The organism is Capnocytophaga sp. oral taxon 878, assembly GCF_002999135.1.
Classification (GTDB): domain Bacteria; phylum Bacteroidota; class Bacteroidia; order Flavobacteriales; family Flavobacteriaceae; genus Capnocytophaga.
This window is the reverse complement of the sequence record NZ_CP027229.1, coordinates 2000001-2057671: the sequence shown is the minus strand read 5'-3', so window position 1 is coordinate 2057671 and position 57671 is coordinate 2000001. Positions and strand designations below refer to the sequence as shown.

Sequence of the window (57671 nt, the reverse complement as noted above, 5' to 3'; positions counted from 1 at the left end):
CGTTTTACCATCCATATTGCGGATAAAGATGATTATCCTCTAAAAATGATTTCACGTCCTTATGATGCCGGCAAGTATCTTTTATTTATTGACGGGGAGAAAAATATGCATTTTGACCTTGATTTTTTAACAGGTTTTGCCCCTAAACCTATTCCTGTAGAAGTAGATGCTGTGTATGATGGGCAAGAAGGTGAGTATGTAATAAGGGTTTACCCTGGTAATGTAGGGGGTGAAGAGTTTATTGCTTTGCCTTATGAACAATATCGCAAACGAGAGCAAGAGCTTGTAAAACTTTTTAAGGAGTTTTATGAAAGGATAGGAAAACAACCCTTTGATCTACATTTAGAAATAGATGAAAAATTTGAAAATCCTAAACTATACCTAAAAAAAGATGATATAATGCAGGAAATCCCCAATGTAGAGTTTGAGCTATTTAATAGTACATTTAACATCCAATTATATCCAAAAGAGTAATCTATGAAAGGCACTTACTACACCCCCCCAATAGACTTCAAGGCGTTGATAGAGAAGCACGACCTTGCCAAGACCACCTTAGAAACCTCAAAAAATATTTAATCCACGAAGGATTTTCGTATGAATTTAAATTAGATTAGTTTATGAAAAAAATACTTTTTATATTTATAATTTTATTGTTTAATTGTCATAATACACAAAATACAGGGGAAATGAAAATACAACAAATACCCTTGGAAAAACAAATAACTTATATGATTGATATAACAACCAATATTCCAGTAATTGTTTATGTTAATGATATAAAAGCTTCGGAACTTAATATGCCTTTGGGTACAGCCATAGATTTAAATCCTTATGTATTAAAAAATGGGAAATGTAAAATAAAATTACAGATATTTCCACTTTTTAGAAGAGGAGATACTTTGGTAACAGTAGAGAATATTATGAGATGTAATTTGTTTTTTGGCAGCTACATCAGAAATAAAGAGACCAATGAGATACTAAATTACAAAGCAGATGTAGCCCTTCCTATTGTAGCCCCTAAGGAGGATGTACCTTATTTTGAGCAGGAGTGGGAGGTAGAGCTTACAGAATTACCTTACGAATTAGAAGGTTGGAGCAAAGGTCAAGACCTTCGTAAATGGGATAAAAAAGAATTGGAGAAAAAGGTAGTAGCATACTATCAGAAGCTATGGAGTATTTTAAATAATGGAGAAGGGGAGAGATATATGGATTTATGGAAACAGGCAGACCAAGAATTAATGTTTTATGATTATGAAACAGATTATGATAGTATTTATAAAGAAGAATCCGAAGAAATAAAGAAAAATTGCACAGACAATATGATACCCTTGGAGGATTATGAGTTAAAACTTTATGCAGAGGGGAAGTTAGTAACCTTAGAACGAAAAACACATACCCGAGAGTTTAACAATTATTCACCATTAGATATTAAAGGTTGGAGCCCTTTAATCCGAAAAGGGAGAAAATCAGGAGCAGAAGATTTTCCAGTTAAGTTATATTTACCCCAAGGTAGTAATGAGTTTGTGATAATAAGGAAATAAAAATTTAGAAGAACCTAAGCCCGAAGAGCAAAAATACCTTATCCACGAAGGATTTTCGTATGAATTTAAGTTAGATTAGTTTATGAAAAAAATACTTTTTATATTTATAATTTTATTGTTTAATTGTCATAATGCACAAAAAAAAATAGAGACACAACAAATACCCTTGGAAAAACAAATAACTTATGGCATTTCTTTGTCGATGCGTGTACCTTATGAACTTTATATCAACGATATAAAAGCAGATTGTGATTATGTAGGAGGAAATAGTGGTGTAAATATGAACCCATATATATTAAAAAATGGAAAATATAAGGTAAAATTGAGGATATTTCCAGCCTTTAAAGCTGGAAAAAAATTGATTGAATTTGATGATATTGAGAAATCAAATATATCATTTGGTAGCTACATCAGAAATAGAGAGACAGATGAGATATTAAACTATGAAGATAAACTTTTGCCTATTACAGCCCCCACAATTGATGTACCTTATTTTGAGCAGGAGTGGGATGTAGAGCTTACAGAATTGCCTTATGAGTTAGAAGGTTGGAGCAAAGGTCAAGACTTTCGTAAATGGGATAAAAAAGAATTGGAGAAAAAGGTAGTAGCATACTATCAGAAGCTATGGAAAATGCTTAACGATGGAGATGGCGAAAGGTTTATGAAACTTTGGGAAAAAGCCGATGATGAAAATGCTATATATGATTATGATACAGAGATTGATGAAGCAAATAAATCTGAAATTGCCGATATAAAAAAGCATTGTGTAAATAGAATGATACCGTTGGAGGACTATGAGATGAAACTTTATGCAGAAGGAAGATTGGTTTGTTTAGAACGAAAAACACATACCCGAGAATTTAATAATTATTTCCCCTTAGATTTGAAAGGTTGGAGCCCATTAGTGCGAAAAGGTCAAGTAAGAGGCGGAGCAGAATTTCCCGTTAAATTATATTTACCTGAAGGTAGTAATGAGTTTGTGATAATAAGGAAATAAAAATTTAGAAGAACCTAAGCCCGAAGAGCAAAAATACCTTATCCACGAAGGATTTTCGTATGAATTTAAATTATAACTTATGAAAAAAGTATATTTATTAGCTATAGCTATTTTAATGTTTAATTGTCATAATGCACAAAAAAAAATAGAAACACAACAAATACCCTTGGAAAAACAAATAACTTATATGATTGATATAACAACCAATATTCCAGTAATTGTTTATGTTAATGATATAAAAGCTTCGGAACTTAATATGCCTTTGGGCACAGCCATAGATTTAAATCCTTATGTATTAAAAAATGGGAAATGTAAAATAAAATTACAGATATTTCCACTTTTTAGAAGAGGAGATACTTTGGTAACAGTAGAGAATATTATGAGATGTAATTTGTTTTTTGGCAGCTACATCAGAAATAAAGAGACCGATGAGATACTAAATTACAAAGCAGATGTAGCCCTTCCTATTGTAGTCCCTAAGGAGGATGTGCCTTATTTTGAGCAAGAGTGGGATGTAGAGCTTACAGAATTGCCTTATGAGTTAGAAGGTTGGAGTAAGGGGCAAGACCTTCGTAAATGGGACAAAAAAGAATTGGAGAAAAAAGTAGTAGCATACTATCAGAAGCTATGGCGTATTTTAAATAATGGAGAAGGGGAAAAATATGTAGAAGTTTGGAAGAAAGCAGACCAGGAATTATTTTCATATTATTATACAACACAAGAAAGATATTTAAAACTTGTAGAAAATACAATTGAAGATGTAGAAGAATATTGTAAAGGCACAATGATACCGTTGGAGGACTATGAGATGAAACTTTATGCGGAAGGAAAATTGGTTTGTTTAGAACGAAAGACACATACAAAGGAGTTTAATAATAAATCTCCTTTGGATATCAAAGGTTGGAGTCCTTTAATCAGTAAAGGAGAAAAATCAGGAGCTGCGGATTATCCCGTTAAATTATATTTACCCGAAGGTAGTAATGAGTTTGTAATAATAAGAATGTAAGATTATGAGACAATTAGTATTTTTGTGTTTTATTTTATGGTTTAATTGTCATAATGCACAAAAAAAAATAATACCCTTGAAAAAACAAATAACTTATATGATTGATATAACAACCAATATTCCAGTAATTGTTTATGTTAATGATATAAAAGCTTCGGAACTTAATATGCCTTTGGGTACAGCCATAGATTTAAATCCTTATGTGTTAAAAAATGGGAAATGTAAAATAAAATTACAGATATTTCCACTTTTTAGAAAAGGAGATACTTTGGTAACAGTAGAGAATATTATGAGATGTAATTTGTTTTTTGGCAGCTACATCAGAAATAAAGAGACCGATGAGATGCTAAATTACAAAGCAGATGTAGCCCTTCCTATTGTAGCCCCTAAGGAGGATGTGCCTTATTTTGAGCAAGAGTGGGATGTAGAGCTTACAGAATTGCCTTATGAATTAGAAGGTTGGAGCAAGGGGCAAGACCTTCGTAAATGGGATAAGGATAAATTAGAGAAAAAGGTAGTAGCATACTATCAAAAACTATGGCGTATTTTAAATAATGGAGAAGGGGAGAGATATATGGATTTATGGAAACAGGCAGACCAAGAATTAATGTTTTATGATTATGAAACAGATTATGATAGTATTTATAAAGAAGAATCCGAAGAAATAAAGAAAAATTGCACAGACAATATGATATACTTGGAGGACTATGAGATGAAACTTTATGCGGAAGGAAAATTAGTTTGTTTAGAACGAAAAACACATACCCGAGAGTTTAACAATTATTCACCATTAGATATTAAAGGTTGGAGCCCTTTAATCCGAAAAGGGAGAAAATCAGGAGCAGAAGATTTTCCAGTTAAGTTATATTTACCCCAAGGTAGTAATGAGTTTGTGATAATAAGGAAATAAAAATTTACAAGAACCTAAGCCCGAAGAGCAAAAATACCTTATCCACGAAGGATTTTCGTATGAATTTAAATTATAACTTATGAAAAAAGTATATTTATTAGCTATAGCTATTTTAACATTTTTAAATTGTAAAGAAAGAATAAAAATGGAAAAAATAGCAAATTTATATAAAGAAGTTAAATATAATGAGCAAGCTATTAGTTATCAAGCAGAGTATTTTATAGGAGGTTGTAATTTTGAAATACTAATTAATGGCTTCCCTATTGAGAGATATTATGGATTGGGAAATGGTGCCTTAAGCGCAAGTGTCCCCATAAATACAGCAATTTTAAAGAGTGGTTTACAATCTTGGAAAATTAGAATTTTTCCTATACACATCAATGGAATTCCACAAAAAATGATAGAAGGAGGGGCAAGAGTCCAATTAAAAATACAAGCTATTCGTTTTAAAGATGATGGAGATATTGAAAAGATTTCTACACCTGTGATAGATTTCGAAGTTCCACTAAAAAAAGAAAAAAAAACAGGAAAAAATATATTTGTAGATATGGGAAAACCTTATGTAGAATATAGTGGAACATTTCAGGCTAATGTCCCATATCAATTAAAAGGATGGCAAGATGGAGAAAAATTTGATTTATCTGATAGCTTAAATCTAAAAAAAGAAGTTCTAAACAAGTTTAATGAACTTAGAAATATGATTATCAATAAAGAAGAAAATAAATTTGAAGAGAGTATTTTATATAAAGAAAAAGAAGTAGCTCAAGCTTTATTTATGACAGAAAAAGAAAGTAAGGATATTGCAAAATTTTATACAGCTGCATTTGATGGAACTCTACAGAATTTTAATATGACTTCAATTGATAATGAAGAGTTGGTTTATTATTGTGAAGATAGAGTAGTCACATTATTATTTACAGCAATGAAATGTCCTCGTTGTAAAGGAGAGCCTGTTCTAGTAGGAAGATATGAAGAGGAAAATAGAAAAAAAGTAAGAATTTTCCCTATATATTTATATCGCCCAAAAGGTAAAAAAGAATTAGAAGTTATAAGATAAATGAAAGGCACTTACTACAAAACCCCCCATAGACTTCAAGGCACTGATAGAGAAGCGCGACCTTGCCAAGACCACCTTAGAGACCTCAGAAATATCACTCGGCTACTTCATTAGAGCAGTCAAAAAATTAATAAATATGAAAAAGATGCAACATTTACTCGGACTTGTATTGTTGTTGTGTAGCTTTACAGCTTTGGCACAACCCAAATACTTTATTTTTGAAGAGAATAAAAAGCAAGGGCTGGTAGACCTACAAGGGGAAACAGTGTTAGCCCCTACTTTTAATTCTATAGAGGAAAAATATCCTTACTACCTCGCTTGTAGTGAAACAGAATGTTTTGTGTATAACGAAAATTTACAACTCATTTTTAAAGGGGCATATAACTTTATAAAACTTGGTTGTAAAGGGCAATTTATTGTTGAGAAGGATAAAAAGTATGGAGTAGTTTCTCAAAAAGGAACTGTAATATTTCCTTTAAAATACTCATTTATAGAACCTAATGAAAATGGCTATACAGTAAGCCTTGATAAAAAAGAAGGTCTTTTTACCTCCGAAGGCAAAGAAGTCATTCCTATCAGTTATAATTCGGTTTATACCACTGAAATAGATAAAAACATTCCTATTGTAGCCAATTTAGACGGTAAAGAGGGATATATCAACACTAAAAATAAATGGGTGATACCTCCTACCTACCAAAAAGCTTTCCCTTTTAAGCAAGGTTTAGCTAAAGTACAGAAAGAGGGTACAAAACATTATATGTATATCAACCTCAAAGGAGAACCTGTTATTCAAGATTTTTATACTGATATGTTTGATCCTTCCGATAATGTTAATATAGTAACTGTTCTACTAAGAGAGAATAATGAATGTAAGTATAAAGTCTATGATTTCAAAGGTAATTTGTTAGGCGCCTATGATGATTTTAGAAAGAATAGGACTGGTAATGCTGTTTTTGCAGTTAAAAAAGATGGTAAATGGGGATATATAGATGCAAATGGCAAGGTAGTAATCCCCTTAGAATATGAAGAAGTCGCTGATTTTAGCGAAGGTTTGGCTCCAGTAAGCAAAAATGGCAAATGGGGCTATATCAACCTAAAAAATGAAATCGTTATTCCGTTTAAGTTTGCCAATAGCAAGATGTATTCATTTAAAAATGGGGTTGCTCGATATTGTTATACTGGTGGTAACAGTTTATATACCGATGATGTAAATGGGCTTATCAATCTCAAAGGAGAAATAATAGTAGAACCTAAATATAATAGTATAGAATACATAAATGGGAATGTTGCTATGGTAGCTTTTGATGGTTATAACTATCTGTATGATTTTGTAAAAGAAAAGAAACTCAAACGCCTTAAAAAAGCACTATTACCTGGAGGTGGCATATATGCAGATTCAGAGTGCCAGTTTTACGAAATATTTGAATAGTTATTTGTATCTATTACTATTTTGTAAAAAGAAAGCAACACCAGCGCCTTAAAAAAAGAAAGCATATCAAGGCGTTATAGCTATAGAACCAGATTGCGATTAATTGATAAATGACAAGAAAACTTCATTTAATATGTGCCCTAATAGCAGGGGTATTCATTCTGCTGGCAGCTCTCACAGGGGCTATCTTAGCAGCCGAATCGGTGTATAATCAAACGTTACCTTACAAAAGTCCCGAGTTTGAAAGTACTACCCTTGCCCAAACGCTTAATGCTCTTAAAGAAAAACAAATAGATGCCTTAAAAATGAGTATCGACCGCAATCACTTTGTAAAGGTCGAAACTACCGAAGGCAAAACACTCTTTATTCATCCCCATTCTGCCGAGGTTATACAAGGCACCTATGAAACTCCTAAGTTCATACAATGGAACAAAACCCTCCACCGCTCTCTCTTTCTTGGCAAAACAGGGCGTGTAGTAATGGGGGTAGTTGCTTTGTGTTTTGTTGTGATACTCCTCTCTGGTCTTTGGTACATAGCGCGTAAGCAGTTAGGCTGGCAAAATTTTCTCAAAAAGCTACCTAAGGGCGAGAAGTTTAATAATCATTATCACACAGCAGTAGGGCGTTGGGCGCTCATACCATTGCTTATCATTGCTCTTACTGGGGTATATATGGGCTTAGAAACTGTTGGACTTATCCCTAAATATACCCCAGTTCATCAGTATGATGCCTCTACCTTACCCGATACTCCTGTAGTACCCATAGCCAATATCGAGGCTTTTAATGTACCATTATCCGAAGTTCGCAAAGTCGATTTTCCTGCCTTTGAAGATGTAGAGGAGGTCTATAAAATTGATTTTATCAATAAGAACATAGAAGTGAATCAGTTCACAGGTGAGGTTATTAGTGCGTCAGTTTCAGCTACAAAAGCCTTGTCGTATTTAGTGCGTACCTTGCACATAGGTAAGGGGCATCCTATATGGGCAACAGTACTATTGTTTTCAGCTTTAGCTGTGTTGTTCTTCATATATACAGGCTTTGCTATTACACTCAAAAAACAACGCAAAAAGAGGCCTATTAATCCTTTCTCTAAAGACGATTGTAATTATATCATTTTAGTAGGTACCGAAGGGGGGACTACTCGTAATTTTGCACGCTTAGTACATAATGAGTTACTCCGTCAGGGCAAAAAGTCGTTTCTTACCGAAATGAACCGTTTTACCAACTATCCTCAAATGGAGCAGTTACTCATCTTCACTAGTACCTATGGTGATGGTGATGCTCCTACTACTGCTACTTATTTTACCCAGCTCTTTGCTCAGTATCCTATAGTGCAACCTTTTGGGTATACAGTAGTAGGTTTTGGCTCACTCACCTACCCACTTTTTTGTGAGTATGCCCGCCAGGTTGATATGTTATTAGCCAAACTACCTCACGCTCAGGCTATGACTCCTTTGCATACTATTAATGAACAGTCGTTTGAGGCTTTCAGTTTGTGGGCAAGCCGTTGGTCTGTTTCTCAAGACCTTACTTTGCGCCTCTCACCAGCCGAACTCAAAAGAAAAAAACGCAAATATATTCCTTTTACTGTTGTTCAGCGTACCCCAGTAACCGATGATAATATTTTCTTATTGCGTTTGCAGCCTACCAAAAAAATAACTTTTACCTCTGGTGATTTGCTCAGCATTACCCCTTCCGATCAGCGCGAACGTCTCTACTCAGTGGCCAAAATGGAAAATGGAGAACTGTTGCTTAGTATAAAACTCATACCCAATGGGGTTGTTACCAACTACCTAAACACTCTAAAAACAGGCGATACTCTACAAGGGGCTATAGTACTTAATGAGCGTTTTCATTTCCCTGCAGAGGCTCCCGAAATAGCTTGTATTGCCAATGGTTCAGGTATGGCTCCTTTCTTAGGAATGATAGCTCATAATACAGCCCAAAAACCGCTTACCTTAGTGTGGGGCTGTCGCAAAGCCGAGGCTCTAAAAATATATCAACCCTATACCGATACCTTTACTGCCGAAGGGAAACTTACTAACTACTGGCAAGCTCTCTCTCGTGAAGCCGACCGTTTTTATGTACAGGACCTTATCAAGCAGCATTCCGACTTTTTTGCACAACTGCTCAGTAGGGGAGGGGTGATAATGATATGTGGCTCACTGGCTATGCTCAAAGCCGTAACCGAAACACTTGATGAGCTTTGCCGTTTCCACCTTCGCCAGCCTCTCAGCCATTTTGAAAATCAAGGACAACTCAAAACCGATTGTTATTAATATTAACCCTCTAACCTCTAATCCCTAAAATAATGACTACATATTCACTGTATATCAACCCTAAAACTTCGGTCGAAGAGGCTAAACTCCTTTTTGAAGCCCATACTCTTGATGCATTGCCAGTATGTGAAGGTGCTACCTTTATGGGGGTATTACATAAGGATTTTATTGAGAATGAGCCTAATGAAGCCCTCGTGTCCGATTATCATTATGCTTTTGAATCCTTCTTTGTCTTGAATACAGCTGCTTGGGATGAGGTTGTAGAGGCTTTTTCTACTTACCGCACCAATATGCTGCCAGTACTTACAGCTACCCATCAGTTTGTAGGTTACTACCTCCTTACCGATTTTGTGCAACAACTTACCGAAACACCTTTTGTACAAGAAGCAGGGCGTGTAATTATCTTAGAGAAAAAGCAAAACGATTATTCTTTCTCCCAAATTAGCAGAATAGTAGAGGAACATCATGGTAGGCTTTTAGGTATTTACATTTCTGGTTATACTGCTAAAACAGTCCATATCACATTAAAAGTAATAGCCAATCCTCTCTCCGAAATACTCCAAGCCTTCCGCCGTTATGGCTATGGAATCCTTTCCGAAAAAGAGGATGATAATTACCGACAAGAGCTGAAAGACATATCACATTATTTTGAAAAATACCTCAATATGTGATAACATTACTTCCAAATAAGAAAGAGTCCAAAAAGCTTTTAAAGCTCTTCGGACTCTCTCTCTTTTTGTAATTATATTAGCCTACCAACCTGGGTTTTGCGCCCAGTCAGCTTTACCTTGCTGATATTTAACATCATTTGGCGGTATAGGCCAAGTCATTTTGTAATTTCCAGCAGGAATATTCAACTGATTGTACTGATCGGCAGGATCAGATACAATAGCATCAAGATTCTGAGGGGTACCACGTACCACACCTAATCCCCAACGCTTGATATCAGCCATACGGAAGCCTTCAAAAGCAAGTTCTCTATTGCGCTCGTTTTGTATCTCAGCCCATAAGTCGGTATAAGTAACACTACCAATACCACGTGCAGTGCGCAATCTATCTAAGTAAACTTTAGCATTGGTCTGATCGCCATTTTTATAAGCAGCTTCAGCTGCTATAAGGTATAATTCAGCTATGCGGAATACTTTAGGTCTATGTAAGTAACTAGAATCATCTCTAGGACTATTCTTTAACTCATCATTATCAGGATACTTGTATACTAAATAGATATTATTGTATTTTGTCTCAGAATAATTAGCGAATAGTTTCCTAATATATACGCTCTTCCTAAAATCTGTATTATCAAATAAATCTACAAATGATTGAGTAGGAATTAGTTTAGGATAATAGTAAAGTACTCGCTGTGTGTAATAGCTTTTTTCTTCTCCTAAGTATACATCATTACCATTAGGTAATTCAGCAGTATTTCCTTTGTCATAGCGTGCATATAGTTGTGTTATTGACTCAGCAGTAGCATCTTTCTCCCATACATTTTGCAAAGTAGACGAAGTAGTAGTTAGAGGGTAGGTACCAGCCGAAATAAGTCCAGTTGCAGCTTGATAAGCTCCTGCCCAATCTTCTTTATAAAGTAACACACGCGCTTTAAGGGCAGTTGCAGCATCTTTCGAAAAAGTAGTTTTACCAGCACTTCCAGTTACATTACTTAGCAATTGTTGTGCTCGTGTTATATCAGCCAAAATAAACTCATAAGTCTCTTTTACAGTACTTCTTTTAGGAAAATCATTAATAGTAGGTTTATCAAGCAAAGGTAACCCATATACCGAACTTTCATCATAAGCAGGGCAGAAATGTGTTACCAAATAAGTATAATAGTAAGCCCTTGCCAAGTATAGTTCACCCATATTTTGATTAATCTGAGCCCTAGCCGAGGTAGCACCTTGTGCCGATATAGGTATAGTAGGAATACCCTCTATCCCTATATTTATATTTTGAATAGCATCAAAGTATTTTTGCCAAATAGTAGCTATTACCCCATTAGATGAGGTCAAAAGGGTCCAGTTATGTATTTCAGTAAGAATATCATTGTTAGATGAACGCCTTGCTAAGTTAGCAAAATCAGCTTGTGCATCACTAGCATACATTGCTCTTCCATACACATTACCACGCAAAGTAGCGTACATTCCATTTACCCAATATTGTGCATCTTGTAAGCTTTTAAAAGAGTTCTTTTGGCTAAGTTCTTTATAAGGCTCTTGATCAAGACTGAAACAAGCATTTAGCAAAAACGGAATGCTTATCAATATAAGTATTTTATATAAGTTTTTCATCGATTTACATTTTAAAAATTAATATCTATCCCTAAGGTAAACTCACGAGATGGGGGATATCCTCCTAAAGAAATAGCACTAGCCGATTCAGGGTCAGCCCCTTCGTATTTAGTAAGCGTAAAGATATTCCTAGCAGTAGTATATAAGCGTATCCCGTCAAAGAATCCTATTTGGTCAATAACCTTCTTAGGCAAACGGTAGCTAAGGCTAATACTCTTCATACGCATATATGAAGCATCTTGTATAAGTCGTGAATCTAAGCTATATATAAATGCATCCGAATTTACTTTAGGGTGACGTGTATTATCACCAGCTTGTTTCCAGTAGTCAAATACTTTTCTACTCATATTGTACACCCCAAATCTACCAGGATTTTCTACATATCTCATATCGTTATTTACCACATACCTACCCAATGAGAATGAAAATGCCATATCCAAGCTAAAGCTCTTGTAGTTGATATTCCACCCAAAACCTCCATTTACAGGAGCTTGCATTTTCTTACCAGTAGTTTGTATTAGTTTACTGTCATCATAAGAAGTAGTTACATTATTATCATCTGTTACCTGTTCCATACGGTCTGTACCAGGTACATAGTATTCAGTAAGTCCTGTTGTAGGATTTACTCCTTTCCTAATAACGGCTGCCCATTCTAGTGCTCTACCCAATTTATATCCTACTCCTGAACTTGTACTTATATCAGATATTTTATTACCAAAAAGAGAGGTTATTTCCTGTACGTTATAGTTTACGTTAAAATAAGGGCGAATCGTAAAATCATTAGCAGCATTTCTGTAAACTACCGATGAGAAAGTAAAGTCTACACCTCGGTTGCGCATTCCTCCGGCATTATCCATAAACTGATTTTGTCCCGAGGTAGTGTTAAGTTCCCTACTTGAAAGCATATCGTAGGTTTCACGGTCATAGTACTCAATGTTAAATGAGGTTGCTCTATCAATCACAACATTAACTCCTACTGTAGTTTTGCGCTGTTCTTCCCAATGTAAGTTAGGGTTTCCTAAGCGGTAAATGGTATATCCCATATTTTGCTGATAGTAATCAGATCCTTCAATGGTGGTAAGGTGATTATAGCTACCTCCTCCTGAATTACCCGATAAACCTGTACTAAAACGCAAGTTTAAATCTGTAAGCCAGTTTACATCTTTCAAGAAATTCTCTTGTTTTAGTTTCCACATCGCTCCCAATGCCCAGAAATTACCATAATGGTTATTCTTCCCAAAAGCCGATGAACCATCACGACGTATTGAAAGGTCTAAAAAGTACTTACTACCATAAGAGTATTCCAATCGCCCAAAATAAGAATTAAAAGTAGTAGTAGTTTTATCATCTTCTACTGTTTGGTTCTTATTACCATGCGAAAGCGTCGAAAGCCCATCCGAAGGCTGTCCATAGGTTATTACTGTTAATGTTTTTGAACTATTTTCTATAGACTCTTGTCCTAATAACGCATTAAAACTATGTTGTTTCTTAGCTCCTAAAAGGAAACGGTATTCCAAGGTGTTAGTAAGTGTCTTTCTAAGTGATCTACTACTGCTAAAAAGAGCATAAGCATTAGTAGTAGGGGCGGGAGTACGCTGTTTGTATATCATAAAAGAGGAAAGCTCTTTATTCTCTACATCTCCATACCCGTATTGTACCCCTCCTTGTGTTTTAAATATCAAGTTCTTAATAGGTTCAATAGTAATAAATCCTGAAGGCATAAAATCATCACTAATGGTAGATCTTGGGTGCTTTTCTGCATAGTATTCAGGGTGATAGAACCCTAATGACGGACTTATAATACTATTAATATAGTCCTTCCTCCTACCGTCTTCATAAGTAGGCGAGTAAAAAGGCAGTGTATTCATACGGATAGTCGAGTCCGATCCACTACCATCACGTTCATTATGCCCTGCAGCAAATGAAATACCTGTTTTCAGCCACTTTGTGATTTGTGTGCTAACACTACCGTTAAGGGTATAACGGGTGTAATCAGAAGATGGATTTGAAGTACCTTCTTGTTTAAAATATCCCAATGAAAGATAGTAGGAAGTACTTTCTGTCCCTCCCGAAAGTGAAACATCAGTACGTGTAAGGGGCACAAAGTCACGGAAGAAAAATCTATCCCACTGTGTGTTATATGGGTTGTCTTGTAGAATTTTATTAGCAGCAGCTTCTGCTACTTCACGAGTATTACCCAATCTACTCATTCCTGCCGCCGAGATTATAGAAGAAGGACTTCTTTCAAGCCAAAAGTCCATATACTCGCGCGGAGTCATCATATCGTCAAAGAATTTCCTACTTGCATTAGTTAGGGCTGAAAAGCCTAACTGATTGCTAATAGTAATATTAGTGCGCTCATTGCGGCGTCCTTTTTTGGTAGTGATAAGTACCACACCGTTAGCAGCACGTGCCCCGTAAATAGAAGTCGAAGCCGCGTCTTTCAGTACCGTAATGTTTTCAATATCATTAGGGTTGAAATCACTCATCACACTGCTACTCACAGCAATACCATCCATTATGAACAGAGGCTCTTGGGTGCCTGTTTTGGATAAAGCTCCTTGAAAGTTGTTATACCCGTGAATAAGGATTTCACTATTACTACCTGGGCGTCCCGAGCCAGAGGTAACTACCACCCCTGCTAGGCGGCCTTGTAACGCGTCCGATACACTGGCAATAGGAGCACTACTCACATCTTTACCCTGTACTTGCGCTACATGTGCTACGGTGCGGCTTGCTATTTTAGGAGCTCCATAACCGGTAACTATCATTTCTTCTAGTTGTTCGGCTTCTTCACTCATCACTACATCTATTTTTTTAGTATTACCACCTACCTTTTTATCAATAGGTTGCATACCTAAAAAACTAAAATTAAGCACATCACCGGCTTTTGCACGAACGGTATATCTCCCATTTTCATCTGTCGATGCCCCGTTCTGTGTGCCTTTTATCAGTACCAATACACCTGGCAAAGGTAACCCTTTGTCATCCTTTACAGTACCCGAAACTTCTAAATTCTGCGCCACCATTGTAGCCGATAGCAACAGAAAAGAAATGCAAACAAACAAGTTTTTCAAATTCATAATTCTTCTTTATTATTAGACTGCAAAAGTACAAATAAATTCCAAATTACCAAATTTTCTCTTGTAAATATCACATTTTTTAGTTTCCTCTTCTATCTCTTATCTTTAAGCCTAAGTAAGTAAGAACGCCTAATAAGGCTGATATGCTTACCGCTATTACCAAGCTCCCTATTACATACTGCAATAAGTTGTTTAATATGTATTCTTTAGTAACTTCACCTCCCTCTGGTAATACACTTCCTCCTACAAACCATGAGCCTACTTTTAGTGAGCTCAGTAATAGTACTGGTATCATTGGCGGGATACTCAAGTTTGAAAACACAAAAGCCAATGCCTTATTAAGCTTAAAAAATACCGCCAAGCTAATGGTCAAAACCGTTTGTAATCCCCAAAATGGCGATAACCCAAAAAAAGCCCCCAAAGCTACCGAGTATGCCTTTACCTTATGGCTGCTATCACTCTCCAAGATGTTCTCTTTAACAAATTGCTTCAGGCTCTTTTTCCTCGCTTCTCTAATAAAATCACGCGGTTTTATGTAGAAAAGAGCTATAAGCACCAGCACGCTGTTCAGTATGCTAATACGCGCAAAATCCCTTAAAGGTCTAAAGTGCGATACTCTTTCTTCTGCCTTGTATAGCACCCTTATAGGCACGTTCTTTACTGTCACACCACGCCAACTGCTGCGCACCAGCACTTCTATTTCAAACTCAAACTTTTCAGTATAGTACTTTTTAGGAATCGCCTCCAAGGGGTATAGCCGGTACCCCGATTGCGTGTCGGGTAATCGCACCCCCGTTTCCAGATGAAACCAAAAGTTCGAAAATTTATGCCCAAAACTACTCTTCTTAGGCACCCCTTCCTGTGCCATATTGCGGTTACCCACCAGCAGTACGGGCGCTGTTTCTTCCTTAGCAGCTTCTATAAATAGCGGTATATCATCAGGGTAGTGTTGCCCGTCCGAGTCTATCGTAATCGCATACTCATACCCCAGCTCTCTCGCCTTTTCAAATCCTATGCGCAGCGCATTCCCCTTACCCTTGTTTTGAGGCAGATGTATCACCGTAAGCTCTGGGTATTGTGCCAATATAACCCCAGTCTCATCCGTAGCCCCATCGTTCACCACTATTACATTAGGCGTATGCTGTAATACCCCTTCCACCACGCGGGCAAGGGTTTTAGCATTGTTATATGTCGGTATTAATACGCAGTAATTCATCTTATTTCAGCTCTAAAAACCCCGAAATATACGCCTGCAAGTCCGCCGGTTGCTTGCTGTAATGAGCCTTTAAAAAAGCCTTGTCAGCAGCAATATTATTCCTGTAAGGCACTATTTTGGGCAGATTTTGCTGCACACTTAGCCGTATAAGGTGCAATTCAGCATTTTCGGGCTCTTGTGCTAAGGCGCCCTCTATAAGCGCTTTCCCTTCTTTTAGCAAGGCTGTGCGTTTCCCTCCAAATTTAGCCAATATCATCAAGCTCGCCCCCTTGTAGGCACTTAGCACCACATCAGTAGCAGGCGCTTTAGCCATTAGGGCAACAAAAGCCGTAGCCTCCTCTTTGCTTGCCGAAGCCGTAGGGTATGCCCTCCGCACCTCACCAATACTCTGCCCTCGCAAGGGCAAAGCACAAATGCATAAAACCAACACCAAGTATTTCATAGTTCTTTCCATCGTATTAAAGTGCAAAAGTACAAAATAATTATCAATTAACAATTAGCAATTAATAGGCCAATCATCCCAACCCCTACCGCACCCCCCTTATCTCTTGCCCTCTATCCCCCTCCCTTCCAAGCACCTCCCAACCACCCCCTACCCCGAACGAACGAATAACGAACGAATAACGAAGGATAAACGAACTATAGTCAGCGAGCTGGCACAGCTGAGTATGTCGCGAAGGATAGTCCCTCCAATAACGCCAACCCCATATCTCCCCAAAGTCACACAAAATAACCCCCATTTTTTTACACCCTTTAAAACAATAATTCATTTATTTATCGTATATTTGCCCCCAATACCACTAGCACGCACCTGCCCAACAAAAGCACATAGCTACTTAAAACACCATTAAAATGAGAATACACATCGATAAATTACAACTCGCTTCCTTTACAAGCACCTTTTATACCAATCAATTTACCTATTCTCAAGTCGAAGGCAAAGCCGATTGTTTAGGTTGGAATATTATATTCTTTGCCGAAAAAACAACTAATAAAGTTTCAGCCATTAGTTTTGAAGATATTCTTACTTCTCAAACTATAACACAAATAGCTAATAAAATATTACAAAGCATAAACTTTCCAGTACAATTTAAAGATAGTTTCTCACTGATAAAACAAAAATTCGCCCAACCCAATTTTACAGATAATATATTAGAAAATATAACCAGACACTATTATATTTATAAAAAAGAACAACTCCTTTTATGCTTTAATACAGATAATAAAGCCCAACTATGTGGGTTAGAAATAATAACCAACCAAAATATTATCAACAACAGATTAGAAGTCTTACAACAATAGCCATAACCTATAGCTCACACCCCTTATCCCAAACACAAAAACATTTTAATTTATATATCAATATGCAACATTACAAAACAATAAAAGAACTTATCAAAGATTACAAGCAATTGCCTTACCCTGGTGGTATTTATATCGAAGGAGAAAAACAGAATAATTATCAACAGGCAGCATTTTGGGTTTTATCCAGTGATGAGGAATTTGATCAAGATTCTGTCGAAACTAAGTACGGAGAAGTCCCCGAATCATTAGCCCAATTTGAAGTAGCTTACTTTTCAGAAGTAGGCATTTTTCAAGACATTATTGACAATAAGTTTGATCATAATGAATCGCTAACTACCGAGGATACCGACGTCCTTTTAGCAGCTATCGACCATTACTTTGAGTATGATGATTTTCAGGATTAAAAGCTTCCAACGCTTTACCAATCCACAAAAAAATATTTTACAAGTATGAAAATAGAAGCAATTAACAAAGGGAGTGAAGCAAAAGCCCTTGCTTTTCAGGAGTTTTTAGGCTTTACCTTGCCCGATGATTATTTTAATTTTTTAGCCCAAAATGACGGTGCTACCATTGATGAAGCCTATTTCTATGTAAAGGATATAGAGGAATACATTATGTTTGATCTTTTCTATAATATAGAAAAATGTATAAAAATCTATGAAGAGTTCAGTGAGGATTTTCCGAGCAAAAGTCTTGTCATCGGGAGAGATCCAGGAGGAGGAATGCTCCTTTTAGTAACCGAAGATGTAGGTGATTTCTCCAAAGGGATTTATTTCTATGACCATTCTCACTTTTTTGAGGCTTCCAATAGTGATTGTAATACCTACTTTGTATGCGATACATTTACCGAGTTTATAACCATTTTAGAACATACCACTTTACCATAATTAGGTAATAAATCCTCAATATTTTCAACAAGTAGCATCAAATTAAAATGACAGAAGAAGCGCGAACAGAAGCATTAAGTCAGCTTATCTATAAGTGTGCTAAAGAAGCATTCTTGGAATTGTTTAAGAACAAGGAACATTATTACAATTGTGTATTACTTGCTCCTGCCGAGGGCTATGCACCTATTCTATCAGCTTGGTCTTATGAAGCTTTGGATAGAGAGAAGTCCAAACACCCTAAAGAAGAAATTTGGTTATACAAATGGAACTTTGCCGATTCGCCTTATTACGCTTTTGGTGAAGAATATTTCAAGCCTGTTCAAAGTTTGTTAGATACTTATCCTAGTATTTTTGATATGGAAGACGAAGATGAAATAGAGCGAGAGTTTGAACTAAGAGTCTCGGCAATGGTACAAGCGATGCAAAAATTGGATCAGGAAGGCATTTTCTCTATTAACCAACCGAGAGAGCAAGTCTATATCAATGTTGAGTGTATTCCTAACGACAATTCTGATGTAGATAGAGCCCTTTTACTCAATGAAGCAAAGAACATTCAAGAATGGTTAAAAGATAATCCCAAAGTAGAGGAGTAATACTATTTATTATAAAACAAAAAACCTTCTTATTGCTAGAGAAGCTAAATATATGTCTAATTTTGTTGTAAGTAATATTTTAAAGGAACTCATAGAGAAAGAAAACTTAAAAGTTGGTTTTTATAGAGACTAAAATCCATAAACAATAGCCAATGAGAGCACAGAAGTGCATTCTCTTTAGAAATTTAAAAAGTAAAACTATTTATGAATAATATAATAGATTAGTTTGAAGAAAAAGAAATTGTAGATAGTGTATTATAATGAAATATATGTTTTATCCTCCCAAAAAAATAATGAGTGACTTTTTATATATAATAGTACTCACTCTTTTAATACTAAAAATATTCTTTGCTTATTTAGAAAGTAGTAGCTTTTTCAGCACTAATTTTTTATCATACCTATTCTCTATCAAACCAGATATTGTAGAGTTCACAAGTAATTTTTCTATTAAATACTTGATCAAACTATGTTTTTTACTTATTTGGATTTCGTCTTTGCATTTTATTGTTTTTAAAGCAATGAAGTATATATTAAAAAAATGGAATATTAGCAACTTTAGTTACTATATTTTCCCAATAGTAATATTTGTATGGCACTATTATTTTCCTATGATAATGATTGTTATTTTCCTAACATTTAATGAATATGTTAGTGCTAAAGAGATTTTAGAAATCTGTATAAACCCTTTTTTATGGGTACAGTAATTCTAATAATTCACCCTCAGGTTTTATATACCAGCTACACCAAATCGCTGGCTTTGTGCACGTTTTATAGCCGATATTCTCTTTAAAAATTGTAGATAGTGTGTTATATGAAAGAAATAGAATTGTTTAGACATATAAAGGACCGCATCGGTGTGTTTGTACCCGATAGTACTTATAGTAACTACGTATCTCTTATTATTGGCTATGATCTAGCTAAAGATAATATATTGTTAAAGGGGTTTAGCGAGTGGTTAGCTTCTAAATACAAATTACCGACTAACTTTGTCTTTTCTCAACAAATAAAATATTACCTTTTTAAAAAAGATTTCACAAAGACTTTAACTAAAGAAGATGAAATGCTTTTAATCCATTGTTTGTATGAAAAACTAGTAGAGTTTTGGGAAGAAAACAACAAAATCTAAAAATACTCTGATTATTCATTTATACTAACCGTCACATTTCCCCATTATTTTGCTAATTATTTTATAGGTTATTTATTGTTAATTGGAAAAAGATTTGTAATTATGCCCCAATCAAATAAACCGCTTTGGCTATTATGTAACAAATTTTTATAGAAAATCTTTTCCCTCATCTATCCTCTAAAACTTCCTTTTTGTCTATAAAATCGTGCTTTTCATCGATTTTAGTTGTAACCTGAGCACTTCCTGCACTACCTTTGCCTCATCAAAGAACTTAAAGCCTTATAACTATGAAGAACCCTTTTCTTTTAATGGCAGGGGCAGTAGCTGTATCTATGCTAATGGCTTGCTCCAAAAATGATGATACCACTACTACTACCACTACAACAGGTAGTTCCTCAGGCAGTATCACAGTCTCTGCTGCTAGTACTACATCAAGTAACAAATTAGGTACCACTACAACCGGTAAAGATACCTCCGATTTGCTTGCCAATAACAGCTTCGGCAGCACCGTAAATATCGTTTTTAATGGCACTTCAGCCACTGTTAGTAATAACGTATTAGGCGTAACCATTACCCAAAGCAATGGGCTAGTAACAGTCAATTCTACTGCTTCAGGGGTCGAATATAAAGTGTCTGGCACAGCCAGTAGCGGTCAGTTAGCTATCACTAGTACCGATGCCTTTAAGCTCACCCTTAATGGGGCTAATATCACCAATGCTAGTGGGGCTGCAGTTCTCATCAATTCCAATGTGAAGGCTTTTGTTCAGCTCACAGCTGGCACTACCAATACTCTTAGCAGCTCTTTAGCAACTGCTTTCCTCAGTTCAGGAGCTTTGCTCTTTGAAGGCTCCGGAAGCCTTAGCTTAGCAAGTAATGCCAAACACGGTATTGCTGCCAATTATGTACGCGTAACCGAAGGTAATATAACTGTAACAGCAGCGGCTTCACACGCTATACAAGGAACTTCTGCTGTATATATCGATGGTGGTACACTTAATCTTACTTGTACTAAGGACGGTATCCAATGTGAAGAAGGTAAAATCTTTATCAATGACGGTACCATTACTATCAACGCTGGCGACGATGGTATTACAGCTGCCTATGAAAGCACTACCTCTGGCGTAGCCAATCTTACTATAAATGGCGGTACTATCAATGTAACCGCAGAAGGCGAAGGCTTGGAAGCTAAAAATATCCTTACTATCAATGGCGGAACCATAAGTCTCAAAACTACCGATGATGCTATCAATGCAGGAGAAGCGCTTTACTTCAATGGTGGTAAAACCTATGCTTATGCTACCAGTAACGATGCTATCGATACCAATGGTAAGTTAGGTATCACCGGTGGGGTAGTAGTAGCTATAGGCACCGCAGCATCTCCCGAAACCAGCCTCGATGCCACTGCCGAAGATAGCTCTTGGAGTACAGGTTTTACTATTACCGGAGGTTATTTGGTAGCCATAGGGGTAGGTAACACCCCCGATACCCCTCTTACTTCTTCTACCCAAAAAACAGTAGTATTAGGAGGCTTATCAGGTTTAGCTTCACAAATAGTGAATATCACCTCTACTTCAGGTACCGAGGTAGTTACATTCAAAGCTCCAGTAGCTTATAGTCACTTAATGGTTTCTAACTCCAAGCTAGCCAATAGCACTTACAATCTGTATATGGGTGGTACTGTAACCAGCGGCGAAGAATTTAATGGGCTATACACCTCAGGCACTTATAGCGGAGGTACATCAAGTAGCCAGTTTACAGTAAGTTCACAAGTTACTACTTCTGGAGTAAGTTCTGGTTTTGGAGGACGATTCGGGGGCAGAGGTTGGTAAATTAATAGGCAATAAAAAAGAAAACCCTTTTCATATAGCAAGAAAGGCTGTTTGGTGTTTTACCAAGCGGCCTTTTTTAGTTTAGCAATATTAATTCACTACTTTATTTTACTCATTCCTCAGCCTTCTGGGAATATGAAAAAGGGAATTTGTAAGCTAAAGAAAAATCAACCAAGCACAGTTTTCTGTTTTCAGTAATAGTATGAATTTTTAGCTATTAGTTTTTGCCTTTTTCCTTTTGATAACTAATAGTGGGAGAAGTATAAAAACACCTATCAGTGAGAAAAGCAAGCCTCCCATAGTACCAGCGGCAAGGGGGTACCAAAAGGCTTCTTTTGTATCGCCTATCACAAATGGTATAAACCCTAAAATCGTAGATAGCACCGTCAGCATTATAGGTATAATTTTGGCATTCCACGCTTTTAGGTAAGCCTTATCAGCTGGCAGCAAAGGCTGTGCTTTGCGCACTGCATTGTATTGGTTTAGTATGTATATATTAGCGTTTACTGTAATCCCTGCCAATAACACAAATGAGGCAAACCCTCCCTGATCAAAGTTCAAATCAAATCCCCAAAAGGTCAAAAACACTCCTATAAATGAAATAGGTATGATAAGAATAATGATAAAAGGTTGTTTTAATGAGTTAAATAATACCGAAGTGGTAAAGAAAATAATAGTAACCAGCAATGCCAATAGCCAATACTGTTTACCTTCTTTGCCAAAATTCCATCCTACCTCTTGTTCTTCTATTTTATAACCAGCAGGTAGTTGCTTATTTAGTGCTTTTATCTCTTGCTCTAATAGCTTACTCCCTTGCTGTCCCGACCCTATATAGTTAAACTGGGTTACAAGGCGGTACTGTTGTTGTTCTTTAGCTATCTCTTGTGGTGCTTGGTCACGCATAATAGTAGCATAAGGACTAAGCGAGTGCTGTAATGCCCATATATCGTATTGTTTAGATTGTTGGCTGTGCAGCACTATATCTTCACTACGTCCTTCGTGCAGTAGTTGTCCTGCCCATATATCTCTACCAAATAGCTGTGATAACCCTCTAAATAACTCCAAAGGATGCTCTTTAGCAAGGGCTAATTGTTTTTTATCCAAATTGAATTTGTATTCTTCATAATCATCTTTGTAATATGAATAGTCAGAGCTAATAGTCACTTCTTGTATACGTCTGTGTTTTAATAAGCGTGTTCTAAGGGTATCAGCCCACTGGTTCAGTTCATCGTAGTTATAGCCTAATAGTTTTACCGAAAAGCTACCTGCTGTTTCTTTTACATCATTGCTAAAACTTCTATCTTCCAAGCCATATACTCCCCAACTACCACCTCCTAATTCCAGGGCTTTACTAATTACATTATTCTTTAACTGATAAGGAAACCCCGAGCGTTCTGCTTCTTTATTGAAAAACACATCAATAGAAGCCCTATTAGGACTGTTAATATTCGTCTGGAATTGTTTAATTTGTTTAAAACGACTGAGGTAGCTTTCCATACGCTGCATCAGGTTGTTCATTTGTTCAAGGGTAGTCCCATTAGGCATTGATGAGGTAATAGTAAGCACTACCTCTTGCTTCCTACTAAATGAGCCTTGTTCATATACATTCTCAGCAAAAAGTCGCAATGTACCTCCTAAAACCTTCTCAACTATAGGTTTAACAGCTTCTTTGTAAAATTCAGTAGCAAAAATACTGTTGTAAGTCTTTGCCCAGCTGCTTTCGCCTTCTATTTTATCAGGTAGTAAGAATATCGGGAATCCAAAAAGAAGTATAAAAAAAACAAATACCGCCCAGCGCACTCTTGCCAGGCCTAATAATCCTTTATGATATACACAGGTTATTTTTACTAATAATCTTTTTGATGGCTGCCAGCGGGCTTTCCTTTTCCGTTTCTTGAAGGTTAACTTCTCCATCATAGCAGGTACAAACCACAAAGCTATGAGCAGTGAAATAGCTAAGTTAATTACAATAACCATTGCAAAATCTAAAAGATTAAGGCGCAAGCGCTCATCTAAGAAAAATATCATGCACAATGCTCCAATGGTAGTAAGGGTAGCCGCTAGTATAGGCAAGAAAGCCGCACGGTTGCGCTTGTGCAGCCAGTGGTCGGTCATTATAATGGTATTGTCTATAATAAGGTTTAAAGAAATAGTAATACCAGCCAAAGAATACAACTGAATTTCCAGCTGGAAGAAGTAATATAGCACAGCTGCTATAGCTAAGTTCACACTAAGGCTTGAAATAATAAGCAGCAGGTATTTTAAGTTACGTGAAATAAGTAGTACAAATGACAGAAGAATAAGCACTGTCAGGCCACTGCGCACATATATCTTATGAAGTTCATCTTTTATGTATTCGGTAGCATCATAGTTTTGGTGTAACTCATAGCCATTGGGTAATTGTTTTTTTAGCTGTTGCATTTTAGCTTTAATAGCATCGCTTAATTGCAACTGGTTAGCATTTTCTTCGGCAAAAATAGAAAGGTAGATAGAGTTTAGTCCGTTAATGCGGTAGTAACTCCTAGGTTGTTGTTCAGTACGTTGTGCAGTAACCAGCTCACTTAGGTATACCACTTTCCCATCTACATTGCTCACAGGTATAGCCGAAATATCAAAGTTTTCTCTTTGTGTAGCATCCCCCATCACTACCCTTATGAAGTGTGTATTACCCTCATTCTCTATTTCTCCTATACCTAAAAAAGCTACATCGTAATATTCACCAATAGCGCGCTGTATATCGCCAATAGTAATATTAAGTCGCTTCAGTACATCATTGTTATAGGTCAGTTCCCACTGCATATTAGGGGCAGTAGTAATATCTATTTTATAGATACCTTTCAGCTCACTTAGTTGTGGTTTAATCACATTTTCACAATACTCCTGAATGCTGATAGGAAGAGCAGGAGCATTCACTGTATAGTTTAAAAAAGGGCGGTTTGCTTTCTCATCAGGGCGTTTTACTCGCAGTTGAGGGTATGATACATTGCGTGGCAGTTGCCCCCATAATTGCCTAATGATAGTAGCTACCTCAAACCGAGTAGCTTCTAATGAAGTATGTTTATCTATTTCAACAGAAATATATCCCCACCCATTACCCGAACGTGAAGTAATATTCTTTACCCCTTTTATACGTGAAAGCATCCCCTCAATTTTTGAGGTAGCTTCCATTTCTACCACACGTGAGGCACTACCTTGCATAGTGAAGTGCACGGTAAGCCCTGGTAAGGTTTGTGAAGGGGCTAATTTTATAGGTAATAGTGGCACAAGGGCTATACCTATAAGTGATACACACAAAAATACCAGTATAATGCTGAATGATGATATTTTCTTATTCATTAAGCGGTGTGATAGTTATAGGGGTGTTATTTTCAAAGTCGTATAAGGTGTATTTGCGTATTTTGTAGTAGCTAAGCCAATAGTTGCGCAGTGCCGATATGTAGTTGCGTTGTGCTTGCTGGTGTCTATCATTGGCAAGGGTAAGTGTATTGATGTCAGCTTTGCCTATAATAAAGCGTTCTTGGGTTTGTTGGTAAGCTTTAGCAGCAAGGCTAAGGGCTTCTTCTGCACTACTTATAATCTGTTGCTGTATTTTAAAGTCTCCCAAGGTCATTAGTAGTTCTTCTTCCAATTTTACCTCCTCTTGTTGTGCCGATAGTTTAGCTACCGATAAGTTACTTTTAGCCACATTGTACTTCCCCTTGTTCACCCCCCAGTCCAATATAGGCACACTTAAGGTAAGCGCAAATACATCTTGTTGTAATGGCGACTGGTAAGCTGCCGATAGGGTAGGGGCTACTTGGTTAAAACCTACACTTGCCGAAAGTCCTAAGTTAAAACGCGCTTCCCGCTTCGTTTTATCCACTGTTTCCTCCAATTGTAGTACTTGTAACTGCTGTTTTAGGTAGTTAGGATTGTTCTCTTTCGCCTGCGCAAGGGCTTCAGCAGCCTCAATCTCAAAAGTTTTAAGGGTAGTAGGTATTTCTAAACTGATAGAAGATTGCTTGTCTAAATTTAAGTATGAAATTAGGGCAAACATAGCTCTCTTTTCATTCAGTTTAGCAGTTTGCAGCGCATTCTCAGCATTAATCTTATCTAGCCGTAAGGTCATTAAGTCCGATTGGCTTATACTCGCTATCTCAAATCGTTCCTTCCCTATGGCATAAAGGGTATCAGCGCTTTTAATCTTATCCGCTGCCAGTTGGTGTTCTGCTTGTGCCATCGCCAAGCTAAAGAAAAGGTTAGTAGCCTCTTCCGAGGTTTGTTCTATATTGTAAATAAGTTCTTTCTGCGCAATGGTATATTTTACGGGTTCTATTTTCTTTTCCCAGCCAAAAGCGTTATAACCCAATAGCTGTTGCCTATAGCCTATACGTATGGGCACACTGGAGTATTGTACAAATTTATGATCACTAAAATTCTGATAATACCCTAATTCCGAATCTACAAAAAAAGTACCCCCTAACCAGTCAAAGTTTTGTATAAGTGATAGGTTACCGTGTGAGAAGAGTGTTTGTTGCGGTCTATACACATCAATATTCTGTGCCGAATCATACCGTCTTACAAAATCCCGATTGTAACGCAAGGGGGTCATGTTTAGTGAGAGTGATGGTAACCTATTCGCCCTAAAAGCCTTAAACTGCCAGTATGCCGATAAGTAAATATTCTGAGCCTTAAATGCTGCTACCGATTTCTCATTAGCCTTGCTCACTACTTCTTCTAAGCTAAGTACTTTTTTCGCCTCTTGTGCCGAAATATCTAATGCGAAAATCATTAATATTAAAAGTATTAATCTCCTCTTCATTTTAGTTTTTATTTTTTACCTTTATACACCCACCAATACACTAATGGTATTACAAACAAACTCACAGCAGTACCTATCAGCATAGTGCCTATCATTGCCACAGCAAGAGGCTTCTGTAATTCCGATCCCATGTCAAATGAGAATAACAATGGTACCATTGCCAGTACAGTAGTAAGGGTAGTCATCATTATAGAGCGCAAACGCTTTTCTCCAGCTTGGTGTATAGCCTCTAACAGAGGCGTTCCTGCCTTGCGTAACTCATTAATCATATCTATTTTCAGGATACTGTCATTAATAATAATCCCGCACGATACCACTATCCCTATAGCACTCATCAGGTTCAGGGTGTGCCCTGTAAGGTAGAATAATAGTAACGCAGCAGCTATATCTATAGGCAGCTCTGCCAGTACTATGAGTGGTTGTACAAAGCTCTCAAATTGTGCAGCCAATATAAAGTACATTAGTAATACCGAAATAAGCAATACTACCACTAGCTCACTAAGCATCTTCTCGCTTGAGAAAAAAGCTCCGGCAAACTGTACCTCCCAGTCAGTATTATTCTTAAAGTTCGTTTCAATTGTATTTACAAGCTCAGCAGGAGCATCAGTATCGGGGTATATTAAGGGTATATACTGCCCATTTTTACCCGAAACTATTGTCTTTAAGTCAGTACTCTTAGCCGTGCTCACAAAAGCGCTCAAAGGCACTTTAAGATACTGTTTCTGTTCATCTTGTAAGGCAGTAGTTACCATAGTTGTCTGCAACACCTCATTAATTGTAAGACTATTGCCCGCAAGACTAATAGGCAAATACTGCTGGTATGATCTCAAGGTCGCTATTTCATTGTTTTTGAAGGCTGTTTTAAGTGTGCGTTGCACTTCACTATAATCTACTTTATAGCGTATTAACTGTTCTTTGTTAATAGTAATCACCAATTGCTCATCAAAAGGGATTGTATTAGCTTTTAAGTGGGTAAGTTGGTTTACCTGCCTTTGCACAGCCTGCACATCTTGCTCTGTAAGTGGTTTATACTTGTTTTTAGCCTGTAGTTGTACAATTATTTCAGGCTCATCAGTATCAAATATCTTCTCAAAAATATTCTTAGGAGGTGCAAAACTAAGCGTAGCCTTAGGGTATTTCTCTTGCGCCCACTGCCTTAGTTGTGCGGTAATTTTTTCTATTTCTTTAGCGCTTTTTGCCTTAATATACACTTCTCCTTCTGTTGTAGTAAGGTTATTCTCTTTTTCTAGCAGATATTGCTTTGTACCCACATAAGTAGCGCTTTCAATAGTATAATCTTTCAAGCTCTTCAGCAGTTCATCAGTACGATGTTTGTTCTCTTGGGTATGTATATTCTCATTCCATTCCACCTTTACCTCTACTTCATTGTACTCCAGATAAGGCATATTAGCCTTTGGCACAAAGTAAAATAATACTACACATAGCGGGATAGTAAGCCCAGCGGCTATCATAACCCCTTTTTTATGCCTAAAAACAAATGAAATTCCCTTATCATACCCCGCAAACAGACGCTTGTCTATAGCCCCTTGCACTTTTTCCAATAAAGAAACCTTACTAAAAAACTTCCTACGGTAGAAAATATGATAAAGCACAGGTAGCAGAATAATCCCTGTAAAGTATGACACCAGTAGCCCCACACTCACCGCAAAGGCTTGGTCTAAAAAAATAGCCCCCGATATACCACTCAAAAATATCAAAGGTAAAAACACCGCAATAGTAGTAAAAGTCGAACTCAGTATAGGCGTAATAACCTCATTAGTCCCCTTCACACAAGCCTCCAATAAGCTCTCCCCATTCTCACGATGCTGTGCAATAATATCGGTAACAATAATAGCACTGTCTATCATCATACCAATAGCCAGTATCATCCCCGATAATGAAATAATATTTAGTGATTTACCAAAAAAATAGAAGAATAAAAATGAAATAATCAAGGATGAGAACATACTAATCCCTATAATAATAGGCGATTTCGCATCCCCCAAGAAAAATATCGCTACCCCAAATACCAATAAAAAACCTAAAAAAAGATTTTGTTTTAAGTTGTCAATAGTAAAATCCAATAACTCAGTTTGGTTGCGGTTAATGCTAAATTCCACCTCAGGATAACTCTCCTCCAAGTTCCCAAGCACCCCCTCCAAGCTCTTCTTCAGCTGCTCCATTGTCTCATCAGCCTGCTTTATAATAGCCAATGTAACACAACGTTTCCCATTCACCATTGATAAACCCATCTCAGGCTTCTTACTCAAGGTTACCGTCGCAAAATCCTTCAGCTGCAATAACCTATCTCCCTTCCTAAAATAGATATTTCTCACATCCTCAATAGAGCGCAATACCGATGAAAATTTAATATTATATTCATAGTACCCATCACGCACCACCATACTGCCAGGCTCAATGTTATTAGCTGCAAGCAGATTCTCAATATCCGATAGCTGCAAATTACTCGCCTCCAAAAAGTTCATATCAGGCACAATCCTAATATACTGCTGCACAAATCCCGTAACATCAGCCATAGCCACCTCAGGAAGCTGTTCAATACGCCGCTTCACAATATGCTGTGCTAGTTCCGATAACTCAATAAATTTACCCTCATCACTATCCCTATAAGCCTCATCATTTTTTAACGAAAGATTTAGGTAAAACACCGGTATATCCGTAGCACTAGCCTTTATCACCTGTGGGCGCGACAAGCCTCGCGGCAGCCTACTCATACTCGCGTCTATCTTCTCATTTACCTCAATAAAAGCCAAGTCAGTGTCAGTCCCATAGTCAAATTTAAGCCGGATAATAGCCCTCCCATCCCTCGTTTCCGAAGTAATATCCCTTAGCTTGCCCACCTGTAGTAACTGCTGCCTAATAGGCGTAACCACCGTATTTTCCAGCTCTCTGGCAGCAGTATGCTCACCCGTAATCTGAATAGTAATCTCAGGAATCGGTATATTAGGCAAAAGCGATACAGGCAGTCTACTGAAAGTAACTGCACCAATAATTACCAAAGCCAAGAAAGTCATTAGTACCGCTATGGGGCGTGCCAAAAGGAAGCGTATCATATAAAAAGTCGGTTAGCAATCTTGCTATTATTACAAGGCACAAAAGTAAAAACTTTACATCAAAAAAACAAATATTTTTGAAGAAAAAAAATAACACCCACTCACCCCCTTTCCCCACCCCAATTACCAAATCCTCAAAAAAAACCTCTCCCCCCACTATCCACTAACTCCCAACTCCTATCCCCTGATAATCACCCCATTTCACTTACACCCCACCCCTATAATGAACGAAGGATAAACGAACCTATAACGAACTATAAACGAACTATAAACGAAGGATAGTCATTACCTCACTGATAATCAGTCTTTTCACCTTCCAACCTTCATTTTGCCAAATCCGCAACCCAATTCCTCAATTCCCACATTTTTCTCATCTTTTTTCTCATTTTCCCCTCATTTTTCTCAATCACCAATTCCCCTCTCCACCTATTCCTTAACCCCTTCTTACCTCCTATCTCTTATCTCTTACCTCAAACAAAAAAGTCCTTATGAAGGTTTTCTTTCATAAGGACTTTTTTGTTTATTTTATTTTTTCACCACAGAACTGAAAAATATTTCTCTCTATCAATCATTAGCAACTTATTCAGGTTTCACTACCCCCCCCCAAACATTACCCAATTTAATATTATGTTTGATATATTGCTTTTAGCCAATAACTCATCACATATTAGTTCCCATTATCCTTTATATTCCAAAAAACTATTTTCTTCCTTTCCAAAAAATCATTAAATAAGTTATGTTCTAAAATTTTCTCTTCTTCAGTAAGATTCCTTACTTCATACTTATTAGCAATGATATACCAAGCCCAACTATAAGGTTCATAATGCTCTATAAACCCTATTGCATAATAAGGTTTTGGGTCATCTTCTAAAGTATTAAGTCGTTCAATAAAATCATTACAAAACCATTATCAGGGACAGCTTTCTTATAAAGATCAGTAATTAACAAACAAATATATTCAAAGTAGATTTGTCTATAAAATTTCTTATGATCTCCTTGATATGTGATATATTTTACAGGTTCTTCTTTTACTTTATTCATATTTTAATCTATACATTTTATTAATTTAGCTACCTTTTCATTAGTTATAGCTATTTGTTAGTCTCAAAATCATAACACACCCCTTGCTACAAGCAAGAGCTTAATGGTTCTTTAAGTTTACTTTCATCTTTTCATACTTGCTTTCTAAGTATCTTAATAACTTCTCCAATACATCTTTGTGATAAAAGTTCGGATTAGTTGCATTCTCTGCAAGTTTCTGCTTTATATAATCATAAGAACTTATATTACCATCGTATGATGTAATTATTGCTGCAAGCTCAGGAAGGGTTTCATCTAAGCATCTATCTGCTTTTATGATAGCGTTCACCATAACAATTATACATAGCTCAGGAGAAAACTTATATAATACATCAAGAGCATAATCAAATATTTCTTCTGTATCAGAGTAATCCAAATTCTCACACCGAGTTATAAGCGCTTTATAATCTATTTCTATATTCATAAGTAGATATGAGTTTGCTCGTCTTCCCCCACTGACGTGTTTTTTGTAATTTGTGCCCTATTAAAGTATTTTCCAATGGGTGCATTACCACTTTAAACAAGTATTATACACTTCTGGGAACTCACTTACCGAATATATCTCAGGAGCATAGCATAGCTTTTCTATTTCCTCTTTTAATGACTTTTTTATAACTAAGGCATTTTGATAGCAAAAATAATTATCGGGTAATACATTTCCTAAAACAAAAATATTCCTATCAGAAGACTCTTTTAAGTGCAAATCAGGATAAAGAAAAGTGTCCTCCCAACCTCTCGCAGCTATTTTTAAGTTGTCATTAAAGGCAAATAATTCGTTATCAGCCCTACAGAAACGCAATAAATAATAGGGCTGCTTAGCAATATTCTCCCCTTTAGTATTTACAACATTCAAGGTTGCTTTTTCATATTGAGGGTTTAAGCCATTCTCTATCACAAGATTTAATAATCTATCAGAGAAAACTCTTATCCCTTCATAATATCCTAAGAAATCAAACAACACTTCTTTCTGGCGTTTTACCACTAAAATCAATTCTTCAGGCAATTTGTATTTCTCTTCAGGAGGAAAAAAGAAATACATAGGAGAGTATTTAATCCATTCTCCACGTTTAATTTTAGTTGGATTTTTAGGGTAAAATTCCTCTGTAATAGTTGTCATTACAGTAGCAGGAACTCCTTTAGGTAACGCATTGGGGTTTGAATAAAACCATATAAACAATTCTTCCATAATACTTACTTTATGACAATCTTTAACAACCACTTCCTGTTGTCCTTTGTCTTATGTTATATCTTAATTCGTTTTGATATTCAATTATTTTTTTGCTCAGCCACTATTTTACTTCAGCTTTTCAACTCTGTCCCTCTTATTATTAGCATAGCATATTGTATTTTCACCACCACCTATCAGTACCCGCATAGGGCGCGCCAATAGGAAATATATTATATAAAAATACAGTTAGTAATCTTGTTATCATTACAAAGTATAAAAATCAAAACTATAAGCTAAACTACAAATGTTTCTAATTAAAACTAAATTTGTAAATAGTAAGGTAATCTCTATCCATATCTTGTGGTGTAGTAGCGTAGTACACACCTCCTATTGCACCTATTAACTGTAACCCTTTAGGCACCTCAATGTCTGCTATAAGTTGCTGTTTTTGGTATAATTGTAAGCCATCGCTAGTAGTTCCTTCACCTTTGCTGTACCCCCTTACTACACTTCCCAATTGCGGCAAATATTTTATAAAAGTATAATAACCATAAATACGCTCATCTTCTCGTCTATTCTCTTCTGCCTCATCAAAAGTATTTGTTTGTCTGTAATTTGTATTCATGTCTAGCCCTGCTAGTCCAAACTTGCCTACTATCTTATCTTCTTTTTTGCTGTAAATATAAATAGCAGGGTCTGCCCAAAAGTTGAGATATACCTCATCTATATCTTCTGTCGTATCATAGTTAAAATGATCAAAGTTAGGAATGTTTTTGTATTTTAAGTAAATAGGTGATCGTCTGCCTATTAGTTGCTCTATCTTACCTGTTTGCAAGTTTATAATGGCTAGAATACGAGAGTAATTATAATAAATATCACTGTTAAAATAACCATTGAATTTAGGGTGCGAAGCTGTAATAGCTATAGCAACATGTTCCTTATCCCATTTTTTTAAAATGTTAGGAATACCGTAATCAAACTCATACGTATCACCTATTGAGGGCTGTGGGTTGTTCAGCACTTCCTCATAAGAACGTCTAATTTGCCAATCCATACGCAATGAACGCAATTTCTCAAACCGCTTGCTAAACACATCTACACTACTATTCTTATCATTGTAAGTAATAAAATCCTTAGCCCCCATAGTAATCCCACTGATGCCTAAAACTTCATTAGGACCACCTCCTTTACCAATATGCTTGCTTATAGGAGTCCCATTCTTGTCAAAACTAAAAATATAATCAAAACGCTCATCAATAAAATAAAGAGTATCATTGTACACATCAAAATGACCAGTATAAGAGGTCTCATCTACCCTTATTTTTAAGGAATCAAGACTAAAATTAGTATGTTGTATAGCCTTTTTTATAACTGTGTTAGTAGTAGTGTAATAGGCAGTTGCATCAGCTTCTTCTTGCTTGTTTTGGCATCCTACTACCCAGCTCATAATGCTAAAAAAAATAAGTTTTTTCATTTTGTAATCATTTTAATTATTATTGTTTTTCTTTATTCTTTACTTTATTAATTACAATAAACTGTGCAAGGATTATTTAAAACCATTTTTTCTTCTAATTACTTCATATTAATTGATCAATTCCAAGCAAAAGAATTATAGCTAATATAAAAAAGCAAAACTCCTCCCCTTATGTAATAGTGGAAAAGAGAAATTTATTATAGATTAATGCAATTATACTATTTTTGTAATAAATAAAAGCCTTATTTAACTTGTGAGGTGTAAAAAACTTATTGTAAAAATATTTTTTTAATATAAAGAAAGACAAATGTTAGGAATAACTGCTGTTTTTTTAATTTGTCAAGTATTTTAATAGGGTTAATTTTAGCTAAAATTCATTATTATATTCTCATTGCAAAGTGGTAAATAGAGTCTTTGACTAATAAAAAACTACCTAAAAACAGATTAATTCGGCAATAAGTCTATCAAGTTTAAGTTATTTTCAACAATAAAAAAAGCAACATGTAATGATTGGCAAATGAATTTGTATACTAATAACTATTTCTGACCTTTTTCAAAAGAGATTTACTTTAAGAAGTTGCTTTACAAATTTCAAAAACAACTCAATTTACCACTTATGTTTGTATAAAAAAACTATTTCTGTAGCTTTTAAGTAAAATTTATTAATATAAAATATATTTCGAATCAAGTATATAATAGACTATTTGTCTTATTTCAGAGGGATAATTACTCTTATTTATTGACTTTACGGACATAATTGTTTAATCAATAAGTACATTATTACTCTCTGTAAGTTGTTTATTTGATACATAGTACTTCATATTTATGTCTGTTCTTCTTATGAATAACAAAGAAAGCTCTTATTAGGTTAATTTTGAATTTTCTATTGAGGTTAAATAGCCTCTATAAAATATGTAATAATATGAATATTAATATATTATTCAATTCACAATATTTATATAGTGAACAGTTGTATTGGTAATTCTATAGAATGTAGAGATTTCTATAATTATATGAATCAATTTAAGTGTAAATTTTATTCCTGACTTATTTTCTCTAAAAAGCCATTTATAAAAAAAATAGGCATATAAATTAATTATTTGTTTATCAACAAACACAGAAAATTTACTGTGTAAACAAAAATTATTGATAATTCTCTTTTTTTTGAGCAATATTAATTATATATAAAGAAAAATCTTAGGACCAATTAAGATTTTTAACTTCATTTGGTCTTGAAAGATTTATTTCATTAACCATATACTTACGAAAACCTAAGTAATATGTTCTTTTTAAGGTGGAGTTATAATATGTGCAATCTCTCCCTCATAGCCCATAAGTGTATAAAAATTAGAATAAATAAGTGATTCCAAAAAGAAAAACTCTATTTTTGTATTTTACATTGTATTTATCTACTAATCTATTGAAATATTTTTAAGTTAAGTACATCATAAATTGTGAGAAAACATAACAAATATACTCAGCACATTTTTATTGTAAATTAAATTGAGAATGCAAATATATTCAATTCAAGTAGAGTAGGTATAATTTTTAGGATATAATGTGTTGACAACGAGTTATTTAAAAAAAATAGTATGTTTTAGATATACTAGTTATGATTAGAAATACTATATAATATTTTTCATTCAATAAGAATAAATATAATTTCTAAATTATAGTATTTGTGTTGTCCATTAGTAGTTAGTACAGTGTATACATTATGTTTGCCTAACCCTTTGTCTTTAGTAGTAACTTTCATAGTTATAGATACAGTATCAGCAGGAGCAATCACTATTTTAGAAATATCAATAGCAGTACAATTACAAGAAGTTTGTTGGCTTACTAATTTAACATCCTCAGATCCTATATTCTTCATAATAAAGGTGTAAATTACATCTCTTCCTCTTTTTACTTTTCCAATATTTATCTTCCTCTTTTGAAGTTCTAGATTCCCCAATGTTTTTACGATTGTGTCAACTGTAATATTTTTATTATTAATTATTTCTGTAGTTGTACTATTAAGGTCTACTTTTTTTGTTGTTTTTTTATTACAAGTTAACTGTAAGAGTATGAAGAAAGCTACAATTAGTAATTTAAAGTATTTCATATTTTATCAAAATAGAGTGTAAGATTATGAAAAAGTCCAAAAAGAAAGTATATTAATAAAATATTACTATCTTTTTGGACAAAAAATTATCGTCCACAAGTAGAGTGACCATTATTGCTACATTGTGAATCGGAATCACCACTACCACATTCTTTTCTTAAGGAAATCCAAGCGCCATCTGAACAATATCCCTGTTTACAAACACATCTGTTGGATTTAATAGAAAAATTGTCTATGTTAATTGTTACTCCAACACCAACATATCCCTCAGACTCTGCTAATGTTTCAATGTTAGTTAAAACTACATTGTTTAATTTAGTATCCTTGTGGATACCATTAGTAATTCCAAAACTACTTACTATCACAATACCTGTAACCAATAAGCATTTAAAAAAAATCTTCATAAAAAAATATTTATAATTATTTGCAAAGGTAAATAGTATTTCTCATATAGACAAATTTTTCCGCTATTTTTTTAATTTCTTTTACCTTTATTATTTTCAAAATTCTTTTTTGTCCAGCTATGTCTAATATCTATTGAGTTAAATGATTGAGAAGTAGCACCTTTGCTAAAAGCCTCTTCAAAACTATCAGTCCCTTTCAGTATGAATAATTCCTTATAAAAAGGGTTAGAAACTTGTATTTCTTTTCCTAACCAATCAGATTCTCTATATCTAATAGGGGTGTTATAACAATTAGCATAACTATCTATGTTTTGTACTTTATACTTTAATCTGTCTTTAGGGATATATAGTTCAAGAACCGACTTAAAAGCTACTTGAGCCTTTTTATAAAACATAGAAATATATAGTTTATTAAAAACATTATGCCCTTCTACTAATGTATAAAAATTTTGACCTTCAAAATGAGATATATTTTCAAAATCAAGACTGTATATCTCTTTACTGATACAGTAAGTTGTAGGATCTATCCACATCTTACCTATCACATTAGTAAAATACCGCCCTTTATTCTTTATTTTTTCAACCGACTGAAATGCTAATACCCAATACTCTTTTCCATTAATATATTGTGAATCTTCCATCCTAAAATGATAAGACTTAACCTTTAAGAAGGGGTGATTAGCTATGTAAAAAAGATAATTATCTATAATGTTTATATGTTTATCTATTTCAAAATCTTTTTTTTGATTAGTTTCTATAACCCTTGCTTTACAATAGCTCCACAAAGGGCTATCAAAAATGTAAGGGGTAAGCAATTTTTGTACTATTACTTCCCCCTCTGTTTCTTCATATTTCAGTGGTTGTTCCAGCTCATTAGTGCAAACTGATTTTAAATTAAAAGAGACCCCAAAATTACCCTCAGCGGTTTTCTTGTAAACTAATTCTAGTTTATTAATAAAGTCTTTCATATCAGTAGTTTTAGGTTTGTTGTACACCACTACCTCTGCTAATAGCTTCACATCAGTTTGCAGGGTAATTTTGGTAGGTAGCTTTGTCCCTTCTAAACAAAAAGTTTTGTAACTGATATGTGAAATACAAATCTTTTTTACTTCTGTAGGATTAGCAGCAAAACGGAATAGCCCTTTATCGTCAGTTGAAGTAATCACACTATCATTTATAGTAATTACAGCCCCATACACAGGAATGTTATCTTCTTCTGCTACTACTTGTGAGTAGAAGAACACTTCTTGCGAAAAACTACATAGCGATAAAAAAGTTGTAAATATTACAAAAAAATGTTTCACTTGAATATATATTATTGAGTAGTTAAAAATAAATCAGCATATATAGCAACTGATGAATGTGAAGACCATAGACCTAATAACTCAAAAACTAATTTCTAACCTATTCTTTCACAAAATAACTTACAGTTGTAACTCCCATTCTACTTCTTTCCTCCACTACAAGTCTTTTTCTAGAAAATCGTCCTCTTTTCTCCATTGTAATTCTAGCAGCATTACCCTCTATAAAGACCATATTTTCCGAAAAGGCGTATATTCCTACACTTCTTTCCAGCTCACAGCTATTATCTCTATAGGTAAAGCTTTCCAAATCCTTTTCGTGAAAAACAAAGAAAGGAACCCTACTGCAATGGCATATCGCCGATTCGTCGCTTCCATAGCACACATCGCGCCCATTAACTGTAGTCCGTTCCCATACCCAAATCCCTTTTAGTTGTTCTTTAGTAATTTCTTCATCTTTAGAACAAGCACTAACAGCTATAAAAGCTATTAATAACACGCCGATGGCTAATAGTTTTTTTATTTTCATTTTCATATATAATTGTTTTACATTAAAAGCCACAAAGCTAATGCCAATGTGTTGTCAATTTCTATAATTTGTGTAAAAAAGTAAAAAAAGGCTGCCCCGAGATTTCTCGGGGCAGCCTTTTTTAGTCAAATAGGTATATGTTTTATTTCTTTTTTCTTCTTTTCAAAGTTCACCGCGCACGAGTCAATTTCCGATACGCGTAAGGTATTTACCATACCTTTACCTTGCATAGGCATTGATACGAGGCTTATCATAATATCACCCATATCCACATAACCTTTCTCATTAGCAATATGGTTAATATCCTCTATCAGCTCATCAGTCGATACAAATCTATCGTAGTAGAAGGTAGTTACCCCCCACAACAAGTTCAACTGGGTAAGAATACGCTTGTTTGATGTAAAGATAAGAATATGTGAATTAGGTCTGTACGACGAAATCCTAAAAGCAGCATACCCACTATTAGTAAGTGAGGTAATCACCTTAGCATTAGTATCATTCGCCATCTTAGCAGCGTGGAAACAGATAGTATTAGTCACATAACGCAATGAGCGTATAAAAGGAGTAATAAGCGGAACTTGTATAAGGTTAGAGTCTTCTACACTCTTAATAATTCGGCTCATTTGCTGTATTACCTGTACAGGGTATTTACCCACCGAGGTCTCTCCCGAAAGCATCACCGCATCAGCACCATCCATAACCGAGTTACCTACGTCATTCACCTCAGCACGGGTAGGGGTAAGGCTGGTAATCATACTCTCCATCATTTGGGTAGCAATAATTACCGGTATGTGGTGTGATTTAGCTTTACGTACCAATTCTTTTTGTATAAGCGGTACCTCTTCGGCAGGTATTTCTACACCTAGGTCACCACGGGCTACCATAATACCATCGCAGGCAGCCATAATCTTATCAATATTTACCAAAGCCTCAGGCTTCTCTATCTTAGCAATGATAGGAATGCGGTGTCCAGCATTCTCCTCTATAAGTTCTTTTAAGTCGCGTATATCTTCAGGGTTACGCACAAATGAAAGAGCAAACCAATCTACCTCTTGGCTAATAGCAAATAAGGCATCGCGTACATCCTTTTCAGTAAGAGCAGGTAATGATACTTTCGTATTAGGTAAGTTCACCCCTTTCTTTGATTTTAGCGGACCTCCTTGTACTACTACAGCCACTACCTCATCCTCACGATTAGTTGATTCTACCTGAAAAATAAGCTTTCCGTCATCTAGCAAAATACGCTCACCAGGGTTCACATCCATCGGGAACTCTTTGTAGTTCATATACACACGTTCTTTGGTACCCACAAAAGGCTCACCAGTTACAAAAGTAACACGATCTCCAGGGGCTACGTGGCTCTCGTCTTCCATTACACCTACTCTTAGTTTAGGACCTTGCAAGTCAGCAAGTATAGCTGTATGAAATCCGTATTCTTGGTTTATCTGGCGTATCATTTCCACTCTTTGGCGCACATCATCATAATCAGCATGCGAAAAGTTAATGCGGAATACATTCACGCCTGCCTCCATCATAGCTTTTATGATTTCAGGCGATTCCGTAGCAGGACCTAAGGTTGCTACTATTTTTGTTTTTTTAGTGTTTAGCATTCTTGAAAAAGCAATTTATGTTTTAAATTCAGTGTATCAGGTGTTATAATATAAGCTGTGGTAGAAGGTATTTGGTTCAGCTTACTTACAAGTTCAGCTGTATTCAGCCGTCCTTCAGTATCTATCTTCAGGAAATAGTCTACTTTCTTTAAGTTAGCTATTAAGTATTGCACACTATGTGTAGTACTAAAAATTTCTGTACCACTCATTTCTCTCTCTGCATTTAGCTTGTTGCCAATACAGTGCCACTTAACGCTTGTTTCGGGGTTATACCAAGTGTAGTACGAAAAGTATTTTTGGTAGATAGGGCACAGCAAAGCCTCTTTTTCATGCTCCTTATGCAGCTGTAACCTCAATTCTTTATTTAAAAAATATACTAAGCGATAATCTGCTAAAAGGCTGTGCAGTCCTATTAGTTTAAAATCACATTCATAATCTACTAATAGCTTTCGTGTTGCCATTGTTTTCTGTTTCAGGCGGCAAAGATACAAATAATTTGCAAATTAGCAAATAACTGTATTACACCCACTTGCAAACTTTATCAATCAGTTTCCTTCGTTATTTATGAAAAATTGCTTTGTACAAATCATTGCCATTAGCGTATAATAATAGCGAAATAAGAATCACAAACCCTACCATTTGGGCGTATTCCAATACCTTTTCGCTTGGTTTTCTACCCGTAATCATCTCATAGAGCAGGAATACCACGTGTCCACCATCCAAAGCCGGTATAGGCAATATGTTCATAAATGCCAATACTATTGATAAGAATGCTGTAATATGCCAAAACTCCAACCAGCTCCATTGCTCTGGGAACAAACTACCTATAGCCCCAAAGCCTCCTAATTCACTAGCTCCTTTCTTTGTGAATACAAATTTAAACTGCGAAATATAATCGTGAAGTACCCAATAGCCATAAGCCACACCGTGGCTAAAAGCCTCTCCTAAGCTATAACTACGATGATTCAGTTTTATAGGATTTTCACTCTGTGGGGCTACTACGTTTAGCTTCTTATCCTCTCCTAAAGTCATTTTCACTTCCATAGGTTCCCCATTGCGTTCTATCATCACACTCACAGGCGTGTTTTCAGGTGCCATAGTAAGGGCAGGAGGTATGTCCGAAAAATAGTAAATAGGTTCACCCCCTATGCTCACTATTCTATCGCCTTTTTGTAAGCCTGCGTTAGCAGCAGCACCTTTAGCAATTACAGTGTCTATAATAGCCGGTATCTTTACACTCAGCGGACTTCTCTCTCCTCTTACAAATAGGGTCTTCCCAATGCTATCAGGTAATGATAAGCTTCTTTCAGTACCATCAGCACCACGTACAGTAAGTTGTTGGGCATCACGTAGCAAAATATGTTTATTAGCATCTAATGCGCTTTCCAAAGGCTTTCCATTAATGGCAATTACCACATCACCATTCTCAAAACCATAAGTACGCATAGTACGGCTCACCGCAAAACCTCCTTCTATACCTTCTGGTTTAGCATATCTTTGTCCCCATACAAAAAGTATCATAGTATAGATAAGGAATCCCAATAGTAAGTTCACCGTTACCCCGCCTATCATTATAATAAGGCGTTGCCAAGCCGGCTTAGAGCGGAACTCCCACGGTTGTGGTGGTTGTGCCATTTGCTCTTTATCCATACTCTCATCAATCATTCCGGCAATCTTCACATAGCCACCAAGGGGTAACCATCCTATGCCATATACTGTTTCTCCTATTTTCTTCTTGAAAAGAGCAAACTTTACATCAAAAAATAAGAAAAACTTCTCTACCCGCGTCTTAAAAAGTTTTGCCGGTATAAAATGTCCTAACTCGTGTAGAACAACCAAAATTGATAAACTCAGTATCAACTGAGCTGCTTTTATTAAAAATACTTCCATTCAAATAATAATATGTCAATTAAGAATTAACCCCTTTATTTGCCAGCTGTCCGCAGGCTGCGTCTATATCCTTCCCTCGTGAGTGTCTTATGGTTACTGTAATACCTGCTGCTTCCAGCATTGTTTGGTATAGTTCCAAAGCCTTAGGGTCGGCTTGTTTAAATTCCCCATCATCTATAGGGTTATATTCTATCAAATTTACTTTACTGGGGGCAAATCTACAGAATTTAATAAGTGCCTCCACATCTTTCTTCTGGTCATTAATATCCTTCCACACCACATATTCGTAGGTAATACGGTTTTTAGTCTTTTGGTACCAGTACGCCAATGCTTCTCGCAACTCTTCTAGTGGGAACTGCTCATTAAAAGGCATAATCCCTGTCCGTACACTACTTATGGCCGAGTGCAAAGATACTGCCAGCTTAAACTTCACCTCATCATCAGCCATCTTTCTTATCAGTTTCGGAATCCCCGAAGTCGATACCGTAATCCTCTTTGCCGACATCCCCAAACCTTCCTCCGAAGTGATTTTATCTATAGCCTTCATCACATTATTGTAGTTCATCAATGGTTCTCCCATACCCATAAATACAATGTTGCTTAAAGGTCTGCCAAAGAAAGTCCTACTCTGTTCATCTATCACCTTCACTTGGTCAAAAATCTCATCAGGTAATAAGTTACGCATCCGCTTTAACCGTGCCGTAGCGCAGAATGAGCAATTCAAGCTACACCCCACTTGGCTTGATACGCAAGCTGTAGTACGTGTATCAGTCGGTATCAGTACCGATTCTACCAGCAAGCCATCGTGCAGTCGTACAGCATTTTTAATAGTACCATCACTACTGCGCTGCATCACATCTACCTTTATATGGTTTATGCTGAAATGTGCTGCCAGCATCTCCCTTGTAGCCTTCGGCAGTGAAGTCATAGCTTCAAAAGTATGAGCTCCTTTTTGCCATAACCATTCATACACTTGGTTACCTCTAAAAGCCTTATCTCCTACACCTTCAAAAAAAGTTCGCAGTTCTTCCTTGCTCAAAGCACGTATGTCGCGCCGTGTGTTATTCATATTTTGTTACTTCCTTTTCATTACCATTTTGGTAAGTAATCTCTTTTATTACCTTACCAGCATCCGAGTAGAATTTCCATACCCCTTCTCGCTCATTTCTCTGATAATTACCTTCAGCGTAGATATTGCCCGAAATGTAGTACTCCTTAGAAGCCCCCTCGCGTCTACCTTCTTTGTAATTAACTTCCTTTTCCAAAATACCTTTTGCCGAGTAGTATTTCCAAAGCCCATCCTCATAGTCCTTCAAATAAGCTCCTTCCCGCATAGTACGTCCTTTTTCATCGTATAGTACGTATTTTCCTTCTCGGTTATTATTTTTAAAGTAGCTTTCTTCTTTCAGCTTACCATTATCATAGTATTTTTTGCTATGGGCAGGGTAATCATTCTCATAAGTACTATCTTCCATTAGCAATCCTAAGTCCGAATAGCGTTTGTAAGCCCCGTGCATTTTATCGCCTTTAAAGGTTGTAACATCTCTCAGCTTCCCATTATCGTGATAGCGTTCCCTTACCGAAGTCCCATCAGCCTTATATTCTTGTTTAGAGCGCATAGTTCCATCGCTAAGTTTGCTTTCCCATTTGCCAGTAGGCTTATTATCTTTATAGTATTCAGTAGTTTCTTCCCTAATCCCGCTACGCCTATCCCACGATCTGGAAAACCACTGCTTACCATCTTTTTTACCCATTTTATAATGTTCTAAGGCGATGAGTTTACCTTTGTCATCAAACTCTTTCCATTCGCCATCAGGTATATCACTCTTATAAAAACGTTGTTTATAAACCTTCCCTTCCGAGTATTCCACATATTTCCCATCCAGCTGCCCGTTTTTATAGTTACACTCTTCCCAAGGCTCGCCATTACGTCCGTATTTGCGGTAATATCCGTTATAGTCACCATTTTCCAGTACAGCTTCTACTTTCACTTGTCCGTTAGGGTAGTATTCTTTACCCACCCCACTTAGCACACCATTTTTATAGGGTTTTTCTACAAATAGTTTGCCATCGCGGTCATAATGTTTGCTTATCCCATTAAGTTTACCATTTACAAATGATGCTTCGTAATATTCCCCCTTAGTGCCTTTAGCAATTTTGTAATCACCATTCAGCGGCTTGTTATCAGTGTAAAGAGTAAATACACTTTCACTGCCAAATTTCTTTTCTTGTACATCGCTTTCCGAGAGTAGTTCCTGTGCCCAAACTCCTTGCGAAAGCGCCAACATACTAATGATGAGGTATTTCATATATAGCTATTATTAGTTTGAAAGTGCAAAGATACAAAATAATTATCAAATAACAATTAGTATTCATTAATTAGTCCCACTTATTAACCACCAACCAACCATCCCCACCCATTCCCCCTTTTTTCTCCCTCTATCTTCTCTCTTCCCTAAATTGCGAATTCTTCAAAAAACACCCATCCCCTCTCTCTTACCTCTTACCTCTTATCTTTTACCTGATAATCAGTTCATTCCGCTCTCGCCCTCCCCCCACCCACACCCCAGTTATCCCCTAAGATGAACGAAGGATAAACGAACTATAAACGAACTGTAAACGAAGTATAAACCTTACTTTACTGTTTCTCAAGCGCTTAACTTTTCTCCTCTCTCTTTGTCAAATTCGCCGCAAAATACCCCAATCTTTGCATTATTCTCAAAAATTCTCCAATTTCATTTCATTTTCATCAAATTCCCTAACCCCAAAACTCCTAACAAATACTAAAGTAACACATATACTCACTTTGTCCTTTGCTCTTTCTTGTCATTATTTTTAAGCATTTCTCGGCTGATGTTAGGCTTTAATATATTGATTGTTAAAAAGTTGTAATTTTTAGCAGAAAGGAACCGGTGGTAAGAAGATATCAGTAGGGTAGGTCAGCGGGAAGCCTTTCCTTCCTGCCAATCACAAAATACTAATTTGTGTATTGCCAATTATTTTGTACTTTTGCCCAAAAATTACGGAAGCACTAAAAAGCTGATTTGCGAATCTACTTTATGGAAAATATTCAAACAATAAAACAACGCTTCGGCATCATCGGTAACGACCCTAAGCTAAACCGCGCTATCGAGAAAGCTACCCAAGTAGCCCCTACCGATATCTCCGTACTCATCACCGGAGAAAGTGGCGTCGGTAAAGAAGCAATACCCAAAATAATACACTCCCTATCCCTCCGCAAGCACGGCAAATATATAGCCGTCAACTGCGGTGCCATCCCCGAAGGTACTATCGATTCCGAACTTTTCGGCCACGAAAAAGGGGCTTTTACAGGCGCTACCGCTACCCGTAGCGGCTATTTTGAAGAAGCCGATGGCGGCACTATTTTCCTCGACGAAGTAGGTGAACTACCCCTCACCACACAAGTCCGATTGCTCCGTGTGCTCGAAAATGGCGAGTTTATCAAAGTAGGCTCATCAATAGTGCAGAAAACCAATGTGCGCATAGTTGCCGCCACCAATGTCAATATGCAAGAGGCAATTAAAAAAGGACGATTCCGTGAAGACCTCTATTACCGCCTTAGTACTGTCGAAATACACCTACCTCCTCTGCGCGAACGCAAAGAAGATATACACTTGCTATTCCGAAAATTCGCCTCCGATTTTGCCCAAAAATACAAAATGCCACCAGTAAGGCTTACCGACGATGCCGTGCAAATGCTCACAACCTACCGGTGGAATGGTAACATACGCCAATTACGCAACGTAGCCGAACAAATATCCGTACTGGAACAAAAACGCGATATCAATGCATCTATACTCCACAGCTACTTACCTCACGAAGGGGCGAACCTCCCCTCAGTAGTGCCACAAGCCTCACGTAACGATACCGATTTTGCCAACGAGCGCGAAATCCTCTATAAGGTGCTTTTTGATATGAAAAACGACCTGAACGATCTTAAAAAACTCACTCTTGAGCTGCTTGAAAATGGTAACTCTCCACAAGTGCAGCAAGACAATCAGGTACTCATACACCGCATCTATGGCAATGATAATAACAGCCGGCTATACCCCGAACCTACCATTGTCAAAGAGCCATCACCTATTAATATCGATTATGATTATGTAGATGAAGCTACCGAAGAAGAACGCTTTTCACTCCAAGAACAAGAGAAAGAAATGATAGTCAAATCCCTCAGCCGTAATGAGGGCAAACGCAAGGAAGCAGCCAAATCTCTTGGTATTTCCGAGCGCACTTTGTACCGAAAAATAAAACAATACAATTTAGAAGGATAAATGAAATCATATAAAATAGGCATCATAGGGCTGGGGTATGTAGGCTTCCCCTTGGCTTGCCTCTTTGCCAAAAAATACCCAACAGTAGGGTTCGACCCTTATACCGAACGCGTTGCCCAGCTTAATGCCGGTATTGATACTACTGCCGAAATAGATACCCACACCCTCCAAAACCGTTTAGCTACTCACCTCCACTGCACCACCAATGCCCAAGAGCTCAGTAGCTGCAATGTCTATATTATAGCAGTCCCTACCCCTATTGATTTGTATCAGCAACCCGATCTCACTGCCTTGCGCACTGCCAGCCATACAGTAGCCACATTGCTTAAAAAAGGAGATATTGTCATTTATGAATCTACCGTTTATCCAGGCGTTACACAAGAGGTGTGTGTACCTATTTTAGAAGAAATATCAAGCCTTACCTATAATACAGATTTCTTTGTAGGCTATTCGCCCGAGCGTATTAACCCTGGCGACAAAAACCACAAGGTCGAGAATATATGCAAAATAACATCAGGCTCCACCCCCGCCATTGCTGCCGAAATAGATGCGCTTTATAACTCGGTACTTACCGGTGGTACTTATCCTGCCCCCAGCATCAAAGTAGCCGAAATGGCAAAAGTTATTGAAAATGCCCAGCGCGATGTGAATATCGGCTTTATGAACGAGATAGCCAAAATCTGCAATCTCCTTAATATCGATACCAATGCCGTTATCGATGCCGCTAGCAGCAAATGGAACTTCTTGCCCTTCCGCCCAGGTTTGGTAGGAGGTCATTGCATAGGTGTCGATCCCTATTACCTCATACAAAAAGCCAAGCTACACGGTCTATCACCCCGCCTAATGATGGAAGCCCGCAAAACCAATGATTCTATGGGCGGCTATGTAGCGCACCAAATCATCAGTTTGTTATGCCAACAAGGGGTAGTAGTAAAAAACAGTCGCATACTTCTTTTAGGCTTTACTTTTAAAGAAAACTGCCCCGATTTGCGCAACACCAAAGTCGTTGATATTTACCGTACGTTGGAAAACTTCACTAATAACATCACAGTGTATGATCCATTAGTAAATACCGCTCACGCCCAGCAAGAGTACGGCATCACTATCCTTACCGATAAGGACTCCCTTCCTATTAATAATGATGTTGTAGTATTATGTGTGGCACATACCCAGCTCCTTCAGCTCACCCTTACCAACTACTTAGCCCCTCAAGGTATCATTTATGATGTTAAAGGCAAACTTCCAATTACACCTACCACCTATCGGTTGTAATATAAAAACAAAGAGCGTGTAGCTTTTAAGGCTACACGCTCTTTTTAGAACAATATAAATATAATAGCGATTTTCTTTAAAATACTTCTTGGAAAAGAACTTCCTTATCTGTTTTATTTACAGTAATAATCTCAGAAGATTGTGCTGTATACCCTAAATCTTTACCTTCATCCAGAGTGTACTTCACCAATATACCATTAGTAAGGGTAGTTTCCAAAGCCTTAATACGAATAGTTACTTCTTTGTTGCTTGCAGGAGCTACAATAGCCAGTACAGTTTGTTTGCCAAAGTCAATAGCGGTAGGTCTGCTGCTCATAGTAGTAGCCATACCAAATACTCGGTCAAAATCCGCTTTATTGTCAATCTTTAAAGTCTCAACTTTGGTATTTTGAAAGGTATTATTTACAAAGTAGTTCTCAGCTTTGTTGTAAGCTACAGCATTCTTGCTATTACCACAACTGCTAAGCATAGCTACTGCTACCACTGCCAAAAGTATTCTCTTCATATTATTTCCTTTTAGGACATATATACAGTCTCAAAAACTGTGCCAACTAAGGTTTTACTACTACCGGCGACTCGTGTGCCAAATTAATATTCCCCGAAGTAATAATTGTATCTCCTTCTTTTAGGGTTTCACTCGTAATGGTATATTCTGTACCATTCTCCAAGCCTGTTTCTACATAATGCCAATATGCCTTACCATTGTTTAGGGCAAATACTACCTTCCGGTTAGTGCGCAGTACCACTGCTTGTTTAGGCACTACCCATTGTTTTTCTACTTCTCGGAAGATGCTTACTCTCACGCTCATCCCCTCTACCATTTGCGGGTGATAACTCACCGATGCTTTTAGCTGCACCATCCCATTACTATCCACCCAAGGATTAATTTCTGTAATCTTACCTTGCATTTTCGCATCAGGTATTGAAAAAGGCATAACCTTCACAGCATCACCTATATGTACTAAGCCTAATTCGCTTTCCATTATCGGGAATACCACTTCAGTGCTTTGCAAGTTTACCACATTGCAAAAAGGGGCATTAGTATTAGGGTAAGCATTTGCCTTGCTGTTTAGGTTAGCTATAGTACCGGCTATAGGCGTTTTAAGGGTAGCATTTTGATAGTCAAACAGTGCCAATTCATAATTGCTTTTAGCACGATTATAGCCACTTTTTACCTTTAGTAATTCAAAAGTAGCCGCAGGTATATTAGCCGAATCCTTTATCTTAAACCCTTGTGATATAAGTGCATCTTGAAGGTCTAATCTACTGCGTTTTAGCTCGTCAGTAGCTTGTTGCAGTTTATTTTGAAAAGAGAACAGTTCCAAAGTTGCTATAGTTTGTCCTGCTGTCACTTTATCACCGTTTTTTACATATATACGTGCTATCTTCTCATTAGCTTTAAACTGTAATGCTACCGATTGTCCTGCCTGTAGTTTCCCATTGCTCACCAGTTCGTGTGTGAATATCTTAGGTTGCAAAGGCATCACTGTTACTTCAGCAGTAGTTTCAGGCAATAGCTGTTGTACTTCTTCAGTTTCCGCTTCTTTATTTTCTTTACTTCCTGTTCCGCATGACAGCAATATCGTACCCATTGCTATCCAACCCCAATAATAAATCTTCATATAGTTAATTCTTAATTGTTAATCGTCTCAAAATCGTAGTTATTACAAATCCCATTAGTGAAGGCAACACCCATTCCAGCTGATACTCGCTCAGAGGCAACCATCGTCTAAACTCGTACAAGGCACCTAGGGGCAGTCCCAATTGTTCTGCTATCCCTATCCCCGATACCACAGCCGTAACTGCAATACTTACCATATAGGCAGTCCTATAACGCACAAAGTTACTAAATATCAGCTCATATAATATAATGGTGAATACAATAGGGTACAAAAATAGCAGTATCAGTTCTGCATAGTCAATAATGGCATCTACGCTATTGTTAGAAAGCACCACCGATACTACTGTACACAGCACCACGCCTACTTTATAGCTTATCCTCCCTCTACTGTATTCTTCTAGGAAGTCACCCACTGCCGAGGTCAAAGCAATTGCCGTCGTAAGGCACGCAAATCCTATAGCCACCGCTATAGCCATAGTACCCCAATGTCCCAATACCGAGTGTGATATATGCAAAAGCAATTCCGTCCGTTGCACCTTCTCTTCTAGCGCATACCCCGATGTAGCTCCCAAGTAAATAAGCCCCCCATAAATAAAAAGCAAGCACAAAGTAGATACCACTCCAGCCCACAGCGTAATATGAGAGCGTTCTTCAGCACTCTTATAACCACTGTTAATAACAGCACCAATCACAATACCCGCAAAAATCACCGACGCCAGTACATCCATAGTCTGGTACCCTTCAGTGAATCCCATCACAAAACTACCCTTAGCCATCAAAGCCGTCGTATGCACCTCTTCCACCGGCATAACTACCCCCAAAATGATAAGAAGTAACAGCACAAACAGCAAAAAAGGTGTCAAAAACCGCCCTATAATAGCCACTATCTTCGCTTTTGAAATAGAAAGAACCAAAACCACCCCAAAAAACAACAAAGAAAATACTACTTTACTGAAATTAGGTAGCAAAGGCACTATCCCCACCTCAAAAGTAGTAGCCCCCGTACGCGGAATAGCAATTAGCGGACCAATACAAAGAATAATTACCAGAGTAAGCAGTTTTATCAGTACACTACTTATATTTTTACTTAGGTCAGTGAAGTGCGTTCCCACTTTAGCCACCATAAGCACACCCAAAAAAGGAGCAATGATAGCCGTAATAAAGAACCCCAACAGTGCCGAACCCCAGTGTTCACCCGCTTGCAAGCCTATAAAAGGCGGCAATATAAGGTTCCCCGCTCCAAAAAACATAGCAAACAGAGCAAAGCCTACAGTAGTGATTGTCAGCCACTTATTCTTATTATTATCCATATCTATATCCTAAAAATGCTAAACGATGAGGCAAAGTTACAAATAAAAAACCAACAAAACAATTTTTTTAACAATCTCCTTCCTCCCAACCATCTCCCCGCCACCCCCCAACCTGAACGAACGAATAACGAAGGATAAACGAACTATAAACGAAGGATAGTCACCGAGCTGCCACAGCTCAGTATGTCCCGAAAGATAGTTGCTCATCTCCCCCAACCAAATATATTGCAAAAAACACTCAAATAACCTCACACCCCTAAAATCTAAAAAACGACTCCTTATTTATTGTTATTCCAAATAATTTCACTATCTTTGCCCCCGAATTTAGTGATAAAAATGAAAAAACTCTTATATATCAGTCTTTTAGCTCCTATAGCTGCTATAGCACAACAGCCCAAAGACTCCATTACTCAATTAGAAGAAGTCGTAGTCAAAGCCGAAGCTCCTATCAAAAGAATACAAAAAGCAGCTTATAACGTAGTCGCTATCGAGGCTCAGTCTCTACAAGCTGTCAATAGTAATGCTGCCGATATACTTTCTCGTGTTTCAGGTGTCAAAATGCGCGAAACCGGTGGGGTAGGGGCAGAGGCTCATATCAATCTCAATGGCTTTACAGGCCGGCACGTACGCACCTTTATTGATGGCGTCCCTATGAACGGCGCCAATGCCTCTTTCCGCATTAATAACATCCCAGCCGAAATGATTGAGCGCATCGAAATTTACAAGGGTGTGGTTCCTATCACCTTTGGTGCCGATGCTCTCGGGGGGGCTGTCAATATTGTTACCCGCCGTAGTAAGCGCAATTATGCCAATCTATCCTACACTTTTGGCTCTTTCAATACCCACAAAAGTACCTTGCGTATAGGGCAACGACTCACTGATAATATTTCACTCGAGCTGAATGCCTACCAAAACTACTCCGATAATAATTACAATGTATTTACCAAATACCTCGATGTACATACAGGTGTCTTCTCAAAAGAACCTCGCTGGTTTACCCGCTTTCACGACCGCTATCATAACGAAGCCCTAATAGGTCGTGTAAATATATTCAATGAAAAATGGGCAGATAAACTCTCCTTTGGGCTCAATTACAACCAAGAATACAAGCAAATACAGAATGCCAACCTAATGCAGATAGTCTTCGGGGGCAAATACCGCACCTCTCACACCTATTCCTCTTCTATGGAATACGAAAAGAAGAATATCATTAGGGGGCTCTCTTTCGCTCTTACCGCTCGCTATGACCTTACCACTACCCGCAATACCGACGAAGAGCCTCGCCAATACGCTTGGGATGGCACCTACCGTACCAAAGCCACCAAAGGCGAAGTACAGCATCTCCTTCAAACTTTTGAGGGCAAAACAGGCTATATTACCTCGTATATTGATTATATGCCTGCCCCCGAGCACCTTTTCCAGCTCAGCAATACCTATAGCCATTATAAGCGCACCACTACCGATAATGTAGTATCACTTGCCACTACAGCAGCCGATTTTATGCGTCGGGTAAATCAGAAAAACATAGTAGGTTTATCCTACAAATTTGCTCCCAATAACCTTTGGAATATGTTAGCTTTTGCTAAATACTACACCACCAAAGTAACTGGGCCTGTACAAATAGCTGGCAATGCAAGCAATGCTGTATACCAAGAGCAAAGTCGCTATAGCAGTACTACAGGCTATGGGCTTGCTACTACCTACCAGCTACTGAACCCTCTGCAAGTCAAATTGTCGTATGAAAAAACCTTCCGCTTGCCTACCGAGCGCGAACTCTTTGGCGATGGCGACCTCGAGCAAGGCGACCAACAGCTCAAACCCGAAAACAGCCACAATATCAATTTTAACCTTTCCTACCAACCCATAGCCGATAACCATTCTTTCCTTATCGAAGCTGGCTTAGCCTACCGTAATATCACCGATTATATCATCAGGGGGATTAATAGTAGGGGTATTGCCGCTAGCCGCAATCACGGCAACGTACTCAATATAGGTGCCGACCTTTCAGCCCGTTATTTCTACAAGAATACCTTTGCCTTAGGCGGAAATATCACCTATATGGATATACGCAACAAAGAAAAGAAAACAGCTTTCGGGGCGAATTCTCTTACTTATAATGACCGTGTGCCCAATCTGCCTTACTTTTTTGCCAATGCCGATGCCTCTTATAATTTTAAAGGAATATTTGCTAAAAAAGACCAGTTATCACTCGCCTATAACCTACTTTATACCGATGAGTTTTACCTTACTTGGCAAAGCGAAGGAGCTAAAAACACTGTCCCCTCACAGCTCTCACATGATGTCAATCTCACTTACCAAACCTCTAATAAAAAAATAAGTATATCCGCCGAGATAAAAAACCTCACCAACCAACTCCTATACGATAACTATAGCCTCCAAAAAGCCGGTCGTGCTCTCTACGCCAAACTGTCCTACCGATTTTATTAAAGGCTAACATTTAGCAACCCCAATAGCGAAAAATTAAATATTTAAATTTATGTATATCAACAATCAAACATTCAAAAAAGGGCTAATGCTCTCTCTATTAGCAGGTAGTACTGCTTTTATATCTTGCAAAAAAGATAAAAACGAACCCGAAAACCCTCCTGTAGCCGAAAAACAATTCTTAATCGATGCTAAAGGAACCGATAAAAGTTTTGCACTCTACGTCTCTGATTTAGAAAGTGGAGAAGTCTCTATCAGTTCTAATTTTGAAGAACTGCCCGAAACAGGTTATTTTTGGTCATTTGGTCAGAATACAGCGGTTGGCTTAGCCTATAAAGGTCAGACCCCTGGTATAGGGGTATCGTACAAACGAAATGCCGATAAGTTGGAAAAAATAACCGACTTCCAAGTGCCTTCTCGTTTCACTACCTATGGTTTCTTCGACAAATATTTTGTTGTGAATGTAGGCGGACAAACACTTGCTGGCCAACAAATCAATGGCAAAGACCGCAACGATGGTGCTACCTTTATTTTCCACAACGTATCCGATTATAAAGTAGCCACCCAAACCACCATCGGCACGCTCGAAATCACCAAAGATTTAGGCAAAAACAATAAAGAAATAGCTTCTTTTTCTGGTATTTTAGACAGAGGCAATGGCGAATTCCTTTCTTCAATGATTTATTCTGAGCGCAATCAACCTCGCCCTGGCAGCGGTTCTACTACAGCTGCTATTACCAAACTCGATTCTATTTGGGTTGCTGCCTTCGATAAAAATATGAACCTAAAACGCATCTACAAAAGCGATAAATTAGGCTATTCATCAGGGCGTTTCCGTTCTCAGTACATCTCTCAATTAGGCAAAGCCGATAATGGCGATGTGTATGTATTCTCTGGTCATTTCGAAAAAGGTTCTACCAAACCAGCAGGGGCACTCCTTATTAAGAAAGACGCTACCGATTTTGATAAAGATTACTTCTTTAATATTGATCAAGTTTCAGGAGGGCATCCTTTCCGTAGTGTATTCCACATTACAGGTACTAAATTCTTGATAGAGTTCTATAATGATAAAAATATAAATACCAACTCACCAGCTGCCAAATACGCTATTGTCGATGCTGCAGCCAAAACACTTACTTGGGTAACAGGCTTGCCCGATCCTGCTAATATTACTAGTACGGTAGGGGTAATGGCAATGGGCTACAAAGGCAAATGCTACTTACCAGTAGCAGAAAAAGACAACGATGCCGCCATTTACGTAATCGACCCCTCTACAGCACAAGCCAAAAAAGGCTTAGTAGTAAAAGGAGCACAAGGCATACGCGGTATCGGAAAAATCTAATCTTGTAATAACTCAAAAAAAGCAACTAACAACTAACAAAAAATGCTTGAAGAATTAAAGTTCTTCAAGCATTTTTAATTTCTTAATTATTATATTGTTATTTGCTAATTGATAATACAGCCTTTGCTTCAGCTTCTTTCCCATTCTTCTGTAGCCACTTAGCAGTATTCTTCAGATATTTTTCTGTCGGTTTAAACTCATACCCCAGTTTTTCCGATAGTGCTTTGTATCGCTCTTTAATCACCATAGGGTTAGCTTCAATCTCGTTGCGGTCTATAAACATTTCAGCAAAAAGCATTCTAAAAAAGTCGATGTTAGCCATTATCTGCACCGTACCGTGGTTTTCATCAGGATATTCTTGAAAATAGGCTTGTAAGTGTTTGCATCCCCCCTTGCTTAATAACGATTGCAAAGCCTCAATAGTCTGATGATGCCTGCTACGTCCATTGTTGCGTACTTTTTCACCCGAATATGAAATATATAACCTTCGCCCCTTAAAGTCCTTCTCTCTATTCTCTTCAAATAGTCTCAGTCCATTATTATCCCCCCACCATAAGCTTGGGTCGTGTGCCATATATATATTAAAGTAGTCAGTATAGTTATTCAGGGCATAAGTCACCGCCAGTCCCCCCAATGAGTGTCCCACTACTATATTAAAATTGTTACACCGGTATGCATTTTTAATAGAAGGTATAACAGAAGTCGTTATTATTTTCCAGAAAGCGTCGCTATTTGTAGCGAAATCAGTTTCACGTTTAGAGGTTTCAATCCCTACTATAATCATTTCAGGCACATTAGGTATACCTTGTGATAGTTTTTCCATCAAGGTAGCAAAGTAGTTAAAATTAGCTTCAGCATCTAGCAGATATACTACAGGGTATTTTATCGGTCTTAACGAAGAGTCATAGTACGAAGGTGGTAAGTATACCAAAGCCGAACGAGTTATATCATCATCCGAAGCAATCTCAATACGCTTTCCTATACAGATAGAGTTTTGCCCCTGCATTGTAAATGTAGTTAATAACAAAAAGTAAAGTATTTTCTTCATCATTATATTTTTTTCAGACTGCAAAGATAAAAAATAATCATCAATAATCAATTAATAAGTACTTAAGCTATTTCTTCTTCAACTAAAAGCTTCTTATCTCTTACCTCTTATCTCTTATCTTTTATCTCTTATCTCTTAACTCTTATCTCTTATCTCTTACCTCTTATCTCTTACCTCTTATCTCTTACCTCTTATCTCTTATCTCTTACCTCTTATCTCTTACCTCTTATCTCTTATCTCTTATCTCTTATCTCTTACCTCTTATCTCTTACCTCTTATCTCTTACCTCTTATCTCTTATCTCTTACCTCTTATCTCTTATCTCTTATCTCTTACCTCTTATCTCTTACCTAATCCTACATTTTCCCCCGCATATTTCCCCACCAATCCCCCCTTTTCTCCCTTTCATCCTTTTTTTACGCAAAAAAACTTCACTTCTCACATCACTGACAATCAACCGTTTAACAAATAAACTCAAAAAAACTTCAAAAAAAGTCTTGAAAAAATTTGGAGAATTAAAAAAACGCCGTACCTTTGCACCCGCAAATGAGACGAAAATTAGTCTTGTAAGCGTAAGAAAACAACACGTACATTGACATAATGTTGTACAGCACAAAACAAAGATTTAAAGAATTGAGTGAAACCTGAAGTCAATAACTTGAAAGTCGGTTTAAAACATTAAAGATTTTAACGATGAAGAGTTTGATCCTGGCTCAGGATGAACGCTAGCGGCAGGCCTAACACATGCAAGTCGAGGGATAAGCCTTCGGGCTGAAACCGGCGCACGGGTGCGTAACGCGTATACAATCTGCCTTTCACTGGGGGATAGCCCGAAGAAATTTGGATTAATACCCCATAGTATAGATTCACGGCATCGTGGAACTATTAAAGCCTTGGTGGTGAAAGATGAGTATGCGTTCTATTAGCTAGTTGGAGAGGTAACGGCTCCCCAAGGCTACGATAGATAGGGGTTCTGAGAGGGATGTCCCCCACACTGGTACTGAGATACGGACCAGACTCCTACGGGAGGCAGCAGTGAGGAATATTGGACAATGGTCGGAAGACTGATCCAGCCATGCCGCGTGCAGGATGAAGGTCCTATGGATTGTAAACTGCTTTTGTAAGGGAAGAATAAGGAGTACGTGTACTTTGATGACGGTACCTTATGAATAAGCATCGGCTAACTCCGTGCCAGCAGCCGCGGTAATACGGAGGATGCAAGCGTTATCCGGAATCATTGGGTTTAAAGGGTCTGTAGGCGGGCAGATAAGTCAGAGGTGAAAGCGCTTAGCTCAACTAAGCAACTGCCTTTGAAACTGTTTGTCTTGAATGGTTGTGAAGTAGTTGGAATGTGTAGTGTAGCGGTGAAATGCTTAGATATTACACAGAACACCGATAGCGAAGGCATATTACTAACAATTAATTGACGCTGATGGACGAAAGCGTGGGGAGCGAACAGGATTAGATACCCTGGTAGTCCACGCTGTAAACGATGGATACTAGCTGTTTGGTTGTAAGGCTGAGTGGCTAAGCGAAAGTGATAAGTATCCCACCTGGGGAGTACGTTCGCAAGAATGAAACTCAAAGGAATTGACGGGGGCCCGCACAAGCGGTGGAGCATGTGGTTTAATTCGATGATACGCGAGGAACCTTACCAAGGTTTAAATGGAGACTGACAGGTGTAGAGATACGCCCTTCTTCGGACAGTTTTCAAGGTGCTGCATGGTTGTCGTCAGCTCGTGCCGTGAGGTGTCAGGTTAAGTCCTATAACGAGCGCAACCCCTGCCGATAGTTGCTAACGATTAAAGTCGAGCACTCTATTGGGACTGCCGGTGCAAACCGTGAGGAAGGTGGGGATGACGTCAAATCATCACGGCCCTTACATCTTGGGCTACACACGTGCTACAATGGTCGTTACAGAGAGCAGCCACTGCGTGAGCAGGCGCGAATCTATAAAGACGATCACAGTTCGGATCGGAGTCTGCAACTCGACTCCGTGAAGCTGGAATCGCTAGTAATCGGATATCAGCCATGATCCGGTGAATACGTTCCCGGGCCTTGTACACACCGCCCGTCAAGCCATGGAAGCTGGGGGTACCTGAAGACGGTTACCGCGAGGAGCTGTTTAGGGTAAAACTAGTGACTGGGGCTAAGTCGTAACAAGGTAGCCGTACCGGAAGGTGCGGCTGGAACACCTCCTTTCTAGAGAAACCGATGTTATGGAAAGAAGGTCATCTTTTCTTTAAATCTTGCTGTCAACAAAAAAATAAGCAGTCTCATAGCTCAGCTGGTTAGAGCGCTACACTGATAATGTAGAGGTCGGCAGTTCGAGTCTGCCTGGGACTACAATACTAAGAGCTGAAAAGGAAATTCTGGAAGCTGATGCGGGGAATTAGCTCAGCTGGCTAGAGCACCTGCCTTGCACGCAGGGGGTCAAGGGTTCGAATCCCTTATTCTCCACAACAACAGTACATTGACATATTGGGATAAAGAGCATAAGAGATCAATAAAGGATTATTGATCATCTAACGAAAAAATATTAAAAAGAATCAAAGAGAACGAGGTATTCTATTGAGAGAATCAATAGGAACTACAAGCGCGAAAAGTTATGTAAGGGCGTATGGGGGATGCCTAGGCTCTCAGAGGCGAAGAAGGACGTGATAAGCTGCGAAAAGTTGCGTGGATTGGCACATACGAATTGATACGCAAATCTCCGAATGGGGCAACCCAGTACATTGAAGATGTACTACACTGTAAAGTGAGCGAACCCGCTGAACTGAAACATCTTAGTAGGCGGAGGAGAAGAAAACAAAAGTGATTCCCAGAGTAGTGGCGAGCGAAATGGGATTAGCCCAAACCCACTTTGTTACGGCATAGTGGGGGTTGTAGGACCCAGATATAGGTTGTACTTAAGAATTAGAAGTGTTTGGAAAGGCACACCAAAGAGAGTGATAGTCTCGTATAGGTAATTGAGTATAAATCTTATGGGTATCCTGAGTAGGTCGGGGCACGTGGAACCTTGACTGAATTTGCCGGGACCATCCGGTAAGGCTAAATACTCCTGAGAGACCGATAGTGAACCAGTACCGTGAGGGAAAGGTGAAAAGAACCGTGAATAACGGAGTGAAATAGACCCTGAAACCATACGCCTACAAGCGGTCGGAGCAGCCTTAGGCTGTGACGGCGTGCCTTTTGCATAATGAGCCTACGAGTTACTGTTACCAGCGAGGATAAGTATTTCAGATATGAATCCGTAGCGAAAGCGAGTCTGAATAGGGCGAGTAATAGTTGGTAGTAGTAGACGCGAAACCTGGTGATCTACCCTTGGGCAGGTTGAAGCGCTGGTAACACAGCGTGGAGG

42 protein-coding genes, 2 tRNA genes and 2 rRNA genes (2 of these 46 cut by a window edge) are annotated in these 57671 nt (G+C 37.5%); 23 read left to right on the top strand and 23 right to left on the bottom strand.

Translation table 11 applies throughout. From position 1 onward, the window contains the following. The 9 genes from C4H12_RS09215 to C4H12_RS09175 all read left to right on the top strand — a co-directional run. Positions 1-474: the end of a DUF2931 family protein gene (locus C4H12_RS09215; RefSeq protein ID WP_106098656.1), read on the top strand. 732 nt of this gene lie to the left of the window's left edge; only the last 474 of its 1206 coding nucleotides appear in the window; the start codon falls outside the window, past its left edge; it ends in the stop codon at positions 472-474. A 212-nt stretch (positions 475-686) separates the two neighbouring features. Further along, the gene (locus C4H12_RS09210) at positions 687-1541 is read left to right on the top strand and encodes a hypothetical protein (RefSeq protein ID WP_106098655.1); all 855 of its coding nucleotides are present in this window, start codon (positions 687-689) and stop codon (positions 1539-1541) included. Positions 1542-1623: 82 nt separating this feature from the next. Continuing rightward, complete coding sequence (locus C4H12_RS09205; protein ID WP_254424748.1) at positions 1624-2538, top strand: hypothetical protein; 915 nt, start codon at positions 1624-1626, stop codon at positions 2536-2538. Between the two features lie 79 nt (positions 2539-2617). Beyond that, complete coding sequence (locus C4H12_RS09200) at positions 2618-3544, top strand: hypothetical protein (RefSeq protein ID WP_254424747.1); 927 nt, start codon at positions 2618-2620, stop codon at positions 3542-3544. Between the two features lie 97 nt (positions 3545-3641). Continuing rightward, on the top strand, positions 3642-4454 hold the full coding sequence (locus C4H12_RS09195; RefSeq protein WP_254424746.1) for a hypothetical protein: 813 nt from the start codon (positions 3642-3644) through the stop codon (positions 4452-4454). A gap of 79 nt (positions 4455-4533) precedes the next feature. Then, positions 4534-5511 (top strand): hypothetical protein, encoded by a 978-nt coding sequence (locus tag C4H12_RS09190; protein WP_254424745.1) that lies wholly within the window; start codon positions 4534-4536, stop codon positions 5509-5511. Between the two features lie 136 nt (positions 5512-5647). Next, entirely contained in the window at positions 5648-6940 is a 1293-nt protein-coding gene (locus C4H12_RS09185; protein WP_106098653.1) for a WG repeat-containing protein, read from the top strand. 110 nt (positions 6941-7050) lie between these two features. After that, on the top strand, positions 7051-9219 hold the full coding sequence (locus tag C4H12_RS09180; protein ID WP_106098652.1) for a PepSY domain-containing protein: 2169 nt from the start codon (positions 7051-7053) through the stop codon (positions 9217-9219). A gap of 32 nt (positions 9220-9251) precedes the next feature. Then, entirely contained in the window at positions 9252-9890 is a 639-nt protein-coding gene (locus C4H12_RS09175) for a CBS domain-containing protein (protein ID WP_106098651.1), read from the top strand. An 81-nt stretch (positions 9891-9971) separates the two neighbouring features. On the opposite strand, the gene C4H12_RS09170 is transcribed toward C4H12_RS09175, so the two are convergent. The 4 genes from C4H12_RS09170 to C4H12_RS09155 all read right to left on the bottom strand — a co-directional run bounded on the left by C4H12_RS09170 (position 9972) and on the right by C4H12_RS09155 (position 16257). Next, the gene (locus C4H12_RS09170) at positions 9972-11504 is read right to left on the bottom strand and encodes a RagB/SusD family nutrient uptake outer membrane protein (protein ID WP_106098650.1); all 1533 of its coding nucleotides are present in this window, start codon (positions 11502-11504) and stop codon (positions 9972-9974) included. 11 nt (positions 11505-11515) lie between these two features. Next, positions 11516-14587 carry a SusC/RagA family TonB-linked outer membrane protein gene (locus C4H12_RS09165; protein WP_106098649.1) on the bottom strand — a complete coding sequence of 1024 codons (3072 nt, stop codon included), beginning with the start codon at positions 14585-14587 and terminating at the stop codon, positions 11516-11518. Positions 14588-14666: 79 nt separating this feature from the next. Then, on the bottom strand, positions 14667-15803 hold the full coding sequence (locus tag C4H12_RS09160) for a DUF2062 domain-containing protein (RefSeq protein ID WP_106098648.1): 1137 nt from the start codon (positions 15801-15803) through the stop codon (positions 14667-14669). Position 15804: 1 nt separating this feature from the next. Further along, positions 15805-16257: a hypothetical protein gene (locus C4H12_RS09155; RefSeq protein ID WP_254424744.1), complete on the bottom strand. Its 453-nt coding sequence runs from the start codon at positions 16255-16257 to the stop codon at positions 15805-15807. 398 nt (positions 16258-16655) lie between these two features. Here C4H12_RS09155 and C4H12_RS09145 point away from each other — a divergent pair, with 398 nt between their 5' ends. From C4H12_RS09145 to C4H12_RS09115, 6 genes are all read left to right on the top strand, one after another. Then, the gene (locus C4H12_RS09145; RefSeq protein ID WP_106098645.1) at positions 16656-17105 is read left to right on the top strand and encodes a hypothetical protein; all 450 of its coding nucleotides are present in this window, start codon (positions 16656-16658) and stop codon (positions 17103-17105) included. Positions 17106-17167: 62 nt separating this feature from the next. Beyond that, positions 17168-17512, top strand: coding sequence for a hypothetical protein (locus tag C4H12_RS09140; RefSeq protein ID WP_106098644.1), 345 nt, complete (start codon positions 17168-17170; stop codon positions 17510-17512). A 45-nt stretch (positions 17513-17557) separates the two neighbouring features. Further along, entirely contained in the window at positions 17558-17995 is a 438-nt protein-coding gene (locus C4H12_RS09135) for an SMI1/KNR4 family protein (RefSeq protein ID WP_106098643.1), read from the top strand. A gap of 47 nt (positions 17996-18042) precedes the next feature. Beyond that, positions 18043-18588: a DUF4303 domain-containing protein gene (locus tag C4H12_RS09130; protein ID WP_106098642.1), complete on the top strand. Its 546-nt coding sequence runs from the start codon at positions 18043-18045 to the stop codon at positions 18586-18588. Positions 18589-19399: 811 nt separating this feature from the next. Further along, complete coding sequence (locus C4H12_RS09120; RefSeq protein WP_106098640.1) at positions 19400-19714, top strand: hypothetical protein; 315 nt, start codon at positions 19400-19402, stop codon at positions 19712-19714. 287 nt (positions 19715-20001) lie between these two features. After that, positions 20002-21543 (top strand): carbohydrate-binding domain-containing protein, encoded by a 1542-nt coding sequence (locus tag C4H12_RS09115; RefSeq protein WP_106098639.1) that lies wholly within the window; start codon positions 20002-20004, stop codon positions 21541-21543. Between the two features lie 210 nt (positions 21544-21753). Here the strand turns inward: C4H12_RS09115 and C4H12_RS09110 are convergent, their stop codons facing one another. The 15 genes from C4H12_RS09110 to C4H12_RS09040 form a co-directional block, all read right to left on the bottom strand. Next, positions 21754-24879 carry an efflux RND transporter permease subunit gene (locus C4H12_RS09110; RefSeq protein ID WP_106098638.1) on the bottom strand — a complete coding sequence of 1042 codons (3126 nt, stop codon included), beginning with the start codon at positions 24877-24879 and terminating at the stop codon, positions 21754-21756. Then, the gene (locus C4H12_RS09105) at positions 24872-26314 is read right to left on the bottom strand and encodes a TolC family protein (protein WP_217352116.1); all 1443 of its coding nucleotides are present in this window, start codon (positions 26312-26314) and stop codon (positions 24872-24874) included. Before C4H12_RS09105 ends, C4H12_RS09110 begins: the two co-directional genes overlap by 8 nt. A gap of 38 nt (positions 26315-26352) precedes the next feature. Next, positions 26353-29418, bottom strand: coding sequence for an efflux RND transporter permease subunit (locus C4H12_RS09100; protein ID WP_106098636.1), 3066 nt, complete (start codon positions 29416-29418; stop codon positions 26353-26355). 1141 nt (positions 29419-30559) lie between these two features. Continuing rightward, positions 30560-30922, bottom strand: coding sequence for a hypothetical protein (locus C4H12_RS09095; protein ID WP_106098635.1), 363 nt, complete (start codon positions 30920-30922; stop codon positions 30560-30562). A gap of 84 nt (positions 30923-31006) precedes the next feature. After that, positions 31007-31684: an Imm43 family immunity protein gene (locus C4H12_RS09090; RefSeq protein ID WP_254424743.1), complete on the bottom strand. Its 678-nt coding sequence runs from the start codon at positions 31682-31684 to the stop codon at positions 31007-31009. A gap of 292 nt (positions 31685-31976) precedes the next feature. Beyond that, positions 31977-33140 (bottom strand): hypothetical protein, encoded by a 1164-nt coding sequence (locus C4H12_RS09085; RefSeq protein ID WP_106098634.1) that lies wholly within the window; start codon positions 33138-33140, stop codon positions 31977-31979. A 1639-nt stretch (positions 33141-34779) separates the two neighbouring features. Further along, positions 34780-35244 (bottom strand): DUF1573 domain-containing protein, encoded by a 465-nt coding sequence (locus tag C4H12_RS09080; RefSeq protein WP_106098633.1) that lies wholly within the window; start codon positions 35242-35244, stop codon positions 34780-34782. Positions 35245-35330: 86 nt separating this feature from the next. Further along, on the bottom strand, positions 35331-35648 hold the full coding sequence (locus tag C4H12_RS09075; protein ID WP_106098632.1) for an NVEALA domain-containing protein: 318 nt from the start codon (positions 35646-35648) through the stop codon (positions 35331-35333). 71 nt (positions 35649-35719) lie between these two features. Continuing rightward, the gene (locus C4H12_RS09070) at positions 35720-36952 is read right to left on the bottom strand and encodes a hypothetical protein (protein ID WP_129588228.1); all 1233 of its coding nucleotides are present in this window, start codon (positions 36950-36952) and stop codon (positions 35720-35722) included. 100 nt (positions 36953-37052) lie between these two features. Beyond that, positions 37053-37484, bottom strand: a complete 432-nt coding sequence (locus tag C4H12_RS09065) for a hypothetical protein (RefSeq protein ID WP_106098630.1) — start codon at positions 37482-37484, stop codon at positions 37053-37055. A 119-nt stretch (positions 37485-37603) separates the two neighbouring features. Then, positions 37604-39088, bottom strand: a complete 1485-nt coding sequence (gene pyk / locus C4H12_RS09060; protein WP_106098629.1) for a pyruvate kinase — start codon at positions 39086-39088, stop codon at positions 37604-37606. Further along, positions 39082-39549 carry an IPExxxVDY family protein gene (locus C4H12_RS09055; protein ID WP_106098628.1) on the bottom strand — a complete coding sequence of 156 codons (468 nt, stop codon included), beginning with the start codon at positions 39547-39549 and terminating at the stop codon, positions 39082-39084. Before C4H12_RS09055 ends, pyk begins: the two co-directional genes overlap by 7 nt. Before the next feature lie 97 nt (positions 39550-39646). Beyond that, a complete protein-coding gene (gene rseP, locus C4H12_RS09050; RefSeq protein ID WP_106098627.1) occupies positions 39647-40978 on the bottom strand; it encodes an RIP metalloprotease RseP in 1332 nt (443 codons plus the stop codon). 19 nt (positions 40979-40997) lie between these two features. Next, a complete protein-coding gene (gene rlmN / locus C4H12_RS09045; protein WP_106098626.1) occupies positions 40998-42047 on the bottom strand; it encodes a 23S rRNA (adenine(2503)-C(2))-methyltransferase RlmN in 1050 nt (349 codons plus the stop codon). Continuing rightward, the gene (locus C4H12_RS09040) at positions 42040-43287 is read right to left on the bottom strand and encodes a toxin-antitoxin system YwqK family antitoxin (RefSeq protein WP_106098625.1); all 1248 of its coding nucleotides are present in this window, start codon (positions 43285-43287) and stop codon (positions 42040-42042) included. Before C4H12_RS09040 ends, rlmN begins: the two co-directional genes overlap by 8 nt. Before the next feature lie 750 nt (positions 43288-44037). Between C4H12_RS09040 and C4H12_RS09035 the strand changes: the two genes are divergently transcribed. Together C4H12_RS09035 and C4H12_RS09030 are read left to right on the top strand one after the other, a co-directional pair. Then, positions 44038-45273, top strand: coding sequence for a sigma-54-dependent Fis family transcriptional regulator (locus C4H12_RS09035; protein ID WP_106098624.1), 1236 nt, complete (start codon positions 44038-44040; stop codon positions 45271-45273). Beyond that, positions 45274-46545 carry a nucleotide sugar dehydrogenase gene (locus C4H12_RS09030; RefSeq protein WP_106098623.1) on the top strand — a complete coding sequence of 424 codons (1272 nt, stop codon included), beginning with the start codon at positions 45274-45276 and terminating at the stop codon, positions 46543-46545. A gap of 76 nt (positions 46546-46621) precedes the next feature. Here C4H12_RS09030 and C4H12_RS09025 read toward each other — a convergent pair whose 3' ends face one another. From C4H12_RS09025 to brnQ, 3 genes are read right to left on the bottom strand one after another with little or no spacing between them, the layout of a single operon-like run. Further along, positions 46622-47050, bottom strand: a complete 429-nt coding sequence (locus tag C4H12_RS09025) for a hypothetical protein (protein WP_106098622.1) — start codon at positions 47048-47050, stop codon at positions 46622-46624. 46 nt (positions 47051-47096) lie between these two features. After that, the gene (locus C4H12_RS09020) at positions 47097-48167 is read right to left on the bottom strand and encodes an efflux RND transporter periplasmic adaptor subunit (protein ID WP_106098621.1); all 1071 of its coding nucleotides are present in this window, start codon (positions 48165-48167) and stop codon (positions 47097-47099) included. A gap of 4 nt (positions 48168-48171) precedes the next feature. Beyond that, positions 48172-49476: a branched-chain amino acid transport system II carrier protein gene (gene brnQ / locus C4H12_RS09015; protein ID WP_106098620.1), complete on the bottom strand. Its 1305-nt coding sequence runs from the start codon at positions 49474-49476 to the stop codon at positions 48172-48174. 336 nt (positions 49477-49812) lie between these two features. Between brnQ and C4H12_RS09010 the strand changes: the two genes are divergently transcribed. Continuing rightward, positions 49813-51924, top strand: a complete 2112-nt coding sequence (locus tag C4H12_RS09010) for a TonB-dependent receptor plug domain-containing protein (protein WP_106098619.1) — start codon at positions 49813-49815, stop codon at positions 51922-51924. Positions 51925-51973: 49 nt separating this feature from the next. After that, the gene (locus tag C4H12_RS09005; RefSeq protein WP_106098618.1) at positions 51974-53263 is read left to right on the top strand and encodes a DUF4374 domain-containing protein; all 1290 of its coding nucleotides are present in this window, start codon (positions 51974-51976) and stop codon (positions 53261-53263) included. A gap of 97 nt (positions 53264-53360) precedes the next feature. On the opposite strand, the gene C4H12_RS09000 is transcribed toward C4H12_RS09005, so the two are convergent. After that, positions 53361-54314 carry an alpha/beta hydrolase gene (locus tag C4H12_RS09000; RefSeq protein ID WP_371514460.1) on the bottom strand — a complete coding sequence of 318 codons (954 nt, stop codon included), beginning with the start codon at positions 54312-54314 and terminating at the stop codon, positions 53361-53363. A 686-nt stretch (positions 54315-55000) separates the two neighbouring features. Here C4H12_RS09000 and C4H12_RS08995 point away from each other — a divergent pair. The 4 genes from C4H12_RS08995 to C4H12_RS08980 all read left to right on the top strand — a co-directional run. Beyond that, positions 55001-56512, top strand: a 16S ribosomal RNA gene (locus C4H12_RS08995). A 70-nt stretch (positions 56513-56582) separates the two neighbouring features. After that, a tRNA-Ile gene (locus tag C4H12_RS08990) sits at positions 56583-56656 on the top strand. A 40-nt stretch (positions 56657-56696) separates the two neighbouring features. Next, positions 56697-56770: transfer RNA gene (locus C4H12_RS08985), tRNA-Ala, on the top strand. Positions 56771-56909: 139 nt separating this feature from the next. Beyond that, positions 56910-57671, top strand: a 23S ribosomal RNA gene (locus tag C4H12_RS08980); it runs 2088 nt beyond the window's last position. Together the 16S and 23S rRNA genes with 2 tRNA genes alongside form the textbook arrangement of a ribosomal RNA operon.

Excerpts from the sequence above, each read along its gene's own strand:
- C4H12_RS09210 (WP_106098655.1), top strand. The coding sequence starts at position 687 with ATGAAAATACAACAAATACCCTTGGAAAAACAAATAACTTATATGATT.
- C4H12_RS09205 (WP_254424748.1), top strand. The coding sequence starts at position 1,624 with ATGAAAAAAATACTTTTTATATTTATAATTTTATTGTTTAATTGTCAT.
- C4H12_RS09200 (WP_254424747.1), top strand. The coding sequence starts at position 2,618 with ATGAAAAAAGTATATTTATTAGCTATAGCTATTTTAATGTTTAATTGT.
- C4H12_RS09195 (WP_254424746.1), top strand. The coding sequence starts at position 3,642 with ATGATTGATATAACAACCAATATTCCAGTAATTGTTTATGTTAATGAT.
- C4H12_RS09190 (WP_254424745.1), top strand. The coding sequence starts at position 4,534 with ATGAAAAAAGTATATTTATTAGCTATAGCTATTTTAACATTTTTAAAT.
- C4H12_RS09185 (WP_106098653.1), top strand. The coding sequence starts at position 5,648 with ATGAAAAAGATGCAACATTTACTCGGACTTGTATTGTTGTTGTGTAGC.
- C4H12_RS09180 (WP_106098652.1), top strand. The coding sequence starts at position 7,051 with ATGACAAGAAAACTTCATTTAATATGTGCCCTAATAGCAGGGGTATTC.
- C4H12_RS09175 (WP_106098651.1), top strand. The coding sequence starts at position 9,252 with ATGACTACATATTCACTGTATATCAACCCTAAAACTTCGGTCGAAGAG.
- C4H12_RS09170 (WP_106098650.1), bottom strand. The coding sequence starts at position 11,504 with ATGAAAAACTTATATAAAATACTTATATTGATAAGCATTCCGTTTTTG.
- C4H12_RS09165 (WP_106098649.1), bottom strand. The coding sequence starts at position 14,587 with ATGAATTTGAAAAACTTGTTTGTTTGCATTTCTTTTCTGTTGCTATCG.
- C4H12_RS09160 (WP_106098648.1), bottom strand. The coding sequence starts at position 15,803 with ATGAATTACTGCGTATTAATACCGACATATAACAATGCTAAAACCCTT.
- C4H12_RS09155 (WP_254424744.1), bottom strand. The coding sequence starts at position 16,257 with ATGGAAAGAACTATGAAATACTTGGTGTTGGTTTTATGCATTTGTGCT.
- C4H12_RS09145 (WP_106098645.1), top strand. The coding sequence starts at position 16,656 with ATGAGAATACACATCGATAAATTACAACTCGCTTCCTTTACAAGCACC.
- C4H12_RS09140 (WP_106098644.1), top strand. The coding sequence starts at position 17,168 with ATGCAACATTACAAAACAATAAAAGAACTTATCAAAGATTACAAGCAA.
- C4H12_RS09135 (WP_106098643.1), top strand. The coding sequence starts at position 17,558 with ATGAAAATAGAAGCAATTAACAAAGGGAGTGAAGCAAAAGCCCTTGCT.
- C4H12_RS09130 (WP_106098642.1), top strand. The coding sequence starts at position 18,043 with ATGACAGAAGAAGCGCGAACAGAAGCATTAAGTCAGCTTATCTATAAG.
- C4H12_RS09120 (WP_106098640.1), top strand. The coding sequence starts at position 19,400 with ATGAAAGAAATAGAATTGTTTAGACATATAAAGGACCGCATCGGTGTG.
- C4H12_RS09115 (WP_106098639.1), top strand. The coding sequence starts at position 20,002 with ATGAAGAACCCTTTTCTTTTAATGGCAGGGGCAGTAGCTGTATCTATG.
- C4H12_RS09110 (WP_106098638.1), bottom strand. The coding sequence starts at position 24,879 with ATGAATAAGAAAATATCATCATTCAGCATTATACTGGTATTTTTGTGT.
- C4H12_RS09105 (WP_217352116.1), bottom strand. The coding sequence starts at position 26,314 with ATGATTTTCGCATTAGATATTTCGGCACAAGAGGCGAAAAAAGTACTT.
- C4H12_RS09100 (WP_106098636.1), bottom strand. The coding sequence starts at position 29,418 with ATGATACGCTTCCTTTTGGCACGCCCCATAGCGGTACTAATGACTTTC.
- C4H12_RS09095 (WP_106098635.1), bottom strand. The coding sequence starts at position 30,922 with ATGAATATAGAAATAGATTATAAAGCGCTTATAACTCGGTGTGAGAAT.
- C4H12_RS09090 (WP_254424743.1), bottom strand. The coding sequence starts at position 31,684 with ATGGAAGAATTGTTTATATGGTTTTATTCAAACCCCAATGCGTTACCT.
- C4H12_RS09085 (WP_106098634.1), bottom strand. The coding sequence starts at position 33,140 with ATGAAAAAACTTATTTTTTTTAGCATTATGAGCTGGGTAGTAGGATGC.
- C4H12_RS09080 (WP_106098633.1), bottom strand. The coding sequence starts at position 35,244 with ATGAAATACTTTAAATTACTAATTGTAGCTTTCTTCATACTCTTACAG.
- C4H12_RS09075 (WP_106098632.1), bottom strand. The coding sequence starts at position 35,648 with ATGAAGATTTTTTTTAAATGCTTATTGGTTACAGGTATTGTGATAGTA.
- C4H12_RS09065 (WP_106098630.1), bottom strand. The coding sequence starts at position 37,484 with ATGAAAATGAAAATAAAAAAACTATTAGCCATCGGCGTGTTATTAATA.
- pyk (WP_106098629.1), bottom strand. The coding sequence starts at position 39,088 with ATGCTAAACACTAAAAAAACAAAAATAGTAGCAACCTTAGGTCCTGCT.
- C4H12_RS09055 (WP_106098628.1), bottom strand. The coding sequence starts at position 39,549 with ATGGCAACACGAAAGCTATTAGTAGATTATGAATGTGATTTTAAACTA.
- rseP (WP_106098627.1), bottom strand. The coding sequence starts at position 40,978 with ATGGAAGTATTTTTAATAAAAGCAGCTCAGTTGATACTGAGTTTATCA.
- rlmN (WP_106098626.1), bottom strand. The coding sequence starts at position 42,047 with ATGAATAACACACGGCGCGACATACGTGCTTTGAGCAAGGAAGAACTG.
- C4H12_RS09040 (WP_106098625.1), bottom strand. The coding sequence starts at position 43,287 with ATGAAATACCTCATCATTAGTATGTTGGCGCTTTCGCAAGGAGTTTGG.
- C4H12_RS09035 (WP_106098624.1), top strand. The coding sequence starts at position 44,038 with ATGGAAAATATTCAAACAATAAAACAACGCTTCGGCATCATCGGTAAC.
- C4H12_RS09030 (WP_106098623.1), top strand. The coding sequence starts at position 45,274 with ATGAAATCATATAAAATAGGCATCATAGGGCTGGGGTATGTAGGCTTC.
- C4H12_RS09025 (WP_106098622.1), bottom strand. The coding sequence starts at position 47,050 with ATGAAGAGAATACTTTTGGCAGTGGTAGCAGTAGCTATGCTTAGCAGT.
- C4H12_RS09020 (WP_106098621.1), bottom strand. The coding sequence starts at position 48,167 with ATGAAGATTTATTATTGGGGTTGGATAGCAATGGGTACGATATTGCTG.
- brnQ (WP_106098620.1), bottom strand. The coding sequence starts at position 49,476 with ATGGATAATAATAAGAATAAGTGGCTGACAATCACTACTGTAGGCTTT.
- C4H12_RS09010 (WP_106098619.1), top strand. The coding sequence starts at position 49,813 with ATGAAAAAACTCTTATATATCAGTCTTTTAGCTCCTATAGCTGCTATA.
- C4H12_RS09005 (WP_106098618.1), top strand. The coding sequence starts at position 51,974 with ATGTATATCAACAATCAAACATTCAAAAAAGGGCTAATGCTCTCTCTA.
- C4H12_RS09000 (WP_371514460.1), bottom strand. The coding sequence starts at position 54,314 with ATGATGAAGAAAATACTTTACTTTTTGTTATTAACTACATTTACAATG.